Source organism: Virgibacillus salexigens (genome assembly GCF_014905415.1).
GTDB classification, from domain to species: Bacteria; Bacillota; Bacilli; order Bacillales; family Amphibacillaceae; genus Virgibacillus; species Virgibacillus salexigens.
Genome location: NZ_BNEO01000001.1, coordinates 807,398 through 865,068, shown reverse-complemented (window position 1 = coordinate 865,068; position 57,671 = coordinate 807,398). Strand labels below are relative to the sequence as shown.

Genomic DNA, 57,671 nt, shown 5'->3' with positions numbered 1-57,671 from the left:
CAAAGCAGTGACACGGGTAGCAGTGTGAAGCTGAAGTAATAGTGTTTATAGGGGAAGAGGGCAGCAGCCTCATCGGCCTGTTTCTGATTGGTCATATGTATAGAAAGGTGGAGTAAAAGATGAAATTAGGCGTATTTACTGTTTTATTCGGAGAAAAATCTTTTGAGGATATGCTCGATTATGTGCAAGCGTCTGGATTAGATGCGGTGGAAATTGGCACGGGCGGAAACCCAGGTACAGCTCATTGTAACGTCGATGAATTATTAGCTAGTGAAGAGAAGCGGAAAATATATTTAGATAAAATCCATTCGCGGGGGTTGACGATTAGTGCATTTAGTTGCCATGACAACCCAGTTTCACCAAACCAAGCACATGCTGAATCTTCTCATGAGGCGTTTGTTAAAACGGTGAAATTAGCAGAATTAATGAATGTACCAGTCGTTAATACATTTTCTGGTACACCTGGTTCCAACGAGCAATCTAAATACCCGAACTGGCCGGTTACCCCATGGCCCACTGAATATTCAGACATCCTTGATTGGCAGTGGGAGAACAAGTTAATTCCTTATTGGAAGGAACAGGGCCAGTTTGCAAAAGATCATGGGATAAAGATAGGCTTGGAATTACATGCAGGATTCCTCGTCCATACACCATATACGATGTTGAAATTACGTGAAGCAACGAACGATGCAATTGGTGCTAACTTAGACCCAAGTCATTTATGGTGGCAAGGGATTGATCCAGTTGCGGCGATCAAAATTCTTGGTAAACAAAACGCCATTCACCACTTCCATGCAAAAGATACGTACATTGATCAAGAAAATGTAAACATGTACGGTCTAACAGATATGCAGCCATATAGCAGCGTGCAAAGTCGCGCTTGGACGTTCCGCTCTGTCGGCTATGGGCATAGTGAAAAAGAATGGTCGGATATTGTGAGTGCGCTACGTACGTATGGCTATGATTATGTTATTAGCATTGAACATGAAGATCCAATCATGTCGGTTGATGAAGGATTCCAAGCAGCTGTAAAGAATTTAAAAGATGTAAATATCAAAGAGGCCCCTGCTCAGATGTGGTGGGCATAACAGAGATTAGCATTTCTAAGCTTGTAGAGAAAATCCTTGTTTTTCTACAAGCTTTTTTTTCTTGCCTCCAAGAGTACAGCCCACTCCCTGTTCGAAAGCACGAGTCCCCTTGTGCAAACCTTGGATATTCGCCAAAAGTTAGACATTTTAATAAGTAGCAAAGTAAATCATTCTAGTTGTAATAAATAAAGTGAGCGGTCGAGTGATTTTTAGACAGTCTGTAGGGGATTTATTGAAAGAAAATAGAAGGTAAGTGGAAGGGGCCCCTTTTTTTTCAAAAGAATCGCCACATAAAACACCTTCTCAACTCGAATATCTTAACTGCTGATGAAAGCGTAGGATTAAGGAGTTAGCTTGTTTTCCCTAATGCATGATCTGTGAAGTGAAAGAGATAAAATGCAAGAAGGATAAAATTAGCTTATTTCGGGTATATCAATATGACAGTGCATGAAATATAAATTTATTATGAATGTGAGGTGGAAAATCATGAAAGATAAACAACGAGATCACTTAACCCCTGACTTTGATGCGATTGTCATTGGTGCAGGATTTTCAGGGTTATATATACTTCATCGCTTACGTAAAGCAGGGTATCGCACACAAGTGTATGAAGCAGGTGCTGATGTTGGGGGTGTTTGGTATTGGAATCGATATCCAGGTGCGCGCTGTGATTCGGAAAGCATGTATTATAACTACACCTTCTCTAAAGAGTTGTATAAAGAATGGACGTGGACAGACCGGTTTCCACAGCAGGAAGAGATACTTCACTATTTAAACTATGTAGCAGATAAGTTCAATTTACGAAAAGGTATTCAGTTTAATACAAGGGTAACAGCAGCTCATTATAATGAGGAGCAGCAGCTTTGGCATATTTATACAGACGATGACTCCCATGTGACAACAACCTTTTTCATCTCAGGTGCAGGCTGTTTATCAACGAAGAATGTTCCAAACTTTAAAGGATTAGAACACTTTAAGGGAGCATGGTATCATACAGGAAATTGGCCGCATGAAAACGTAGATTTTACGGGCAAACGTGTTGGTGTAATTGGAACTGGATCCAGTGGCATACAGGCGATCCCGGTTATTGCTAAAGAAGCAGATCATTTAACTGTGTTTCAACGTACCCCACAATATACAGTCCCAGCGAAAAATCATCCATTAGATCCAGAAATAATTAAGGAAGCAAAAGCGAACTATCATCAAATTAAGCGAGAATTACCAGAATCAATCAATGGCGTACTAACAAAAGTCAGTAGACATTCGGCATTAGAGGATGACCCAGAAGAAAGGCAACGGGTCTATGAAGAGGCTTGGCAAGAGGGAGGTTTCTCGTTTCCGTTGGTTTATAAGGATTTAACAAGTAATGAGGCTTCCAACGAAACAGCGGCATCCTTCATTCGACAAAAGATCGAACAGATTGTGGAAGACCCTGAGACAGCTAAGAAACTACAGCCAGACCATTATTATGGAACGAAGCGACCGAACTTAGATGACCATTATTACCAGACGTTTAATCGAGATAACGTAACCCTTGCGGATGTTAATGAAGATCCAATTGCTGAAATTACATCTAAAGGAATTCGTACAACCAGTTCTGATTTCCCACTTGATGTAATTGTTTTTGCGACAGGATTTGATGGGATGACTGGATCCTTATTTAAAATCGATATTCGTGGAAGAAAAGGGGTTGCCTTAAAGGAAAAATGGGAAGATGGAGGCCAGGTACGTACCTACTTAGGATTGGCAACAGCTGATTTCCCAAATTTCTTCATGATTACTGGACCAGAAAGCCCATCTGTCTTAGTGAATATGCCGACAGCAATTGAACAGCATGTGGAGTGGATCGCTGGTTGCTTAGAATATATGCAAAAGCATGGGAAAACAACGGTGGAAGCAAATCCTTCAGCGGAAAAAATGTGGAGCAAGCATTCAAGAGAAATAGCCGATAAAACATTGTTCCCTAAAACCGATTCTTGGTACACAGGAGCTAATATTCCGGGAAAGCCACGATCTTTTTTAATTTATCTTGGTGGATTTGAAGCGTACACACAAATATGTCATGATGTTGCAGCTAAATATTATGACGGATTTACTATGAGCTAAGGCTCGTCATTAGAGAACTTTCGGCTGTCGAATCCTATTGCCCGACAGCCGAATATTAGATGATAATAATACTTTGAATAAACGTAATATACGTCGTTAGTACCAAACATAAGGCGAGCATAAATGACAATGTTGCTGACATTTTTGTCTTGAACACATACATGCTGATAGTAAGACATAGTGCGATGACAGCGAAGAAAATAGTGGAACTATTCCACATGAGTGTTACCTGATTACCATCAATTGGTCCATGGTAAAACATTTCTAAAATCGGAGCATATCCGCTACTTTGGATTAAGTTCTCGATCTGGAATGGGGGTGATTGTTCATTCATTACGCCAGTAACGATAAAGATTAATAAAATTATGAGAAATTCTGCACGTACCCACGGCTTCGGGTTAAATGTAGAATCTGTTGTTAGTTTTTTCTTCATCCAATAGCCATTGATAAAAGCGTAAATAAATAGTGGTAAGATAAATAGATGCTTGATTAGTAAACTTTGACCATAGGATACCAAATAGGAATCAGTATACTGTTGGAAATTAATTATGGCATTCATTAACAACAAGCCACTTATCATAATGAACAGAAAGCAGGCGATAGCTGTTGGGTGAAACCATGTTAAAAAACGATTCCAATTGTGAAGATCCTTGGCGAACCAGCTTACAAGCAGTAAGCAGCCTACCCAAATAATAACAGCGATAAAGTGCATAGCATGAATAAACACACCATATATACCTTCGACCGAACCTGCATGGCTGCTCCATGCAACACCAATTGCAAGGAACACAACAAGCGCAAGACCTCCCCAAGCTGTCTTTTTATCTTGATTATCATCGGTTAAGGTAATATAAAATCCAAGAACAATACTAAGGATGAACGTAAAAAGCCAAGCGTTACCTATTTTAAATGATAATAGAACTGTCTGTGCGGCTGAGCCAAAGCCATATGCCTGTGACAAATGGGTGATAATTTGAATCAATGGGATAAATGATAAAATCGTAATTCCCAAAACAGCCAGAAGTTTAATGGTTGAAGAAATATAAATGGCTGGCTTGCGATTAGTTGGTATAATCGCAAATATATATGCCCCTATTAAAAGGGAAAAACAAAGGTAAAGCAGTGTTTCACTTATGATGGTTAGAAAGAACATGTCTTATTTTTTCCTTTTCAATCGTACTATTACAATGATTGCAATGATTGCAACAACAAGAATAGCAATTAATATCACGTTTGAATTATCTTGTTCTGCTTGGTTGCTTTCAGTTTCATTGGCAGGTGAAACTGTATTATCTTCATCTGTTTCTGCTGCGTCTTCTTCTGTAGGGGCTGTTTCTTCATTAGCCGTATCCTCTTCAACAGATTCCTCTACATCTACAGTAAATGTAATCGAATCCTCCATTGGATGGCCATCTACTCCAATAATCTCCCATCTTGCTGTATACTCTCCATTTTCTAAAGCTTGATCAAACACAGCATGTAATTCTCCATCATCATTAATGCTAATATTGTCAACCTGGGTCAATGTTCCATTGCTGTTTTCTAATTCTAATGTAGCCGTTTGTTCAATAACGGTGTCAAAAGATAATGTCATCTCTTTCATTGGTTCTGTAACCGTAGCCTCTGCTTCTGGATTGGAGCTTGCCAAATGCGTATGTGCAAAAACGGGGGGTGCCATGTATAGGAAAATAGTTGTTGCTACAAATATAGTGATTAGTTTTTTCATTTGATCTCCTCCTAGCTATTTTTTTTCGATTTAAGATTACTAAATTGTGAAGCATTACACAACTATGTTCCTAAAAAAGAAATGACTATTTGGTGAATAGGACGATTTAACTTTCTAAGAAGTTAAACTCTTTGTAAAAAAGGCTTGAGTTTCTTCAGGATCTTAGAAATAATTGGTAAAGATGGTGCGTTGGTTCTACTATGGGAAGTTGTTTCTCTAGATAAGGGAGGAGAAAAAATGGCAGTTCATTTATTATGGAATATCATTCCTTTTGTAATAATAATTGCAACTATCGTTATTATAAGGAAACGTAAGAAAGCGGGCGTAACAGGGATAAAGACGGCATTTACGCCGATGTGCTTGTTAGTATCTGCCTTTGTTAATTATCTTGCTTATTGGTTTGATGTTATGGGCATTATTAGCTGGGCTGTTTCAATATTTTTACTTGTATTGTCTGCTTATTTCACAAAATACTTGCCACAAGGCCAAACATAAGGTGATAGCTCTATGCGATACCCTTGCGAAATGAACCACCCGTGGTCCCCGCGAATGGTTCATTTACTTTACCCAAACAGTATACGTGATAAGTAGATGACGGCAGTAACAGTAATGGTACTGAACAATGTAGAGAAGAGGACAATTTGTGCTGCAAATGTTGGATAATTATTATATTCTTGCGCGATTACGGAACTATTTACTGATGTTGGCATAGCAGATGCGATAAACAATGCTTGTGCGGCAATGCCCTCCATTTGGAATAAGTAAATGATTCCGAGTGCGATAATTGGTCCGATAATCAAACGTATGATTAAACTAAAATAAACCGATGATAAACCTGCACTTAAGCGCAGTTGTGCCACTTGAGCACCTAATGTGATTAATGCAATCGCAATCATTGCATCAGCAATATAATTAGCAGGCACCCAAACAAAAGAAGGCAATGGCACGTGCGTAATATTAAGGATAACGCCTGCCAACATCGCATACAGAACTGGCATTTTAAAATATCCCAGCAATGCTTGCATCTTCCCAATATTCACGGATTGTAGAGAAAAGATCCCGTAAGAAAACAAGAAAATATTCTGTAATGTAAGCACAATTACTTGAATTGACATTGCGAGTGGGTCACTCTTAAATACCAAGTCGTTCACTGGTACTCCATAGTTTCCTGAATTAAAGAACATCACACTATTTGAGAAAGTGGTCGATTTACCTTTATCAAATCCGAGTAATTTTCCAGTTAAACTGCCAATAACGAAAAGAATGAGCACATAAACAATAAAAAAAGCAACGATATGCAAGAGCAATTGGCCAGAGAAATGTGTACTATACAGTTTAACAAAGATAAATCCAGGGACTAAAAAGTAAATATTTAGTTTGGCTAGGGTTTGTAAATTTAGATGAAACTTTTTCTGCATGAAGAAGCCAATACCCATAATAATAAATATCGGTAAAATAATATCTTTAAGTATCGTAAGAAATTCTTCCAACGGTGTTCCCCTCTCTCTTCTTTAGGTGTTGAAAAACAAAGAAGTAACCGCGCCTACTACACTGTTTATCTTCAAATGACTGAATGTATTCCAGCTCATGGATCCGTAATTTTCCAATTGTAAAATATTATCGCACTGGTCTATTCTGCTGTCAAACTACCTAATTAGGAACTTTACAAATTGTTTGATAATAGCTACTATTGATAATTAATATGTGATATGGGGGATGATTGTTGTGCAGCAATTTGCTTTTTCAGATAGTTTAAACCGATTACCACAGCAATTTTTTGCACAGCTTGTACAGAAAGTGAACAAGCTAACCGACGAGGGACATGATGTAATTAACTTAGGACAAGGAAATCCGGATTTGCCTACACCTAATTATATTGTAGAAGAATTAAAGGTGGCAGCAGAAAATCCCGATCATCACAAATATTCTCCTTTTAGAGGACAACCATTTTTAAAACAGGCGATCGCTGATTTCTATAAACAAACGTATGATGTGGATATTGACCCTGCATCTGAAGTTGCTGTTTTATTTGGAGCGAAGACGGGTCTCGTAGAAATCAGTCAATGTTTACTTAATCCTGGTGATTTGGCCTTGTTGCCCGATCCAGGCTACCCTGACTACCTTTCTGGGATTGCCTTAGCCAATGCTCGAACATCGATGATGCCATTAAAGAAAGAAAATAACTTTTTGCCAGATTATCTGGCTATTCCTGATGATATAAAAAACCAAGCAAAGCTTATGTTTTTAAATTATCCGAATAACCCAACTTCAGCTATGGCTTCACAAACCTTTTTTGACGACACGGTAAAAATGGCAAAGAAGCATCGTCTGTGTGTTGTTCATGATTTCGCTTATGGTGCGATTGGCTATGATGGTAAAAAGCCACAAAGCTTTTTGCAATCAGCCGGTGCGAAAGATATTGGTGTCGAAATGTATACCTTATCAAAAACGTATAATATGGCAGGCTGGCGCGTGGGATTTGCAGTGGGAAATGCATCGGTAATAGAAAGTCTGAATTTGATTCAGGATCATTTATATGTCAGTTTATTTGGGGCTATCCAACAAGCAGCACAAAAGGCTTTGCTTAGTGATCAACGTGATGTAACCCACCTCGTGGAAACATATGAAAGACGTAGAAATGCTTTAATCAATAGCTTGCACGCAATAGGCTGGAGGGTAGAACCACCACAAGGAACGTTTTTCGCATGGCTGCCAGTTCCTGAGGGGTATACTTCGGAAACATTTGCTGAATGCTTATTACAAGAAGCACATGTAGCTGTTGCACCAGGAAATGGGTTTGGTGAAGCTGGGGAAGGATATATCCGAGTAGGTTTATTGGCAAGTGAAAAGAGATTAGAAGAAGCAGCAAAAAGGATTGGTAAGTTAAATTTATTTCGATAGCTTTTCCTGTGATTTTTTAACAGGTGTATTTTTAGTGTAACCACGCATAGTAAAAAGGAACAGGTGAAAACTTGTTCTACTACTTTCCCATTAGGAGTGTTTTTCAAATGGCCAATAATAATCGTAATCAATTAGAAGTGCCAAGTGCGGAAAATGCTGTCGATGCCTTAAAGTATGAGATCGCTAATGAATACAATGTCGATCTCGGAGCCGATACAACCGCACGTGAGAATGGATCCGTGGGTGGCGAGATGGTAAAGCGGATGATTAAAATTGCTGAACAAGATCTCGCAAACAGGAAAAAGTAGTAACAAATAGGGAGGATGCTCTATGGAGCATCCTTTTTTTAATGTATGAAGACTTTATTAAAAAATAGGTTGATTTTTCTAATTATTTCGATTAAAATCTAAACAAGCTAAAAAAGGAATGATTATTCCAATATACGGAATATTTTTGCAAGCGTTTTAAGGGAGGAGAATAAATGAATAAAGTAATCAACAAGCGTGAAATCGTGCAGCTCATTCAGGATGGCGATACATTACTTGTAGGTGGGTTTGGTATGTCTGGAACCCCTCTCACCTTGCTTGATGAAATAGCAGCATCTTCAAAGCAACATCTTACCGTCGTAAGTAACAACCTAGGGGAAGTAGGCAAGGGATTGGGAAAACTATTAACGTCTGGCTGCCTGAAAAAAGCAGTAGGTTCTTACTTTACAACCAATCGAGATGCTGTGAAGGCCTGGAACGATGGGTTACTTGAAATTGACCTTATTCCTCAAGGTACGCTAGCCGAGGCGATCCGATGTGGGGGAGCAGGAATAGGAGGTTTTTATACAAAAACAGCTGTTGGAACAAAAATTGCCGAAGGAAAAGAAGAGAAAGTGATTGATGGGGAAAGATATTTGTTGGAGAAATCAATAAACGGAGATGTTTCCTTAATCAAAGCTTTGAAAGCGGATACATTAGGTAATCTTATTTATGACCATACGGCGCGAAATTTCAATCCATCCATGGCAACTGCGGGAAAGGTGGTTATTGCGGAAGTAGATGAAATTGTAGAAGCGGGGGAGCTTTCTCCACTAGATATCGTAACCCCTCATGCGTATATTGATTATCTTGTCCTAAACAAGTATGTGAAAAAGGGAGGTGTGTACGTTGAGCCAATCGGACCGTATTCGTATAGCAAATAGAGTTGCTAGTGAATTAAGTGAAGGGGAAATTGTTAATTTAGGTGTTGGTATCCCAACCTTAATTCCAGATTGCTTAGGGGATAAAAAAGTATTTCTACAGACAGAGAATGGACTCCTGGGAATGGGACCTACACCGAAGGAAGAAGAAGTAAATATGGATTTAATCAGTGCAAGTAAAAAGCCAGTCACGATGGATATTGGTGCTTCCATTTTCGATAGCTCCGACTCTTTTGCGATGATACGAGGAGGGCATGTGGATGTTGCTGTTTTAGGTGCACTTCAAGTAGATCAATACGGAGAAATCGCAAATTGGGCTGTTCCAGGTAAAACAATTTTAGGTGTGGGTGGTGCAATGGATCTTGTAGCAGGTGCTAAAAAAATTATTATAGCAGCCACACATATGTCGAAGTCAGGTGAACCAAAGCTGGTAGAAAAGTTAACCTTTCCTAGTAGTGGCGTGGCTAAGGCAGACTTGCTAGTAACAGAGCATGCGGTTTTTGGGTTTACCAACGATGGTGTAGAACTGGTTGAATTATTGTCGGATATCAGTTTAAAAGATTTACAGCAGATAACTGGTACGACGTTCAAAGTGAAAAAAGCAGAAATAAAAAATTAGGAGGGAAATCTATGCAGAAAATGTTTGGGATGGTTATTAGCTTCTTAATGATTATGGGAGTATTGATAGGTTGCTCAGAAGAGACTGGAAGCACGAAGTCAAACTCAAATGCAGGAGAAGATCTTAGCGAAATATCCTTTGGTTCGGCAACAGTAGGTGGGTTTTGGTATACATTATCAGGTGCGATGTCAGATAAAATGGCTTCCGTGTTTCCGGAATCCTCAACTACAATTGTCGAAGGCGGTTCGGTATCCAACTTACTAGGTCTTGGGCAAGGGACGTTTCATATAGGTTTTAGCAATGGGCAAACCGTACCTGAAGCATTGAATGGGAAAGGAGCATTTGATGAGCCAATAAAAAATGTAAGTACAGTAGCAACACTTTACCCGAATGTTTTTCATATTGCTGTGCGAGAGGATTCGGATATATATAGTGTGGAAGATTTAAAGGGCAAAGTTGTCAGTCCTGGTATCAAAGGATATAGCGGAGAATTGGCATTATTGGATATTTTAGAAATGTCTAATATGAGTTACGACGATTTGGGCGGCGTTGAATATGTCGGAACTGCTGATGGGGCTGATCTTTTGCGTGATGGTCATATTGATGCAATTACAGGAATGTTAGCTGCGCCAGTATCCACATTTCAAGAATTAGATACAACAATGGGACTTCGGTTTATTCCACTTCGTGATGAGGTAATTTCATCGCTTCATGAAAAGAATGAAGGTTATCTGGAATATACAATCGAACCAAATACCTACCCAAGTCAGCCAGATCCAATAAAAACAGTTGCAGGTTATACAGTTCTCCTAGCCAATAATGATTTGATGAGTGAGGATGCCGTCTATAAGTTAACGAAAATGATGGTAGAAAATCGCGACGAATGGGAGAATATTTCATCGGTTATGAGCGACTTTACTGCCGAGTATTCAGTTGAAAAAAATGTTGGTAATTTGCATCCTGGTGCAAAGAAGTACTATAAGGAGATCGGTGTATTGGAGTAAAAGTTAGTGGCAAGGCTGTCAATCTTACATACGTGGGGATTGGTACAGTACATTCTGATCAAAAAGGAGGTTTGAATATGACAGGACAAAACAAATCGGATGTACCTATACAGGGAGATCAAGAGGAAGAGGCAATTCAGAATGAAAAAGTGCGTTTGTTGAAGGGGTATTCTAGCATGATTATCTCCATTGCTGCTATTACAATGTCCCTGTTTCATCTTTACACAGGTCTGTTTGGGGTATTTGAATCGATCTTGCAGCGCGCTGCACATTTAGGGTTTGCGTTAATACTTGTATTTGCCATCTATAAGCCAAGTAGAAAAGCAGCCAAAAATCAATCGATACCGTGGTTTGAATGGATATTTATTGCACTGTCCATTGTATCCTATTCTTACTTTGTAATGCATGCACAAGAAATACAGTCTCGTATGAGTTATATTGAGCAACTAACGCCATTAGAAATGGCTCTTGGTTTTATTGCATGCCTATCGCTTATTGAAGCTACTAGAAGAGTAATTGGAAATACACTTGTCATTCTAATCCTTGTTTGTCTCGTATACGGTTTTTGGGGACATTTGATTACAGGAGAATTGGGGCATCGTGAATTTACTCCAATGTGGATTATTGATCATCTTTTTTATACAGTGTCAGGTGTGTTTGGTACTCCACTGGGGGTTTCAGCAACGTTTATCTTTTTATTTATTCTATTTGGTAAGTTCTTGGAAGTATCAGGAGCAGGAAATTTCTTTATTAATTTATCAGTAGCTGGTATGGGAAAATACCGAGGTGGGCCAGCCAAAACGGCTATTGTAGCTAGTTCGATACTTGGCACAATATCTGGAAGCGCGGTAGCTAATACAGCAACAACAGGAGCATTTACCATCCCATTAATGAAGAAAACCGGTTATAAGAAACAATTCGCTGGTGCCGTTGAAGCTGTATCTTCAACGGGAGGGCAAATCATGCCACCCATTATGGGGGCATCGGCATTTATTATCGCTGCTTACTTAGGAATTCCCTACATGGAGTTGGCGGTTGCAGCCATTATCCCAGCAGTTTTGTATTATCTTTCTTTATTTATTCAGGTAGACCTACGGGCAAAAAGGAATGGATTACATGGGATACAAGATGGTCGTCTACCGAAAACCTGGGATATTTTTAAAAGAGGTTTCCATTTCTTAATTCCTTTAGTAGTTATCGTTGTTTTATTAATTGGAGGAAGTTCTCCAATGAAGGCAGGATTGTATGCAATTATTGCAACGATCCTCGTTGCGGCGATTCGAACAGCAAGCAGGTTGTCAATCAAACAAATTGTGAAAGCATTGGATCTAGGAGCAAAAGCCTCCTTAGAAACAGTAATTGCTTGTGCTTCTGCAGGATTAATCATTGGAATAATCAGCCTCACAGGGATTGGTCTTAAATTTAGTAGTATTATCATCGATCTTTCCGGCGGTGTTCTCATTTTAGCATTGGTATTTACGATGATCACAAGTATTATATTGGGAATGGGTCTTCCAACTGTAGCTGCCTATATTGTTCAAGTTCCCTTGACAATCCCAGCATTAGTAGAGCTAGGAGTAGCTCCAATTGCCGCTCATTTATTTGTTTTTTACTTTGCCGCGTTATCTGCAATCACTCCACCTGTTGCGCTGGCAGCGTTTGCAGCTGCGGGTATCTCGGGTTCAGAGCCAATGAAGACAGGACTAACAGCTATGAGATTAGGAATTGCGGCTTATATTGTACCGTATCTGTTTGTATATGGAGAGCAGTTACTGTTAATCGGCGGGATATCGCAGATCATTCTATCTATTGCAACCGCTGTCATTGGGGTTATAGGAATTGCTAGTGGTGCAGAAGGGTGGCTGCTTAGACATGCATATTGGTATGAACGTGTAATTTTATTTGCTGGTTCGTTACTCATGATTTTTCCTGGGATATACACAGATATCGTCGGTGTAATTACATTATTATTCGTATACCTTTTGCAAAAAAGTGTACGTAAAGATGCACAGGTGGAACAACCTAGTCAATTAAAGGAGATGTGAGTATGAAGCAAGTGGCAGTAGTTGGGGCAGGTATCATGGGAAAAGGAATCGCATACGCATTTGCGGTATCAGGCTATACGGTGATGCTGAATGATGTGAATGACCAAATTTTGCAAGCTGCAAAGACGGATATTGAACAATTGCTTGACCGCAGCTATAACAATGGCTTTATCAATGAGGAAACGATAAGCGAAGCAAAGATGAATATGATCTATGAATCTGATTTAGAGTCAGCTGTTAAACACGTAAATCTAGTAGTAGAAGCAGTGCTGGAAAAAATTGAATTAAAGATCGACATATTTAAAAAACTGGATCATTATTGCAAACGAAGCACGATTTTGGCGACAAATACTTCGACAATGAGTCCAACAGAAATTGCTGCTCAAACAAATCGGCCAGAAAAAGTCGTAGCGATGCACTTTTTTAATCCAGTTCACAAAATGAAATTAATTGAAGTCGTTAGAGGATTAGAAACATCGGATGAAACCGTGGATGTGATTAAAGAGGTTTCGCTTAGTTTAGGAAAAGAAGCAGTTGAGGTGAATGAATTACCTGGGTTTGTAACGTCGCGAATGAACTGCCTGATTGGTAATGAAGCAATGAATATGCTGATGGAAGGTGTTGCTAGTGCAGCAGATATTGATAAAGCAATGAAGCTTGGTCTGAATCATCCAATGGGTCCACTGGAATTGGCTGATTTAGTAGGTTTAGATTCGCGGCTTCGGAATATGGAATACCTTTATCAAACACTAGGGGAAAAATACCGGCCTTCACCGCTGCTTACTAAATATGTAAAGGCAGGAAGGCTGGGCAAAAAAAGTGGGATTGGATTTTACGATTATCGCTAAAGGAAGGGAGAATAATGATGAGCTTTAAAAATATTCAAATCACGGTAGACCATGGCGTTTATTGGTTAATGCTTCATCGTCCAGACTCACGTAATGCACTGAATACAGAGATGCTTTCAGAGATAGAAGCGGCTATAAATGAAGCAGAATCAATACCTGAGGTGCGTGTGATTATTATTCATAGTGTAAGTGAGAAAGCTTTTGCGGCAGGCGCAGACATCAAACAATTATCTAAAAAAACAAGTTTGGATGCGCTTAGCCCAGGAATGCAGGCGCTATATGACAAAATTGAAAGCAGTAAAAAAGCAACGATTGCAGCTGTGGATGGATATGCCTTAGGTGGAGGATGTGAACTTGCAATGGCCTGTGATATCCGAATTGCTACAGAACAAGCAACGTTTGGCTTACCTGAATTAAATCTAGGTATCATTCCTGGTGCAGGTGGTACACAGCGTCTAGCTAGAATCATTGGGAAGGGTAGAGCATTGGACATGATTCTAACAGGAAAAAAGATTAGTGGAATAGAAGCAATGGACATTGGCTTGGTTACCTATTTAGTAGCTACGAATAAAGATTTGTTAGAAAAGGCAAATACGGTCGCATCTCGCCTTTTAAATAGGGGACCAATCGCTATACAACTAGCAAAAATGGCAGTCCATAAAGGCTATGACGTCGATCAATCGACAGCTTTATGGATGGAGAAACTCTCACAGGCAGTAGCCTTTGAAACAGAAGATAAACAAGAAGGTACAAGCGCATTTATGGAGAAAAGAACTCCAACATTTCAAAACAACTAAGTAAAGGGGTTTTATCATGGATTTTCGTTTATCTGAAGATCTCGCGTTTTTAAGAGAAACGGTAAGGAAATTTGTTCGAGATGAAGTAGAGCCATTAGCGATGCAAATAGAAGAGAAGGATCAAATCCCCCAAAAAGTTATCGATCAGTCAAAGGAGATGGGGTTATTTAGCTTAAGTATTCCTGAGGAATATGGCGGATTAGGATTAGATATGGTTGGAAAATGTGCCATTTATGAAGAATTAGGAAAAACTCATAATGGGTTTACCACATTAATTGGAGCCCATACAGGAATAGGTAGTGTTGGGATCGTCGAACTGGGAACAGAAGAACAAAAACAAAAATATTTACCCAAAATGGCGACTGGAGAGTGGATTGGAGCCTTTGCTTTAACAGAGCCAAGTGCTGGTTCAAATGCAGCTAATCTAAAAACAACTGCTGTGAAAAAAGGAGATAAATACATTCTAAATGGTTCCAAGCATTATATTACGAATGCCGTTGATGGTCATGTGTTCACCGTTATGGCCGTAACCGACCCATCCAAGGGTGCAAAGGGGATTACTTCATTTATCGTGGAAAAGGATTTTCCAGGGTTTGTTTTAGGTAATGTGGAGCAGAAGATGGGACTAAGAGGGTCGCACTCTGCAGAATTGTTCTTCGAAGATATGGAAGTGCCAGTCGAAAATGTATTAGGAGAAAAAGGACAGGGATATGTCAATGCATTAAAAATACTTGCTAATGGCCGAGCAGGCTTATCAGCTAGAAATTTAGGATCTTGTGAAAAGTTACTCGATCATTGCTTGGCATATGCCCAGGAACGAGAACAATTTGGGAAACCAATACTTGAAGTACAAACGATACAAAATATGTTAGCAGATATTAGTATGCAAATTGAAACCTTACGTTCGTTAACCTATCGGGTTGCTTGGATGACCGATCAAAAACAACGAGTTGTAAAAGAAGCTGCCATTGCAAAATTATATGGTTCAGAAGTGTATAACAACGTAGCAGATCTTGCAGTACAAATCCACGGGGGAATCGGCTATATGAAAGATTATCCGATTGAACGGTATTATCGTGATGCTCGAATTACCAAAATTTATGAAGGAACATCAGAAATTCAGCGAAACATAATTGCTGGGGAACTAATCCGTGAGTTGAAAAGGAAGGATGGATAGCATGGAAGAATCATTTATTGTTGGTTCCGTACGAACAGCTGTAGGTAAAATGGGTGGGACATTAAAACATATTACAGCGGATTACTTAGCTGAACAAGTAATCCGTGAAGTTCTGGCAAGACATGGCTCTGATGTAGAGGTTGATGAAGTCATTCTTGGGCAGGCGAAACAGAGTGCAGATCAATCGAACCTTGCACGTGTGGCCTTGTTACGCGCGGATTTATCCGTATCTACGACTGGTTATACGGTGCATCGTCAATGTGGCTCTGGTCTGCAAGCGATTAATAATGCAGATATGCAATTAAAGCTAGGACTTGCAAATGCCGTAATTGCTGGAGGGGCAGAAAGTATGAGTACAGCACCATTTTATCTTAGACATGCGCGATATGGCTATCGAGCTGGGAGAGGGCTTTTATTGGATCCAAATACCGAAAGTCAGCCAGGTTCTCAGCCTATTGAAGAATATGGTGATTTGACAATGGGAATGACTGCAGAAAATCTAGCAGAAAAATATCGGATTTCACGAGAGGAGCAGGATGAATTTGCTCATCGAAGTCAGGAGCTAGCGGATCGCGCTATCAAAGAGGGACGCTTCCAACAACAAGTCGTTCCATATGAAGTGAAGGAACGAAAGAGAAAATTAGTATTTGACAGAGATGAGCATCCAAGGCTTTCATCAAAAGAAAAGCTAGCCACACTTCCAGCGGTATTTAAAGAAGGAGGAACTGTAACGCCTGGTAATGCAAGTGGAAGAAATGACGGAGCAGCAGCCCTATTAATGATGAATAAACGGACAATGGATGTTCATGGGCTGAAACCGAAGGCAAGAATTCTCGCACAGGCAGTGAGTGGTGTATCACCTGATATAATGGGGATTGGACCAGTGGAATCAACAGCTAAAGCGTTAAAGCAAGCAGGATTACAAATGAAGGATATCGGATTAATTGAACTAAACGAAGCGTTTGCTGCCCAATCGATTGCTGTAATAAGGGAGGCAGATATGCCAGTGGAGCGGGTCAATGTCAATGGAGGAGCAATTGCATTAGGCCATCCTATTGGAGCAACAGGAGCAGTGATCATGACAAAACTCCTTCATGAAATGGAGCGAACTGGTGAACGATATGGTCTTGCTACACTCTGCATTGGTGGTGGTCAAGGAATATCAACGGTGATTGAATACCTTCACTAAGATAGAGGTGGCACAAATGCCAGCTCTATTAAACTATTTTTTAACGTTAGAATGATTTAAGATAACACTATAGAGCTTATTTTCTATAGGGGGTTACGTAGTATGAGTCAAAGTTTATTGAAGGCAGTTGGATTATTAGATTGTTTTCATTCCAAATCAGAATTAAGTTTAATTGAATTGGTGGAGATGTCCCAATTACCAAAGACAACTGTATTTCGGTTAGTTCTATCTTTAGAAGAAGCAGGGTTATTAGTAAGGGTCAAACGATCCAGTCATGATGTGAAGTATCGCATGGGGCTAAAGCTATTGGAATTAGGTAACCGCGTAAGTGAACAACTGGAATATCGGAAGATCGCCCTGCCATATATGAAGCAATTAAATGAGAAATTAAACGAATTGGTTCATATGGTTGCGATCGAAGGAAATGAGGCAGTCTACGTCGAGAAATTAGATAGCAGTAAACCGGTACGCCTTGTCATTAAAGTAGGAAAAAGATCTCCGCTTTATGCTGGATCGGGTCCGAAGATGTTATTAGCCAGCATGGATGATGCAGTATTAAACAACTATTTAGAACAACTGGAAATACAAGCAATTACTGAAAATACGATAACGAGCAAAGAAGCATTGCTAGAAGAAATAGCCAAGATTCGAGAGCGTGGATATTCCGTCAGTAAAGCGGAGCATTTTAAAGATACGGTAGGTTTTTCCTTTCCGATTAAAAATTATAACGGCACCACCCTGGCCGCGCTTGGGATTAGTATTCCAATAACCGATTACTCGAAAGACAAAGAGGAAGTAATCATCGAAGAAATTCGGAAAACAGCCCAGCATATATCGACGCTATTGGGATATAGCGGGTGAAAGTGGGATAACGGAGAAATTTTGGAGAGAGTGCACACCTGAGATAGAGCACTCGTTCAACTCGAGAGAAGTCAGCACAACGTTAGTAGCGAGCATACCCAATTGAAGAGGGGCAACTCGATGTCACTTCATATTCTTAAAGGAGGTGGTTAATATCAAAACAATAGAAGACATCCATATCCTCCCCTTACCAGCAGTTATCGTTGATGAAGCTGATCGAATAATTGAACATAATATACAACTAGCATCTTCATTGGAAGTACCTCTAACGAAAGGAGATAATTTCAAGCAGTTATTCTTAAAATGGGAAGAAATCAATAAGTTAATTTCAGCAACTAGAGATAGTAAGACTTTTGTATTTATAGAATGTGCCATTGATTCTGGGAAGTTGTTTATTGGATTGGAATCTCCAGCATTGGCTTCAATGAAAGAAGAGAATAACAAATTAAAAAGCATGAATAGAGAATTCGATGCCATTATTGAGAATTCTTACGATGGCATCTATATAACCGATCATAAAGGTATAACATGGAATACAAACTCAGCAATTGAACGAATTACTGGTATTCCTAAAGAATACTACATTGGTAAGAATGTGGACGATTTAGTAAAAAGAGGGATTTTGAAAAAATCGGTTACAAAAAAGGTATTGGAACTGAAACGAACGGTATCGTATGTCCAAAGAAATAATGCAGGGAAAGAAGTGTTATTAACTGGTGCACCTGTATTTAATGATAGAGGTGAAATTGAAAAAATTGTAACGAACATACGAGATTTAAAGGATTTGAATGAATTACAAATAGAATTGAATAAGTTAAACAAATTAAATGATCAATATAAAGAAGAAATTAGACGGTTAATGCGTAAATCAAACGACGCAGATGGATTTATTACAGAAAATGTAGAAATGAAACGAATCTATGATACAGCTGAAAGAATAGCGAATATCGACGCAACTGTATTGATTCTAGGAGAAACAGGAGTTGGTAAAGATGTTTTAGCAACGTATATTTATAATCAAAGCATTAGGTCCAAAAAAGGGAAGTTCCTAAAAGTAAATTGTGGGGCGATACCCCCAGAGTTATTAGAATCGGAACTCTTTGGCTACAGTCCAGGGGCATTTACAGGCGCTAATAAAAATGGAAAACCAGGAATATTTGAAGCTGCTGATAAAGGGATACTATTTTTAGATGAAATTGGAGAACTTCCATCAGCCTTGCAAGTGAAATTATTACGTGTGTTACAAGAAGGAGAATTACAACGAATTGGCAGCTCTTATTCCAGAAAGGTAGATGTTCGTATAATTGCAGCAACCAATCGTGACCTAAGTAAAATGGTCAAAGAAGGATCATTTCGAGAAGATTTATTTTACCGGCTGCATGTTATTCCGATTCGAATCCCACCCCTTCGAAAACGAAAAGAAGATATCTATCCAATGATCCAGCACTTTTTAGGAGTGGTTAATCAGAAATATCATCTTAATAAAGAAATAGACTATGAATTAAATGATTTCTTTTTGAATTATTCATGGCCGGGAAATATCCGGGAACTTTCTAATGTAATCGAACGGTTGGTTGTAACTACGAGAAATGACTTATTAACGATTGAGAATCTGCCTGATGAATATAAGGAAATCGATAACTTAGAAACTCACTCGAGTACTACCTTAAAACAAGCGGTTGAATTGGCTGAACAGTACATGATTAGGCGAGCAGCAAGTAGATATGGGAATACCTATGAGCTTGCTAAGGCATTGGGCACAAGTCAACCTACAATTGTTAGAAAATTGAGTAAATACAACATTAATCTTCATTAAGAATAATAATGAGAGGTGAATTTATGCGAATAGGTATAGCTGGTGCTGGAGCGGTAGGGAGTTATTTTGGAGCAATCCTTCATTTTGCTGGTCATGATGTAACGTTCCTTGCAAGAGGCAAACATTTTCAAGCTATGAAACAAGCGGGATTAAGGATGATTAAAGGTGAAGAAGAATTCTTAGTAGATGCCACATTTACGGATAAAATAAATGAACTATCAGAATGTGAACTCGTTTTATTCTGTGTGAAATCAAATGATACAGAAGAGATGGCTAGCCAATTAAAACTAGTGCTTCCATCAAACTGTTTGATCGTAACGATGCAAAACGGTGTGGAAAACGAGCAATTATTAGGAACCATTTTTGATCATGATCGCATCTTGTCCACTGCAGCATATATCCAAGCTGCAATCGACGAACCAGGGAAAGTAACTCAAAAAGGTAGAGTGAAATTAGTTATTGGAGAATTGCATTCTTCAGCGAAAGCGTCATGCCTGGAGATTAATCAACTTTTTCAAGCAGCTGGTATTGATTCGGTGTATGCACAATCGATTATGGAGAACAAATGGCGGAAACTGATTTGGAATGTTACATTTAATCCATTATCGGCTATCTTAAATGCAAACGTTGGTGAAATTTTAGCAAACGAGGAACTTCGTTATACGGCATCATTAATCTGCCAAGAAGCTATCGATGTTGCTGAGAGGTTAAAAATCGAACTAAAAAACAACCAAACGGTAGAGTCCGTATTAAGGAAAGCTGAAAGGGCAAAAAAACACCATACATCAATGTTACAAGATCGAAGGAAGGGAAAGCCGATGGAAGTGGAAGCGATGTGCGGCTATATTGTTCGAAAAGGACTAGAAATAAATGTACCTACACCGAATATTCAGGTAGTGTACAGTATTTTAACGTATATGGACAAATCAAAACATTGATTCAATTCTAAATCTATAATCTAAAAATGAATCACTTCACATATCAATTAGAGCATATATTGATGCATTTTTGAATTTCTCAGTCCAATAGAAGCAGGACTGCATTTTTATTTTCCCAGAGAAGGGGGCAGCAGCCGTTTTATTCTGCTGACAAATTATTGGCATAATATTTGCTATATATAAGTGAAACCCCAAAAATGAAAACGCTTTAAAATTAAAAACTATAGGTGGGGATAATAATGAATACCTTTGATATGTTTCGATTAGAAGGTAAAGTTGCTCTGATTACTGGTGGAGGAAGGGGGCTAGGAAAACAAATTGCAGAGGCACTAGCTGATGCAGGATGTGCAATCACTGTCTGTTCCAGAAAATTGGAAGCGTGTAAGGAAACGGCACAACATTTACAGAGGAAAGGTATTCATTCGCAGGCATATGCTTGCGATGTAACGAATCAAGTAGAAGTGCAACAGGTTGTGCAATTAATCGAAGAAGACTTTGGGAAGATTGATATTTTAGTAAATAATAGCGGTACAACGTGGGGAGCTAGTGTAGAGGAAATGCCTTTAGAGGCTTGGGAAAAAGTCATGAAAGTCAATGTTACCGGAACATTTATGATATCACAAGAAGTAGGTAAACAAATGATTAAACAGCAATCAGGAAAAATCATTAACATTGCCTCAGCAGCAGGGTTAAAAGCGGAGCCACCAGAAGTGTTAAATGCTATTGGTTATAGTACAAGTAAGGCTGCAGTCATTCATTTCACTAAGGATTTAGCCAGAAAATGGGCACAGCATGGTATTTATGTTAATGCCATTGCACCTGGTTTTTTTCCAACAACCATGACAAAGGAAGTATTAGAGAGAAAAGGAGATACGATTAAGAATAAAAATCCGCTGCAACGGATTGGGGATAACCATTCACTAAAAGGTGTGGCACTGTTACTAGCTTCATCATCAAGTGACTTTATAACTGGACAGATTATCAGTGTTGATGGGGGCAGTACATTATAGAACAGGAGGTGCTGCAATGGCAGCTTCAGCTACGAAGATGCAAAAAATAGATACGACGATTAACCAAAAACAGGCTTATATAGAAGAAGTGTGGAAAATACGAAAACAGAAGTGGAATGGCGCAAGATTCTTTGTTCTCTTCACTTCTTTATTAGCGATTGGCTTATCCTTGTTTCATATCTATACTGCAGGCTTTGGAACATTACCCTCTTGGCAGCAGCGGAGTGTACATGTTTTATGGGCAATTCTATTAATCTTTCTACTATTTCCTTTTAAAAAAGGAGGTAAGTTTGGCATAGTCGATATCGTTCTTATCCTAATAACGCTTGCAACTTCCGTTTATATGATCGGTGGGGCAGAAATGATTCAAAGCAGGCAAGGGGATATAAATGCAAGTGATACACTAGTTGGAAGTGTTTTTATTATTTTAGTGTTAGAAGCAACTCGGAGAACAAATGGGATACTTATGGCATTAATCGGCGTCTTTTTTCTCATCTACGTACTATATGGTCAGTATTTTCCCGGTGCATTAGCACACCCGGGGATTAGGTATGAAAAAATGGTCGACCATATGTTTAGCGGAACGTTAGGCATATTTAGTGAACCAATTTATGTAAGTTCGACCGTGCTCTTATTGTTTGTAGTATTTGGTTCGTTTTTAATGCGTTCAGGTGGAGGGCAATTTTTTACAGATTTTGCTTTTGGAGCACTTGGTAATAAAACGGGTGGCCCCGCTCTATCTGCGGTTGGCTCCAGTGCACTAGTCGCCACAATTACTGGTAATGGAGCAGCGAATGCAGCAATTACAGGATCATTTACTATCCCTTTAATGAAAAAGCTAGGGTACAATAAACGATTTTCAGCAGCAGTAGAAGCTGTGGCATCACAGGGTGGACAAATCATGCCGCCAATCATGGGTGCTTCCATTTTTATTATGGCTGAGACAGTAGGAATTCCATATATTAAGCTGGCTCTCTATGCATTAATTCCTGCGGTCATTTACTTTTTTATTGCAGGTATGGTGGTTTATTTTCATGCCAAGCGTCTTCATTTAGCAGGAATCCCAAAAGAACAACTTCCTAGTGTAAAGTCTGTATTACTAAGGCAAGGCTACCTTTTCTTACCAATAGTAGTTATTCTTGGCTTAATGATTTATGGTTTCAGTCCAATGAAGGCTGGATTCTATGCTATATTGGCTACGATTATACTAAGTTGGATAAAAAAAGCCACGCGAATGAATTTAATAGGTATTTTAGCGGCATTGGAAGACGGAGCCAAAAATGCGTTAACGGTAATCGCCGCTTGTGCTACTGCTGGGATCATTGTGGGTGCCGTGTCATTAACAGGATTAGGAATTACCTTTTCTAGATTTGTTATTAATGTGGCGGATGGAAATTTATTCTTACTGCTGTCCCTAGTTGCCGTTGCCTCTATTATTATGGGAATGGGAATGCCGACGGTCTCGGCCTATGTCATATTAGCTGTTCTTGGTGCTCCAGCTTTAATTGAATTAGGAGTTAATCAAGTTGCAGCCCATATGTTTGTATTTTACTTTGGTGTACTATCTGGACTAACTCCACCGGTTGCCATAACAGCATATACTACAGCTGGTATTGCTGGTTCCGATCCGTTCAAAACGTCCTTATATGCTATAAAAATTGGATTAGGCGGTTTCTTTGTTCCATTCATTTTTGCTTATAACCCAGTTTTACTTATGCAGGGTGGAGATATGATAGACATCATTTTGGCAATCACTAGTGCCTGTTTCAGCTGTATCTTATTTGCTGGTGGATTAGAAGGCTATTTTATCCGGTCACTTAGTTTACTGAAAAGGCTAATCATATTTATTAGTGCGATTTTATTGGTTATTCCTGGAGTGCTAGGTGATCTTATTGGGATAGTGCTCGCATTGTGCTTAATTAGTTGGCAATGGAGAGGCAAGAAGCTTAATGATATGGAGGACTCAAACCAATCAATAGGATAAGTGAGGAGGAGTTTTAATGAAAAAAATAATGTATGCTATGACTTTTGTTTTATTTATATCCCTATTAGCTGCTTGTGGAAGTGAAACTTCCAATTCTGGAAACAAACCTACAGCACCAGACAAATTCTTAACCATTGGATCTGGACCGATGGGGTCTGGGTGGTACCCGATTACGACTACCATGACAGAAATTTACTCAAATAGCTTTGTTAACTTAAATGCTACGCAATTAGAAGGGGGATCGACGGCAAATATCAAATCTCTCAATGTTGGAGACATTCAAATGGGACTAAATTATACACCAGATTTTATATCCGCACTTGATGGTGGATTTGGCTTTGATGAGCCAATAAAGGATATTGCAGCAATTGCAGCATTATATCCAGTTTATCAAACGATAGCAACCACAGCGGATAATAAGGATATTAACTCGATTGAAGATATTGTCGACAAACATATCTTCTTGGGTCCAAAAGGTGGCGGTGGACCCGTAGCTTTTTGGAAAATGATGAAGGAATATGGAATTGATGAGGAGACAATTGAAGCAGCGGGTGGGCAGGTGTCCTATGGTAATTATTCGGATGGAGCATCGATGTTGAAAGATGGAAATGTCGATGTCTTTCTTGGTGGTGGTGCTCCATTTATTCCAGCCCTCCAAGAAATAGAAATAACTAATCCGATAAAAGTTATTCCCATTGAAGCAGATAAACTGGCCAGTATAGAGGAAAAAGGGATAGGAATAACAGCTGGAGAAATACCTGCCGGAACATATAAAGGTATAGACAAACCAACACAAACATACGTGATGGAAACGATGCTTACGGTTCAAAGTGAATTCGATAAAGAATATGTATATCAATTAACAAAACTATTCTGGGAAAATATTGATACCTTTGAAGAACAAGTACCGGAGAGAGCTAAGTCATTCACCATTGATACCGCTCTGAATGGAATTGATCTAGAGTTATTACATCCAGGTGCCAAACAATACTATGAGGAAGTTGGTGCTATTGAATAATCTAAGATGATTATAAAAAGGGAGGTATCGGTAACGTGAGTGCAATAAGTAATCGAAAATGGTATTCCGTATATCCAAAAGATATGGATATTGATCCTTATATCCCAGAGGATACTTTATACGCTTTATTAAAGGAAACAGTTACTCGTTTTGGGAATCGTACAGCAATTATCTATGACGAAAAACAAATTTCTTACCGGCAATTATTGGATGCTGTAAATAGACTAGCGAATGCGTGGAATAGTTTAGGTTTAAAAAAAGGAGAAAGAATTGGCTTAATGGTATCAAACCAGCCGGATTATATTATTGCTTACTATGCTGCCATGCAATTAGGTCTCATTGTTGTACAAATTAACCCCAATTATACCGCTAGAGAATTGTTACAGATTACGATAGATGCCCAGATGAAATATATTATTTGTGAAGCTAATCATATAGAAAAAGTGGGAGATATAGCAAAAACTTTTTCGTTTGCTCATGTTTTTGTAGTTGGGGGAAACACGTCTGAAGGAATCAGCCTAGATTCACTTATTGAAACTTATGAGCCATCTGAAAAAAGAGCACCAATTATAGTGAGAGAAGATATAGCAGTTATTCAATATACTGGTGGCACATCAGGGGTTGTGAAGGGAGCGATGTTAACGCATTATAACCTGGTTGCTAATGTAATTCAAAGTTATGCCATGTATGGAAAAGAAATGTACGTTGGAAAAGAAACGGTGCTCACCACACTTCCGTTATATCATGTTTACGCAATGACAAGTGCCATGAATCTGGGAGTCTATATCGGTGCCACCAATATAGTGATCCAACAGTTTCAGGTTGATACGGTATTAAAAGAAATCAAACGCTATCAACCTACTTTCTTTCCAGGTGTTCCGAGAATCTATAATGCCTTAATCAGCCATCCAGACATTAAAAACTATGGTCTTAACTGTTTTAAATTTTGTTCCAGTGGATCGGCACCGTTACCTGTGGAAGTATTGAGGAAATTTGAAAAAATTACTGGAGCAGTTATTGGGGAAGGTTTTGGTTTGTCTGAGGCTTCTCCTTCAACTCATCGAAATCCCTCAACAGGTAAACGAAAAATAGGGAGTATTGGGCTTCCATTGCCAGGTACAGATTGTATTATTGTCGACAATGATAATCAGGAACTTCCTGAAAACGCTGTGGGAGAGTTACTAATTAGAGGTCCCCAAGTAATGAAAGGGTATTGGAATAACCAAGAGGAGACGAATAAAGCGTTAAAAAATAACTGGCTTTATACAGGTGATTTGGCCATGTATGATGAAGATGGTTTCTTCTATATCGTTGGCAGAAAGAAAGAAATGATTATTAACGGTGGTTTTAATATTTACCCACAAGAAGTGGAGAACATTTTATATGAACATCCGGATGTGAAGGAATGTGCAGTTATAGGCATTCCTGATCTTGAAAAAGGGGAAGTTGTCAAGGCCTTTATCGTGCCAAAAGAAGGAGCTGTATTAGATGTTGAAGAAGTAAAAGGTTTTTGTTACCGAAACCTAACCCCATATAAAGTTCCAAAAAATTATGAGTTAATACCAGCCCTGCCTAGAAATACGGTTGGAAAGATACTAAAACGTAGATTAGTAGACAGAGGTGAGTAATCTAACTAACAATAAAACTGGTCTCTTTTAATAGACTACGGCTAGTTAACTTGAGGGAACGATTTCTCGGACGGGGAAGGTCACTAAATTTGGTCAAACGATTCACTTTTAATTAATTGTAAAAGTGGATCGTTGGTTGTATTAAAATAAAAAATCAAAAAAATACATTGAAATACGAAGTGTTTTTGCTATAATAATATTAAATATTCAGAACATACCGAGTAGTTAGTATGTTGATGGTGTTTAGTAAGTCTACGATTGTAGTTGACGTAAAATGTAATACTTGTATGTTCATTAATGTAATCGGATTTAAAATGTGAAGTTGAGGAGTGATTTAATTGGATTATGTACATGAGATAGATATATATGTTCGTTTTAGTGAGACAGATGCTGCTGGCCATGTTAATAATGTGAGTTATTTTTTCTACTTTGAAGAAGCCCGAACGAAGTTTTTTAAAATCGTGTGTCCTGAAAGAAACGATGCCTTGAATTTCATTTTGGCATCGATTACGTGTGACTATATTTCTCAAGCATACGCTGGTCAGGAGTTAAAGCTATATACTTACGTCACAAATGTAGGAGGAAAAAGTTTTACGATCGGCCATACGTTATCAGATAAAGCAACAGGAATTGAAATTGCTAAAACTACAGCAATTACAGTGTGCTTTAACTATGCTGAACAAAAAACAATTGAGATACCTAATGAACTAAGGCAGAACTTAACGTCTTACCTGCAAGCACTGCCCAAGTAATGTATTTGTAAAAAGGAGGGATTTCTATGCTCGAGTAGAGCTAAGTCAATTATGTAAGCGCTTTAAATATCTGTCAGAAGGAAAAATACAGTGACAGGAGATGACCAGGCTACGAACCAGTCTGTAAAATTAACGAAGTAAGGGGAGTTGGCATGGATATATTTATTCAGCAGCTGTTTAATGGATTAACAATTGGAAGTGTCTATAGTTTGGTAGCTCTGGGATTAACTCTGGTTTATGGCATTTTACACATACCAAACTTTGCTCATGGTGCGCTTTACATGCTCGGTGGGTACGTCACGTTAACGATGATGGTTTATTTAGGGGTGAATTATTGGATATCCATCCTCATTTCCATTATAACAATTGGAATACTGAGTGTACTTATGGATCGACTTGTCTTTCATCCATTACGAAAGTCCACCCCCATTCAGCATAAAGTTGCTGCAATCGGAATGCTGCTTTTTCTGGAAGCACTTGCCCAGTTAATTTGGGGTGCTGATTATCGGCAAATGCCCACGCCATACGGGCAAGTTATTCAATTTGCTGATGTAACATTGACTGTTCAGCGGTTAATTATCGTCGTAGCCGCAATTGCGGTTATGATTTTACTTTATCTGTTTTTAAAGAAAACATTTATGGGAGCTTCAATACTGGCAATGGCTCAAAATCGTGAAGGAGCTTCGTTAGTGGGAATTAACACCAACAAAGTAGCAGTTATAACTTTTTTTATAGCTGGGACACTAGCGGCAATCGGTGCCTCACTTACTTCCCCAATTAACCTCGTATTTCCTGGGATGGGGCATTTAGTTATTTTAAAAGCCTTTGTCATTATCATCATTGGTGGTATGGGCAGTATTCCTGGCGCCATCTTAGGCGGTTATATTTTAGGTTTCAGTGAAAGTATAGGAGCGACTTATATCTCTAGTGACTACAAAGATATTATTGCCTTTGTCTTATTAATCGTTATTCTCTCCATCAAACCACAAGGTATTTTTGCGAAAGGGGGCGTATAAATGGCAGTGGTCAATAAGAAAGGGCTCTTATTTGTCTTGATCTTGCTTGCTATTATCTTTCCTTTAATCGTACCGAACCAATACTATATTCATATTTTGACATTAGCTTTTATTTGGACAATTGCCGTTTATGGTTTAAATCTACTTTCTGGATATACTGGCTATCTTTCCTTAGCACATGCAGGCTTCTTTGCTATAGGAGCATATTCACTTGGATTACTTACTGTAAAAGTCGAATTAAATTATTGGTTGGCATTTATGCTTTCACCCATCATTACATGCATTATTGGTGTAATGATTGGACTTATCGCACTTCGCACCAAAGAACATTTCTTCGCAATTTACACCTTATGTGTTGGCTACATTATCTATTTAATCATTGATAAATGGGACTCGTTAACTGGAGGAGTTCGGGGGTTAATAGGCATACCTGCTCCAGCTGATATCGGTTTTATTTCTCTTTCTACACCACTTTCCCAATACTATTTTGTTTTCATCATTCTACTTCTTGTCATTTTTACCGTATACCGAATCGTCCATTCCCTTACAGGAAGATCCTTTACAGCTATTCGAAACAGTGAGCCTTTAGCACAATCACTTGGTATATCACCAATGCGAAACAAACTCACTTCGTTTGTATTGTCTACTTTTTATGCAGGACTAGCGGGAGCGCTCTATGCAAGTTTTATTCGATTTATCGGACCGGAAATCGCCTATACAACCATCACTTTTGATTTATTAACCTATATGATTGTCGGCGGAATTGGGACATTATCCGGTCCGTTGATAGGAACATTATTAATTGTTTGGTTATCTCAGAATCTACAATTTCTGCAGGATTATCGAATGTTGATTTTTGGTCCGCTGCTTACGTTAATCATTATCTTTGCTCCTGGAGGAATTTCCGGTACGTTTTTACAATGGAGGGCACGACGAAAGGAAAAGCAGCGAATAAACATGACCACAATGAAAAAACAAGCGTAGGAGGGAATGCATCATGTATTTTGAAACAAGGGAGTTATCCAAAGAATTTGGAGGACTAACTGCAGTCAAAGAGGTCGATTTTGCTATTGAAAAAGGGAAGATCAATGCCATTATCGGGCCTAACGGGGCAGGCAAATCTACATTTTTTAATCTCATCACTGGTCTGCATCGTCCGAGTTCTGGAGAAGTGTTCTTTAAAGACCAAGAGATTTCCCATTTATCCTCAAATAAAATAGCAGAACTTGGCATAGCAAGAACGTTTCAAACAACGAATTTATTTGAACGTGCAACGGTATTTGATAATGTCATTGTGGGCCACAGACTGCGAACAAAAACAAATTTGTTGGATGCAATTTTACGAACGAAACGTTGCAAACAAGAAGAAGAACAATGCAAAGAAAAAGCATGGGAAGTTTTGCAAGCAACAGGGTTAACCCATGTGGCTACAAAAATAGTAACGAATATCTCCCAAGAGGAAAAAAAGCGAGTTGCCATTGCCTTAGCTTTAGCAACCGATCCAGAAGTGCTTTTCCTCGACGAGCCTACTGCTGGGATTAATCCAGATGAAACTAATGGATTAGCAGGATTAATTACTGAATTGGCACAAATGGGCATTACGATTTGCTTAATTGAACACAAAATGAAAATGATTATGCAGATGGCAGACAAAATCATGGTACTCAATTATGGAGAAAAAATTGCTGAAGGGGCACCTGAAGAGATCAATAAAAATGAAGAAGTTATCCGTGCCTATTTGGGAGGGGAAGCGAGTGCTTAAATTAGTAAATCTTACCGTTAAGTATGGAAACTTTGAGGCGTTACATCGAGTGAATCTGGAAGTAGACCATGGTGAAATTGTTGTTTTACTTGGTGCAAATGGGGCAGGAAAGAGTACTACCTTCCAAACAATTAGTGGCTTAAATAAGCCTGTTTCCGGGCATATCATGCTAAATGGTCAGTCAATAGCTGGAAAGTCACCAGACAAAATAGTAAAGATGGGGATTGTCCAGTGTGCGGAGGATCGAAAGCTATTTCAACAAATGACCGTACAAGAAAATCTTATGTTAGGAGGATACGTTCATAGAGGCAAGAAAAGTAGATTAAGAGCAACCCTTCAAGAGGTGTTTGAGTTATTTCCTATTCTTTATGAAAAGCGAAGTAATCCTGCCGGTTCACTTAGTGGCGGCCAACAGCAAATGCTGGCAATTGGCAGAGCACTAATGGCCAAACCAGAATTTATGCTGTTAGATGAACCTTCTATTGGCTTAGCTCCTTTAATCGTAGAGCAAATGTTTAAAAGCATTCAACAAATCAATCAGGAGGGGACAACGATTCTACTAGCTGAGCAAAATGCAAATGCAGCTCTAAGCATCGCGGATAAGGGGTATGTTTATGAAAGCGGTAAGGTTGTTGTCCAAGGGAGTGCAGAAGAATTGCTGGCCAATGAGGAAGTAAGGAAGGCATATGTAGGAGCTTAGTAGTTAATTGAAAAAAGGAGGGAATCAAATGAAAGGTAAAATTATCAGAATGCTATTGGTTGGTTTTATCATTGTATTTCTATCAGCATGTATTGATTCAGCAGGAAAAACCAGTAATGATAAAGAAGAAGCAACTGGTGGAGAGAACGTTGTGAATATTGGTTATAGCGGGCCATTAAGTGGGGCAGCTGCTTATTACGGGGAAAATACATTAAATGGCCTAGAAATGGCTGTGGAAGAAATTAACGAACAAGGATTTGAAGTAGATGGAAAAACGTATAAGCTAAATTTAATTGCTTATGATGACAAGTACTTACCAAATGAGACTGCTGCAAATGCACGTCGACTCGTTCAAGAGGATGATACACCAGTTGTGTTCACACCACACAGTGGGGGAATCGCTGCATTACAAGTATTTAATGAACAAGAGAACTTTCTGATTGGCGCATATTCGAGTGAACCAGCGATTACCGAAGCAGGGAATGAGTTAACGGTACGCATTCCCCCAAGTTATGATGGTTACTTAGAGCCATTTACTAATTATGCTATGGAGAACTTCGGTAACAAATTAGCTGCACTACCACCAGTCACACAATATGGGAAGGACTGGGCAGAAGCAATTAAACCATATTGGGAAAAAGCAGGTGGCGAAGTGGTGCATGAATCCGCGATTGATTTCTCGAAAGACACGGATTTCTTTACTTTCTTAACGAATGCACTTGAATCAAATCCGGATGTTTTATTTATTGGGGGCCCTTCTGAACCTACAGCAAAAGTGGCTCAACAAGCAAGAGATTTAGGGTTCGAAGGTGGTTTTATTGTAATGGATCAGGCAAAGCTAGATGAAATGAAAAATGTCACTGGCTCATACGAACCATTAGAAGGTTCGATTGGCACGATTCCATTGATCAACGCCAATTATCCAGGAACAGAGGAATTCGTGAAAAAGTATCAGGAAAAATATAACAAAGATCCTGGTTCAGAGGCAGGCTTCCACTATTTATCCATGTATATCTTTGTAGAAGCAATGAAAGCAGCTGGTAATGTAGAAGATGCAACTGTGATTAGAGAACATATTCAAGATGGTCTAGAATCATTACCAGAAGAAAAGAAAGTGTATGAGATTGAAAAGATAGATGAAAATGGTGGGTTTGAGATTAATACGCAATATGGTGCAGTTGAAGGCGGCAAAGTAGTTCCAGTATCTGGCGATTAATCAGAAGGGCTGGACATAGCGTACCTTGTTTGAGATTTCCGTTTATTATTTTATCTAAATTGTTTGTCTCGATCTCCTAATAAATAGGGAGAACCGATATCAGGTTCTCCCCCTAAGCTTGTAGAAAAACGTTTAGCTACAAGCTTTTTATTGGTAATAAATTGTTTTGCACGGAAATCGTCCGATCGTCCTCGTGATGTTAAGCTTGAATGATTTTCGCATGGAAATTCCGATGACGTGGGCCATCAAATTCACAGAAATAAACGCCTTGCCACGTTCCAAGTACAAGCTTCCCATCTCGAATAATTAATGTTTGTGCATGCCCCATGGTACTTGTCTTTAAGTGAGCTGCAGTATTCCCTTCAAAATGTTTGTCCTTCCGATGTTCCCATGGGTAAATCTCGTCCAATCGCATTAACATATCTGTTTTTACATCAGGATCTGCATTTTCATTAACCGTAATCCCTGCCGTTGTATGCATCGACTGCACAACTAAGATCCCATCTTCTATGTTCGCTTCACGAATCCAATTTTCCAATTGAGCGGTAATATCGAGCATATCCGAATGTTTTTCCGTCCGAATAGAAAATGTTTGATTCAAAACCCTCACCCTTTCTCCTGCTCTTATAATAATTATAACTTGAAAACAAGGAAGGATGAAAGGAAAGGATTAGCATTTGGCGGTATAGCTGAAATAATCAAAGTCTGCATAGTTATACTGTCCAGAGGTATCCTGACACTGCATGCCGACAAATGCACCTGTAAAGAAACCACCACCATGAATATAATCATCCGATAGTTTATAGGAAGGTAGCTTTACTGGTATTTTTGTCCAAGTTTCACCGTCTAGCGAATAAGCATATTCATAAACGGTTGTATTTACATCTACGCGTAAATATACATACTGTATATCATCTGGAATGGAAATTCTATTGTCTCCTAGTGGCTGGGTCAATGAGAAGTTATCGCAGATGGTTAAATCTAGAATTCTACCTTTTATTTCATTCCATGTAATTTGCAAGGCAGTCCAATTCTTCGTATTATAATAGTTTACTAATCCAGCTGCTTGTTGGAACGTCTCAGGTTGAAAGGATACTTTTGTTTCTGCAGTGAAATTAAAATGCTGCCAACGGCGTGCAATAAAACCTTGCGTGAATTTAGAAGTTAATGATTCTCTGCCATAAATGCGCAGGTGGCCAGGGTTGTCATTCAGAGAAACAATGTCTTCTCCCAATGGAATGCGTAAGGATTGAAACTGGTGATTTAGCACCTTTTCATTAAAATCTTCATTTCCTTCCATATCATTATCCCATTGTACTTCCTTCATATTCGGACCTTCGATTTCAAGAAAGGGTTGGTTGCCGCCAACAATATACGGCCAATCGTTTTGCCATTTCATTCGCTGGATGGCAGTTTCCCTTCCAAGTGGGCAATAACCTCTTGGATCTAATAAAGGCTTATTTTCCTGAGGCAATGGACGACCTGTTAAATGGACCAAAAACCACTCATCCGTATGGGTATGAACAATAGAGGCATGCCCAGCCTTTTGAAGAGGATTTCTCGGGTAAGGAAAGGAAGTAATTAATGGATTATCTGGATGTACTTCATATGGACCATTTATCTGTGTTGAACGTGCAATGGTTGCTTGATGATCAAATCTGGTTCCGCCTTCTGCTGTTAAAAGATAGTAATAATTATTTTTTCTATACAAATGGGGAGCTTCAGTAAGCCTAACATCGGTTCCCTTAAAGATGACTTCTTTTTTGCCGATGAGTTTTTCCTTAACCGGATCATATTCTTGCAGGACAATCCCATAGAAATTATGATTGCCATCACGATGGTCCCATACCATATTGACAAAGTATTTTCTGCCATCCTCATCGTGGAAAAGAGATGGATCAAACCCTGAGCTGTTCATATGTATTGGGTCAGACCACTCCCCGTCAATCGTATCACAGGTGACCAAGTAATTATGGCAATCCTTCCAGTTTCCATCGACAACTTTTACATCGGTATAGATAAGCCAGAACTTATTATCACTGAATGATAAAGCTGGGGCCCAAACCCCACCTGAATCTGGGTTTCCCATCATGTTTAATTGACTTAAACGATTCAAGGGTCTTGCAACCAGTCGCCAATTCTTTAAATCCTTTGAATGGTAAATACCTACTCCAGGGAACCATTCAAAGGTAGAGACGGCAATATAATAGTCTTCACCCGCACGACAGATACATGGATCTGGGTTAAAACCTGTTAAGATAGGGTTCTTAATCCTGTTCATGAAAAATATCTCCTTTATAAAGTTTTATTAGAATCCGCTTTCATAAAAATATCTGAAATATGTGATGATGTCTTAAGACATCATCACATATTTTGCAGTAAATCATTTCTAAAGAAATTCTCTACGGAAAATGCAGCAACACCTAAGGCTGTTGAATGCGTGGAAAGTTCAGAATAATTAATCTGAAAACCTTTTTGTTGAAACCATAGAGTTTGATTAATCATTCGATTTTTTAAAGGTTGATCCAACCATTTACTTGCAGCAGCCATTCGATTCCCGATAATTACCTGCTCGGGGTTAAAGGTATTGATAATATTATTTATCCCTACTCCTAAATAATCGCCAATTTGTTCGAATAGCTGGATAGCTTCTTTATCCTCGTTTTCTGCTAAGCTTGTTAAACCTTCCAGCGAAATATCTTCCCCTGGTTTTGCAACTATATTACGTCCCTCTGCTCGTTTAACTAAAGCTCTTTCAGAGGCATATAATTCCCAACAACCTTGGTTTCCACAACGACATGGTAACCCGTCCACTTGAATGGTCATATGTCCTAATTCACCAGAAAAACCATTGTTCCCTTTATAGAGTTTACCATTTAATATTAGTCCGACTCCTATCCCTATTCCTACACTGATATAAATAATATTTGAAAAGCTTTTCCCTACACCGAACTTCTGCTCTCCATATGCTCCAGCATTTGCTTCATTTTCTACAATGACTGGCAGATCATATTTGTTTTCTACTATTTCTTTTAAATGTATATTTTTCCAATCTAAATTCGGTGCTAAAAGAATATTTCCATCTTTATTAACGGCACCTGGTACGCCTATCCCTATTCCTATAATGCCGTAGGGGCTTTCTGGAGTTGATGCAATTAAAGTGTCTATGATGTGGAATAGGTTTGTTAGAATCTCCTCGTATCCTAAATCTTTAAACTTCATAACTTCCTCATGGCAAATGTTTCCTTTTAAATCAGTTAATACGCCAAGTAAGTAATTGACTCCTAAGTCGATGCCAATTGAATATCCCGCTTTTTCATTAAATAATAGCATAACGGGCCTTCGACCACCGCTTGATTGTCCAGGTCCTGATTCATTAAGTAACGCTTCATCCAGTAATTCACTTACTAGAGAGGACACAGTGCCTTTGTTCAAACCAGTTACGTTTGAAACATCAGCTCGTGAAATGGGGGAACGATCTTTAATTGTCTCCAATACGAGTGATTTGTTTTCTTTTTTAACTACATGTTGATTAAATGTTTTTGTCATTCTCATCGATAACGTCATCTCTTTCATTAATTTGTCAGTAACGATGCATAGAACTAAGCAGCTCTCTGTTTCCAGTGTACCATAAATTTAACAAAAATAAACTTTGTTTATTCAGTAGACAAACGATGTTTTGCATGATATTCTTATTTCGTAAGTAAATTGCAACTTTTTAAAAAATAAGGGGCGGGGGTTTGTTTATGTTTAAAAAGAAAGCGATTACATTCTTGTTGTCAGTTTTCATGCTGCTTACCCTAGCAGTTGGATGTTCTGATGCAGATGAAGGGCAGGCTAGCTCTGAAGATGGTAAAACAGTAAAATTTATGCATTTATGGCCAGAGGGTAGTTCTGCTCAGCATAATAAAATTGTAAGCGAAATCATTAACGATTTTGAAAGTGAAAATCCTGATGTAACTATTGATTTAGAAGTCTTGAGTAATGAGCAATACAAAGACAAGTTAAAAGTGCTTTCGACATCGAATGAATTGCCTGATGTCGGGATGACGTGGGCAGCAGGATTTCTTGAACCCTATGTTGATGGTGAATTATTTGCGCCTTTAGATGATTTGGTAGAAGGTGAACTGAAAAATCGATTTGTATCGGGTACAGCTGAAGCATATGCTGTGGATGGCACTACATATGGATTGCCATTGGAATTAAACATTGCAACTGTATTTTATAATAAAGCAATTTTTGAAGCATATGGCCTAGAAGCGCCAAAAACATATGAAGAATTCCAACAAATTGTTAAAACGTTAAACGATAATGGTGTAGCACCAGTTGCCTTAGGTAATAAAGATCGATGGACAGGTTCTTTATGGTATATGTACTTGGCTGATCGAATTGGTGGTTCTGATCTATTAACAAATGCGATAAATCGGTCAGCTTCATTTGATGACCCTGACTTAGTACAAGCAGCTAAGGAAGTACAAAATTTAGTAGACATGAATACATTCGTAAAAGGATTTAATGGACTTTCCGATGAAGAAGCAAAGAGTATGTTTATGAACGAACAAGCAGCTATGTATTTAATTGCAACTTGGGATCTGCCTAATTACACGACCAATGAGGATGTGCCACAAGAATTCAGAGACTCTGTCGGGTACTTTAATTTCCCAACTGTTGATGGAAATGGCGATATGAATAGCTTTGTTGGCGGACCAGGTGTCGGTCTATTTGTATCCGAAAACTCAGAAGTAAAACAAGAGGCAAAAGATTTTGCGTCCTTCTTTGTACAAGAATGGGGAGAGAAGTCAGTAACAGAAGCAGGAGTTATTCCAGCAACAAAAGTGGATGCCGGATCGCTTGATCTCCCACAAATGTATGTGGATGTATTAAATGATTTGAATCAGGCAAGTAATCTTACGCTATTTGCAGATGTCCAAATGAGTGCGGATGTAGCGCAGGTGCATCTGGATATGATTCAGTCCTTATTCGGTAAAGAAGTAGCACCGGGGGATTTCACTAAGCAGCATGGAGACGCGCTGTCTAACGAATAGGGAGATCACCTGATTAATGATGAAAAGGACCATCCCAAAAGGATGTCCTTTTCAACTTCTCAATATGGAGTTGAATGTAATGAATAAAGTAATGTCAAATAAATGGGTGATTACCATCTATATACTTCCGGCTCTCTTATTAGTCGGGGTTCTCATATTTATTCCACTTCTGCTTTCGGGCTACTATGGCTTGATGGATTGGAATGGAATTAGTGCCATGGAATTTATTGGACTGGAGAATTATATTACAGCAATTCAGGATGTGAAGTTTTGGGAAAGTGCATGGCATTCTTTATTATTAGCGCTGTTTTCAACACTTAGCTTAGTAGGATATCTCGCCATATCAGTCATACTAGCCTCCAGGATAAAAGGATCTGATTTATTAAGAAAGATTTATCTAGTACCAATGTTGCTATCATCTGTAGCGATTGCTCAGCTCTGGATTAAAGTATTTAATCCAACGAATGGCATGTTAAATAGTGTGTTAATGACAATTGGGTTTGAAAATCCACCAGCTTGGTTAGCTGAACCCTCTATTGTATTATTTGCTATTTTCGTTCCTATTTTATGGCAGTATGCTGGTTTTTATATTCTTATTTATTATGCAGCGTTAAAAAATATCCCCGAAACGATTATAGAAGCAGCTAGAATTGATGGAGCGACCCCACTTCAGATTGCGTTCCGAATTAAAGTACCATTAATTATGACGGTGATTAAAGTAACAATTGTACTGGCAATTGTCGGTTCATTAAAGTACTTTGATTTGATCTATGTCATGACAGGTGGAGGTCCAAATGGTGCAAGTGAGGTTATGGCCTCGTATATGTATAAACTAGCCTTCTCGAGTAACGATTTCGGTTATGGAAGTGCTATTGGATTTTTATTACTTATTATTACCTTGATTGTCACGATTATTATTAGAAAAGCTACTGCTACCAAAGAAGAAATTCAATACTAAAAGGAGGGATAACATGCAACGTATTGGATATGTCATCTTATATATCGCATTGGCACTTGTTGCTTTATTTCAGGTATTTCCTATTATCTGGCTTTTTATGTTCTCCTTAAAAGATAATCAAGAAATCTTTTCAGGATCACCGTTTGCATTACCAGCAGAATTCAGATGGGAAAATTACGTAACCGTATGGGAAGGGGGGATAGGAGGTTACTTTTGGAATAGTATCTGGATAACGGGGGTAGCGATTATCCTAACTGTACTGTTTGCAAGCATGGCGACATTTGCAATCACTCGCATGCAATGGAAATGGAATAAGCTTGTTTTAGGTTTATTTATGGTAGGTTTAATGATACCTATACATTCAAGCATTATCCCGTTGTTTAATATGTTTTTAAATGTAAATTTAATCGATAATCCGTGGTCGATTGTTATTACGTATACTGCTTATAATCTGCCTATTACGATAATGATTCTATTAGGTTTCTATTATACATTACCACGGGAAATCGAAGAAGCAGCCATTATTGACGGATGTTCCATCCATCGAATGTTTTTTAGAATTATTCTCCCCATGACAACGCCAATAATGTCAACAACGGTAATTATTAATATGATCTATAATTGGAACGAATTTGTTTTCGTCAATACATTCATTAGTTCGGATGAATACAAGACGTTAACAGTAGGTATTCAGAACTTCATTGGCCAGTATATGACAGATTGGGGAGCGATTGGAGCGACGTTAATTATTAGTTTTCTTCCTATTCTACTAGCCTTTCTATTCTTCAGTAATAAAGTAGTAGAAGGAATCTCATCTAGTGCTGTAAAAGGGTAAGATAGCACCCTAGTTTATGGTTGATTCACTTGTGAGTTTCCTGTTTTTTGTGAATCAATTGAAATGCATGTAAACCGAGCCACATCGTAATCAATGCATAAATGGATCCTCCAAAAATAAAAGCCAATGCAGGAAGTGTTTGGTAAATGAAGAATAAAATCGTTAGACAAAGAATCATTAAAAACGTATGGAGCGGATGAATCAACATAATTAAAAATGCTTGCTTTATTATCTTAAATACATGGAGGTCATAATGGACATATGTTGGAAAAATGTAAAATAAGAAAATGATATACAATAGTATAAATGCAAATAAAGGTACTTGTATCCAATCTAATCGACTTGCCTGGATATACCAAATATCCAGACATATTAACAGGATACCTGGCAAGAGGATGGCCCCGAGAATATTGCTTTTCCTAAATTCTTTTTTGTAGTATACCCAGAATGTACGGAGCACAGGAATATCCGTATCCCTTCGTAACCATTTGCGTATAATTGCATACATAGCAGTTGTAGAAGGGAAAATCCCGATAATAATAGCACCTATTAAGGAAAAAAAGATCCATAATACATTGACCAAAGCCATTTTAGTTATCCATTCTAGTATCCGATAAAGTACACTGTTCATATAAGAATCTCCTTAACTATCAAAAGTCCTATATCTTTATATTATAATGGAAACGCTTTTTGTTCTAAACTAGTTCTTTTATTATAAACTTAGTTTATTCAATAGACAAACTAATGATAGATTGCTATACTTTAAATTGAAAGCATTTACATGAAAAGTATTATTAATAGGAGGTATAGATAATGAAATATTTCAACAATGTACCAAAAATAAAGTATGAAGGTGCATCATCAACCAATGCCTATGCATTCAAGTTCTATAATCCAGATGAAAAGATCGGCGGAAAGACGATGGAAGAGATACTTCGTTATGCAGTCGCTTATTGGCATACATTTACTATGGATGGGTCAGATCCATTTGGTGCGGGAACAATGGTGCGTCCTTGGGATAAGTATACAGGTATGGATTTAGCAAAAGCACGGTTGGACGCCGCTTTTGAATTATTTGAGAAATTAGATGTTCCATTTTTCTGCTTTCACGATGTAGATATCGCGCCCGAGGGAAGGAATTTAAAAGAAACCAATCAAAACCTAGATACGATTGTTAGCTTAATGAAGGACTACATGAAAGATAGCAAAACGAAATTGCTCTGGAATACAGCGAATAACTTTACCCATCCACGGTTTATTCATGGTGCGGCTTCTTCTAATCATGCAGACATCTTTGCTTATTCTGCAGCTAAAGTGAAAAAAGGACTGGAAATTGGAAAAGAATTAGGTGCAGAAAATTATGTGTTCTGGGGAGGACGTGAAGGATACGAAACGCTCTTAAATACCGATATGCAATTAGAAATGGATAATCTGGGTCGTTTTTTCCATATGGCGGTTGATTATGCCAAAGAAATTGGATTTAATGGACAGTTCTTAATTGAGCCAAAACCAAAGGAGCCCACGACACATCAGTATGATTTTGATGTAGCTACAGGATTTGCTTTCTTACAAAAGTATGATTTACAAGATCACTTTAAATTTAATATTGAGGCAAACCATGCTACATTGGCTGGCCATACCTTTGAACATGAGTTACGCTATGCTCGCATTAACAACATGCTGGGTTCTGTTGATGCAAATCAGGGCGATCCGTTACTTGGGTGGGATACAGATGAATTTCCAACCGATTTATATAGTACCACGCTAGCTATGTACGAAATTCTTAAAAATGGTGGGCTAGGTCGTGGTGGCCTTAACTTTGATGCGAAAGTAAGAAGAGGTTCATTTGAACCAGAGGATTTATTCCATGCGCATATTGCCGGAATGGATAGCTTCGCTGTTGGTTTACGTGTAGCACAACAATTAATTGAGGATCAAGTGCTAGATGGCGTTATCAATGAACGATACAACAGTTATAATGAAGGTATTGGCAAAGAAATTGTTGAAGGGAACACCGATTTTCACAAATTAGAGGCACATGCGTTAGAATTAAAAGAGATAAGCCATCAATCTGGACGACTTGAAAAAATTAAGACAACAATGAATCAATACTTACTTAGAGCCTATGCAGGTGAATAAGCGGTACTAAATGAGGTGTGAGCAATGAAGTACGTGATTGGTGTGGATTTAGGAACAAGTGCAGTAAAGTTATTATTAGTCAATCAGCTTGGCGAGGTTGTTAAGGAAGTTTCAAAATCTTATCCGTTAATACAAAAAAAGGCAGGTTACAGCGAACAAGATCCAAATGAGTGGGTCACACAAACATTAGCAGGATTAACGGAGTTATTACAGCATTTCCAGGGTGATAAAGCAGCCATTCAAGGAATGAGTTTTTCCGGGCAAATGCATGGGTTAGTTCTTATGGACAATAACAATCAAATTATTCGTCCTGCAATTCTTTGGAATGATACAAGAACAACAGATCAGTGCAAACAAATCTACAATATCGTTGGAGAAAAGCGCTTATTGGAGATCACTAAAAACCCTGCTTTAGAAGGATTCACCTTGCCAAAATTACTGTGGGTCAAGGCAAATGAACCAGGTAATTATCAAAAGGCAGCCAAATTTGTATTACCAAAGGACTATTTACGGTATAGATTAACCGGACAATTGCATATGGACTATTCCGATGCTGCGGGCACTCTTCTCCTAGATATAAATAAGCATCAATGGAGCACGGAAATTTGTGAACTGCTCGATATTTCTACAAGTATTTGCCCCCCGCTCATCGGTTCCCATGAATCAGTAGGAAAGATCAATGCCGAAATAGCTGCAGATACTGGTCTCTCTCCAGCAACACGTGTTTTTGCTGGGGGGGCAGATAATGCTTGTGGAGCAATTGGTTCTGGCATATTAGAGGATGGCAAGACGTTATGTAGTATTGGGACTTCAGGCGTCGTGCTCTCCTATGAATCTACCAATGATAAAGACTTTCATGGGGAGGTTCATTATTGTAATCATGCCGTTCCAGATGCCTATTATACGATGGGAGTTACGTTGGCAGCAGGACATAGTTTAAGTTGGTTTAAAGAAGTAGTTGCTAAAGAGGATAGCTATGAAAATCTTCTAAATGAGATCAGCGCTGTTCCTCCAGGATCAAATGGATTATTATTCACCCCATATATTTCAGGAGAAAGAACCCCCCACGCAGATGCGAATATTAGAGGAAGTTTTATTGGTATGGATAGCTCGCATGAGCGACGTGATTTTGTTCGTGCTGTTTTGGAAGGTATTACTTTTTCTCTTCATGAATCGATCTCGATATTTCGAAAGAGCGGAAAGCAAATTGATACCGTTATTTCAACGGGAGGGGGGGCAAAGAATTCAGAATGGCTACAAATGCAAGCAGATATTTTTAACGCAAGAATAATTAAGCTTTCTAGTGAACAAGGCCCTGGTATGGGTGCTGCTATGTTGGCGGCATTTGGCTGCGACTGGTTTGATTCACTCCAGGCATGTGCAGATACATTCCTACAGGTCGAGCATGAGTTTTACCCTGATTCAGATAAAGTCAAAATGTATCAGCAGTTGTTTCTTCTTTATAAAAACATTTATTACCAAACAAAGGAATTAAATGAAGCTTTGGTTGACTATCGAAAGTAAAAGACAAGTAAGTGAATTTCCCTTTCTCTTCCTAAAGGTGGGCATCATAGAGGATGTTCAATAGGTAGAAAAGGGTTTTTCGTTTAATAGAATTTGTTTTAAAACAAAAGAGTATATGTGAAGGGGAAGAAAGCGTATGTTGAGAAATGCCATTATACAACCCTACTCGATGTATATGAAAACATAGAAGGACAACTACCCGTTTAGCTGTCCATCTATGTTTGCTATTAGCTAATTTTGGTCTCTTTTGAATTGTTCCACATGTTTTCCATCTCTTCTAATGTCTTTCCTTTCGTTTCTGGTACAAACTTCCAAACAAATAGGGCAGAGATTACACTGACAATGCCATAAATTCCATACGTCATTCCACCACTATATTCCATCATCATTGGATAAGTGGAAGATACAAGATAGTTGGCTGCCCATTGTGCGGCTACTGCAATTGCTACAGCTTGGCCACGAATTTTATTAGGGAAAATTTCAGAAATAAGTACCCAGCAAATTGGGCCCCATGACATCATAAATGAAGCAGTATAGATAATAATAAAGATTAATGTCCCAATGCTTATAATATTGGCAAAAGCTAATCCGGCAACTCCGAACATTCCAACAGCCATTCCAATGGAGCCAGTTATTAATAATGGGCGGCGTCCTAATTTATCCACCGTAATAATAGCAATAATCGTGAAGATTACATTCACCAGTCCCATCACAATGGTTTGAAGCATAGAAGCATCTTTTGCTGCACCCATGCTTTCAAAAATACGAGGTGCATAGTATAGGGCAACATTAATACCTACAAATTGCTGGAAGACGGAAAGTAAAATCCCGATAACGATTACCGTTTTACCATAAGCGAAAAGCTTTGATTTAGAGGCGCTTTTTGATTGTTTAATATCTTGTAAGATGTTGGAAGCTGTGTTCTTCCCATTGATTTTTGTTAAAATGGTTAAGGCTTTACTTTCTTGATTGGTTAATGCTAAGTATCTAGGTGTTTCAGGTACAAAGAAAAGGAAAACACCAAATAATAATGCTGGAATAGCTTCTGAAGCAAACATAAACCGCCATCCCATTTCATTTATCCAGTCTAATGACTGTCCTCTTGCGATGCCCCAATTTACAAAATAGACGACTAACATTCCAAATATAATGGCGAATTGATTAAAAGATACAAGCCTCCCCCGTATAGTAGCTGGTGCAATTTCACCAATATACATTGGCACAATTGCTGAAGCCAAACCAACTCCAATCCCACCGATTATTCGGTAGAAATTAAAGGTAAGTAATAGACCAATTGTTGGTTCTCCCACTTCGAAAAATAAAAACTCTGGGTAGGCTGAACCTAATGCTGACAATAAAAAGAGAATTGAGGCTACAATTAATGATTTTTTCCGTCCAAAGGTCGAAGAGAAAAAGCCAGCAATTATTCCTCCTATGATACATCCAATCAAAGCACTAGAAGTAGTTATTCCATGAATAAATGAACTTAGCCCCAATCCATTAATTAGATAATTCTCGATAGATTTCTCTGCCCCTGAGATCACAGCAGTATCGTAACCAAATAACAGTCCACCTAAAGTTGCCACAAAAGTAATGGAAAAGATATAAAGGGAGTTTCTATTCTTTGTCATGTTCATTTTAAAGCCAGGTTATAAATATAACGCTTTCAAAAGAAGCAAGTAACCTGTCTTATCCTCCTTTCAAGATTTGTTTAGCGCTTTCAATTTCTGAAATTAAGTATAACAGGAAACACTTAGTTTGTCTATCGGATAAACTAAGGTGGTGGAAATAGGTATGAATCTAGCTAAATAACACAGGTCATGAAGATCTTCTTACTTGGGAAGTGGTTTTGCTGACTCGTTATAGCAGAGCCCGTGCCTGTGGAGAGCATGCCTGCTTTATACCGATTTCGTATTGTCTAATAACGAATAAGATCGATCATGAATTTATAGCGGTCCGCTCGGTACGAAGATTTTACGACTTCCAGTGTATGTTTATTCTCTAAATGAGTAGTTCGTTGCATAAGAAGAATCGGGGAATGTTCTTCAATTCTTCAATTTGAAGATGTTTAACTTCTTCTTCATTTGCAATCGCAGCTTCAATTAGTTGAAATCCATCCATAATCTTTAAATGAAGGGTATTTTCAATATATTGATAGAGTGAATGCTGGACAATTTCTTCTGTGATTCCCATTACTAGGTTTGCTGGGATATACGTGCGTTCGAGTGCCATAGGAATATCTTCAGCCAGTCGTATTCGTTTGATTTCATACACTGGTGCGTATTCTTTTATTCCTAGCTGTTTAGCAAGCTCCTTTCCAGCTGGAACGATCTCAAACTGAAGTAATTTGCTGCTTGTTTGCATTCCCCTTGCATGCATTTCTTCTGTAAAACTAGTCAAGCCTTGTAACTTCTGTTCAAATTTTGGTCCCATTACAAAGGTGCCCTTACCTTTTATTCGATAAAGGAGTTGATCACTTACAAGATTCATAATTGCTTGCCTGACTGTCATTCTACTTATATTGTACGTTTCGGCGTATTCACGTTCTGAAGGTAATATATCTCCAGGCTGTAACTCCTGTTTTTCAATTTGATTCTTAATATGTTTCTCAAGTTGATGATAGATTGGGATCGGAGATTTTTTATTAATCATGTCGTTACTCCTTAGTTGAATATATTCCTATTCTATTTTATATAGAAAGAAAATTTTCATTTATTAGTTAATTAAAGCATAGCACCAATCTATATAGTTGTCTAGAACAGTTAATTGGGAATGTAAATGGAATAATTAATCATGATATGAAGGAATGTCGATCGTTTAGGGGGATGAAATAATCATTTTATAACTAACGAATACAAATGAAGCGTACCTTCATTTAACACGTTATATTGTGAATGCATTTGTGATTATGACAGCCATAAATATTGGTATAGACATATAGACCTATGTTCGATTTGGAAATTGCATACAATACTGCTCGCAATGCAATGAAAGGTTTTTGCAAGTAAGCAACTATAATAAGCCTTTAAAACAAATTTTGAAACATGTTACATACATTAATGACGTGTTAATGGCATGAATATATGTCCAAATTGAATAGAGAAAGGAACTAGGATTAGGATAAACATCACAAATATAGCGATTACATTTTTTAGATTGATAATATTGACATTTTTCAGAAAACTGGTACTATCGGTATAGACAACTAAATGTTACTTAAGTTGTATTATTTGTAATAACAAAAAAAGGGGGAGAAATATGGTGAAGAAAAGAAGTTTTGGGTTTTTGGTAATGATTATGTCAATTTTTCTATTGCTTCTTGCTGCATGTGGAGATGATGGAGGTAATGAATCTTCAGGAGGAAATGATGCAGAAGCGAAAGAGGATGTAGAGCTACGAGTGGTTACTACAATGGCAGGTACGGATCCGGCAGGTGAAGTGTTTGAAACATTATTAGAAGAATTTAAGAAAGAAAATCCTCATGTTTCCATTGTCAATGAGTCTCAATCAGCAGATGCTGGTACAATTCGTACCAAAATAAATACCGACTTTACATCGAACAACGAACCAGATCTTATGTTTTATTTTAATACGGTAGATGCTGAAGGAATTATCGATGCTGGAAAAGTGGTGAATCTTGAAGAAGCAGAAGGTGTAGACCTTTCTGGTTATGGAGAGATGTTGGAACAGCAGCGATATGAAGATGGTAATCTTTATGCTGCTCCACAAACCGGTTTCTATGAAGGGTTATTTGTCAATAAAAAATTATTTGAAGAACATGGCGTAGATTTGCCAACAACTTGGGAGAAATATGAAGAGGCAATTAAACAGTTCTCCGAAACGGATATTATTCCAGTAGCTGCTTCAACCGAAGATTCTTATTACGTAGTAGAGCATTATGCACTAGCTGCTGGTGGTGCAGAGAACTATAATGCTACCTTGGCAGATAAAAATGCGGCATGGGCAGAAGGTCTAGATAATATTGGGAAACATGCAGAAATGGGAGCGTTCCCCGAAGATGCAGGAACGATTGATCTAGCGATGGCTTCCAATCTTTTCCATCAAGAACAAGCAGCAATGCTCTATGAAGGTTCTTGGGCGTGGGGAAGTATTCCAGAAGAAGTTGCAGAACATGTAGAAGTATTGCCAATGCCGATTTACGCAGAAGGTGGATCAACTGGAGATGTTGTAGGTGGTGCTTCTCAAGGTTGGTTTATAAGTACAAAAGCGTATGAAGACGAGAATAAAAAAGATGCCGTTGTTAAGTTATTCAACTTTTTAACATCAGAGGAAAACATTTTACGAATTGCAGAAGCTACTGGACAGGTTCCAGCAAAAGGATCGCTATCTGATTTACCAGAAAATATTGCAGCAGGTCATAAAATGGTAGATGAAGCAGGATCAGTATTGACTCCAATTAATGACCGGATTCTACCAGAAGCTTTTACACTTATTCGAACAAGTGTACCACAAATTGTAAGTGGTGATAAAACAGGTAAGGATGTACTTGAAGAAGCTGCTGCTTTAGAATAATTCATGATAAGGCTGTCTCCATCGTATGTGAGACAGCTCTTATTTAAATCATGTTAAAAAGGGGTTCATTATGAAAGGTGATCGATTCGTTATATTTCTTTTCTTAGCGCCAGCTTTTTTAATCTCAGCTGTTTTTTTATATTATCCTTTTTTCGAAAACATTGTTCAAAGTTTTTATAATACGGATGGTTTTTTTAATTCGGAATTTATTGGATGGGATAATTATAAACGGTTGTTTGAGGATGAGATTGCCATTGGCGCAACATTAAATTCATTAGAATTAATGTTATATGTTGCTATTTTTCAAGTAGGTATAGCTTTGGTGTTAGCGGTAATGGTCGACTCGATTAAACATGGGGTTCGTTTTTTCCGCACGACGTTTTTCTTTCCAATTGTCATCTCCGGTGCTGCTATCGGTTTGTTGTTTACATTAATTTATAATCATCGCAATGGTCTCTTAAATGAAATATTAGTGAATTTAGGATTTGAACGAATTGTTTGGCTGACAGAGCAATCGTCGTTGTACATGGTGGCAATTCCCACGATATGGAGTTATGTAGGCTTTTACTTTTTGATCATACTAACAGCGATAGAAAAGATCCCAGACGATTTCTATGAAGCAGCTAAATTAGAAGGAATTACAGGGTTTCAACGAATGACCAAATTAACGATTCCTCTAATTGTTAGCGATTTAAAAACATGCCTTGTTCTAGCAATTACAGGAGCATTAAAGATATTTGAATTGGTTTACATTATTACGAGGGGCGGGCCAGCAAGATCTTCGGAGGTTTTAGGTACATACATGTATCAAAAAGCTTTTGATGATGGTGCGATTGGCTACGGTGCTACCTTAGCAGTACTGATGGTCGTCATAGGTCTGTCATTGGCGTTCCTTACGAATACGTTTTTAAGCAATAAGGATGAGGTAACCTATTAATCGATGAATTTTAACAAGAAAAGTGGTGAACACAACTTGGGTACTGAAGAAAAACAATTGACATTATGGGAAAGTTTCCTTGGCCGATTGTTTACAAAATCTAAATTTGGCAAACTATTTATTTATACGATCCTGATTGTTTGGTCAATTTCTACAATCTTCCCACTACTTTGGGTATTTTTAAACTCGTTTAAGCCATCAAAAGAGATTATCACCAATACGTTTCGGCTGCCAGCTGACCCAACATTGCAGAATTATTTGAATGCTTTTGATACAATAGATATTGGAAAGAGTTATCTGAATAGTTTTATTATGTCTGGGTCGGTTGTGTTTTTTACCCTATTCTTTGGGGGGTTAGCAGCTTTTGTTATGGCGAGGATGCGGTTTCGTCTTCGCGGAGTGTTGCAAACAGTTCTAGTAATGAGTTTGTTAATTCCAGCATTTGCTACGATTGTACCTGTTTATCGAATGATGATCGATCTCGAATTGGTGAACACGTATTGGGCATTAATTATTCCACAAACAGCAGGGAATCTACCATTTGCCATTCTCGTTATTAGTGGATATATGGCAACGATACCAAAAGAACTGGAAGAGGCATCATTAATGGATGGGTGCAGTCGCTGGTCAATGTTTACGAGAGTATTTCTTCCGGTCTCATTGCCTATTTTCGGTACAGTGGGGACATTTGTATTTTTATGGTCGTACAATGACTTATTTACATCGCTTGTTCTCGTTGAACAGGAGCAAGTCCGTCCGATCGTTGTTTTATTATCACATGTCAGCTCGCAATATGGTACAGATTATGGTCTAATGACAGCGGCAATTGCGATGACGGTTATACCGGTGATTGTCTTTTATTTATTCGCTCAAAAGACATTGGAAAAAGGAGCAACTTCTGGAGCAGTTAAAGGGTAAACAGGGATAATGGTGGAAAGTGATGCATATGCTTTCTACCAATCTTGTTACATTGACAAAGGGAGGATGAAAGATGAAGCTCAAATTAGAAGGAGATACAGAAGCAGTACTATCAGGAGTTCATGCCTTGCAGCAAGAGTTAAACTTCAAATTGACAGATGATGGAATTCCTATACATATCGAGCAAGCAGATAACCAATTATCCGTTTCATATGAAGATGGACGAGCGAAAATTGTATTTGGGGAAAAGGCAGGCTTTTTCCGTGGGCTAGGGTTATTTTTCCAGCATTATGCACAGAAGGAGGCATTTTTCTTAGAAGAAGAGCCGCAATTTGACACGATTGGTCCAATGTTTGATGTCTCACGGAATGCCGTGATGAGAGTAGATCAATTTAAAGGGATCTTTCGTAAATTAGCATTAATGGGCTTTAATGCCGCCATGATTTATATGGAAGATTTATATGAAATAAAAAACGAGCCCTATTTTGGATATATGCGGGGGAGGTATTCCCAGGAAGAATTAAAAGCGCTTGATGACTATGCAGATCAATTTGGAATTGAAGTTATTCCATGTATTCAAACGCTGGCACACTTGGAAGAGTTTTTGAAGTGGAGTGATGCCGCTAGATTAAAAGATACACGTGGAGTACTGCTAGTTGAAAGTGAAGATACGTACCAATTTGTAAAAGAAATGGTTGAAACGGTATCCAAGCCGTTTCGTAGTTCACGTATCCATATTGGAATGGACGAGGCGGAAGAATTGGGCAGAGGGGTCTATTTGAATAAATTTGGTTATAAGGATCGTCTCGAATTAATGACCAAGCATTTGGAACGTGTGTTAGAAATCGTTGAAGCAAATGGGTTAAAACCATTCATGTGGAGCGATATGTTTATTAAGCTAGCATCAAAAACAGGAGATGTTCATTATGATCCTGCTACAGAAATTCCTGAAGAAATCATTGAAGCAACACCTGAGAATGTTACGTTAATGTATTGGGATTATGCCCATACAAAAAGAGAAGATTACTTAGCTATGATGGGAAAGCATAAGGCCTTTGGAAGGAACCCTGCTTTTGCTGGAGGTATATGGGTTTGGAATACATTTGCAACGAATTATGGATTGTCCCTAGATACAAGTCATGCAGCCTTACAAGCATGTAAGCAAGAAGGGATTCAAGATGTATTTGTAACCCTTTGGGGAGATGATGGCTATGAAAATAATTATTATTCTGCTTTATTAGGTTTGCAATTATATGCCGAGCATGCGTATACTAACGATTTAGATCGAGAGAAAGTGACGGAGCGGGTGAAATTTATTACAGGTATAGAGGAAGGAGCCTTCCTATTATTAAATCAATTAGATGCCATTCCTGGAGTAGCAAAAGATAATAAAGAACAAACCAATCCTTCTAAGTTTTTACTTTGGCAAGATGTATTACTTGGCGTATTTGATAAACATGTAGAAGGGCTTGATCTTTATTCACATTATCAAGAACTAGCGCAAAAAATCCTAGCGATACGAAACCCGGATCATGAATTGGATTTTATCTTTGATGTACCTCAGAAATTAGCTGAACTATTGAGTTTGAAAGCGACGATTGGTGTAGAACTAAAGGCCGTCTATGATGCAGGCAATAAAGAAGGATTAAAACAAATAGCCGATCAGATTTTGCCAGAAATTTTGGAGAGGGCAGAAAAGTTACGCATTGCTCATCGCTATCAATGGTTATCTATGAATAAACCATTTGGCTGGGAAGTAATTGATATACGTTATGGTGGATTAAAGTCAAGATTGGATACAGCGATCCATCGGATTAATCAATATTTACAAGGTGATATTGCCATGATTGATGAGCTCGAACAAGAACGTCTATATTATCATGATATTAAAAATTCAACTGCAATTGGCTGGTCTAGTTATTACTATCGCATGGCTACACCAAATGTATTCTTCCATGTGCTTCCAATATAATCAACAGGGAGTGTGTCTATGACAACAAAAGCGAATCCTTATCATGTTTATGTAGGGACGTATGGAGAGGAGTTAGATGCTTCCATACAAATCCTATCCTTAGATACAGAGGCAAGGACTTTGAAACTAAAAGCGACCGCAAAAGGGATTAAAAACCCCTCTTACCTAACGATAGATAAGCAGCAACAGTTACTTTATGCAGTAAGTGAAGTAGATCAAGGAGAAGTCGTTTCGTATCTAATAAGGGAAGATAATGCTTATTTGACAGAACAAAGTTATCAAAGCACCTATGGAAATGGTCCATGTTATGTAACCCTGGATGAAACAGAAAGCTACTTATTAACTGTTAACTATGGAGAAGGTACAACGACCGTGCATCAGTTACAGGAAGATGGTGCAATTGGTCCACTAACGGATCAACAGGAGTATGGTGCTGGTTCACATCCACATACCATTGTACACCTTCCCTATACTCATAAATACGTAGTGACTGATTTAGGGTTAGATAAATTATATCTATACCGCTTTCGTAATGGAAAACTAGAACTCATCAATAGCTTTGATACCGTTCCAAAGTCAGGCCCAAGGCATGTAGCCGTAGCAATAAATCATCGGAAGCTGTATGTCGTGAATGAGTTTAATTCAAAAATTAGCGTTTACCACTACAATGAAAGCATAACAGGCTTACAACTCGTCCAAGAAATCAGCAGTCTACCTGCTGATTTTGAAGCGGATAATTTTGGGGCAGATATTCATATTGCCCATAAAAAATCATATTTATATGCCTCCAATCGAGGACATCATAGTATTGCTATATTTAAAATGGATAAGGATGGAACTTTATCGTTGGTTGATTATGTATCAACAGTAGGAGATTGGCCGAGAAGTTTTGCTCTTACTCCAGATGAAAATGGGATGTTAATTGCAAATGAGCATAGCAATTCAATTGTATTAATGGAAATTGGAACGAACGGTATCCCTAGATATTCAGGGATTGAGTATTGTATTGACGAACCTGTCTGTGTCAAAGTCAAGTGATGATAAAAGTTTGGGGTGATTGCAATTCGGCTGTTGAGAAACTCTCGGCGGCCATTTTTTAGCCTCATCGACAAGATGCTTTCTAGCAGTGACTTAAAGAATTGGATAAGAGAAGAGAATGGAGGAGAATGTCTACATATATCTAGGCAACAATCTAGCTTATTACGTGAACCTGATTATTGATGTAAGTTGATTCCGATGAAGAGAAAGCCCGTCATTCCTTTGGAAAAACGAGCGACTTCGAAATCGTTGAACCTGATTTTTGCAAAGAAGCTCTGGCCTTTGTCCGCGGAAAATCGGGATATTCCGCTCCTGAATTATGAACGCAGCTTATCGAAAAAATCAATGCTTCAGTATGTTTCTTTATAAAGTTCTTTGAATAAGGCTTCGGCATGGGAGCGATTATCTCCATCTTCTCGAATTACCGCGATTTTACTTGCTGACGCAATTGCTAATCCTGAAAACAAAGGATGATCACTTAGATCCAAACCATATGGGTGTTCCTTCGTATCTGATTCCTTTTGATGAAAAAGCAGCGTGACAGATGATGGAAGTGCTAATTGTTCTAATGAAAGAAAAGGTCCATCCTCTACAAAGCGTTTAAAATAACCAAGGTCAAAAATGTAAATATCAGGCTTATTTTCCTTGATGGCAATCTGACCTTGTTGAAAATTTGCCATATCTTCTGTTGCGTTTACTTGATTAGGTACATACACAAGCCTTATATGAATACGCTCCCAATTTGGGAATGATTTTTGAACCCGTTGTTCGATAGAGGAGAAATCCTCTTCCTGATAATTACCAAACAACATAATATCTAAATCTGCCGGGGCTTTGTTTGCATCATTTGATTTAGCAATTTGGCCTTCGATAAGGGTATAGCCAAGTGAAGATACGAGGAGAAGCAAACAGATAGCAGCAATCGTATGATATTTATAATGGTAAGAAAAGTTTTCGATCCGTTTTCGAAATGTATCCGAAGTATGTTTGTCCATATGCAACGATCCTTTTCATAGATTTGGTGCAAAGCTGCTGTAGTAAATCTATGCTGTTACGTTGGGTTGATTATACCATAATTTAAATGCCATTCTGTTCTACATGGAGAATATCTATCGGTCCAAAACCATTCACGCGCTACGTTTCTACTTTCTGTATGAGGGTATATTACTGCTAGTCAATAAAAGGAGGGGGACAATGTTAGCCATTATTTCATGAGTTTTTTTAGCAATCGGATTCTTCTGTTCTTTGATTATAATTATGGGTATTATTAGGCATCCGCAAATGATGGAAATCATGGATGTGGTTTGGCCAATAAATGGATGGTTTTTGGGTCCATTGGCGCTGTGGACATATTTTAGATGGGGGTCGAATAAAAATATAGATATTCAAGACAACCGCCATCAAACCGCTAAAGTATTTGTTTCTACCAGTCATTGCTCAGCAGGTTGCACTGTCGGAGATAATGCTGTTGGTGTTCCCTTTGTTGTTTGGACTGTAACGATTGCAGGCTCCACCTTATCTGCTCATTTAATAGTAGAATTTATACTCGCCTACATAGTTGGTATTATATTTAAATTTTATACCATCTATCCAATGAACGAAGCACAGGGAAGGATGGGTTCCATTAAGGCAGCCATTAAGTCAGATTCAATCTCTCTAATTGCATTTGAAGTTGGAATGTTTGGTTAGATGGTAATTGTACATTTTATCCTATTTACCCAGTAAATCAACCGAGTCTATTTATTGATATATGATGCGAATTGCAATGGTTTTAGGTTTTCTTACAAGCTATCCTCCTAATTGGATTCTAGTACGGAAGAACATTAAAGCAGCGACGTGAGTCAGGAATTCTATTAAAACCATCGGATTAGAAAGATAGAAAGACCCTCTTAATAAGAAAAGGGTCTTTTTTAAGGATAACTTTTATTTCAAAATAGTGCCAAGTGAGTAAAAGTAAGTGAGATAACTGGTATTGTTTGAGGATGCTGTTCCTTCACTAACAAGCTCCCAAACCTCAGCTTCACCTGGTGTTTCACCTTGGGTCCACCATTTTGCTTCATAAATATTTCCATTATAGGTTACTTGATCTCCACCTAGATAAGTTTCGTTTGCATCCCAGGCAGGAGCATCACTTGGTTCTCCGGGATCAGGTTCGCCAGTTCCTGGATCACCAGGTTCTACATACTCCCCATCGAAGTTGGCATCAATTACATTGTAAAATGCATTTGCTGTATCAGCCACTTCCCAGTAAGCAAGGATGACATGATACCCTGTTCTATCTGGAATCACGCAGTCATGATTAACTGTAAATGGAGGGCGATCTCCATTATCATCAATGGAGCAGAATCGTTCGAAATCAGAACGTTCTAAAGGATCATTTGGATCCCAGTCTTCTTTTGTGATGTAATATTCCCATTTATCTGTTGCATGGGCAGCTGTTAGTGTCCATTCGAATGTAAAAGCACCACTTGACATGGGAACCTTCGCCCAGCGATCTTCCGATTGAGCATCGAGTTCATGAAAGATATTTGCACTGGCAATTTTTCCATCTGGAGGACCACCTTCTGGATAATTACCAGGAGCTTCAAGACTTTGCGGTTCATAGATCACAGCACCACAGTCATAGTTGGCTCCGTCAGCACATAATAAGTTACGGCTCTCTGGATTATTAACATATCCGTGTGCGGATACAGAATTAGCAAAAGCAACGGAACATAATAACATAATCAGAGCACCTAAAGTGATTTTCAATGTTTTCGGAACGGATGTTAGTAAATTCATTTAATTCCTCCTTGAAAACGTAAATGGTGCGAAAGGTCGGGTGAAATGAAATTAGAGCAGTGATTGAATAGAATAAGAACTTGATATATTTTATAAACGGATTGTTGTCATAGAATAGCTGAGTTATTAGAAGAGCAATACGTTCTTATAATTAAGGGGGAGGTGTACATAATGTTGGTTTCTTGATTTATTGCTCCTGTCTAGACAACTGTAACAAAGTATACAAATTTATCCTCCTCTCTCTAATATTTGTCATAACCTTTCGCTTACTTCAAGTATACATAAGTAGATACAAATATCAACAGAAGGTTAAGAATTTACAGATAATTGATGAAAAAGACCTGCCTAAAGTAGATAATTTCTTAAAATAGTTCATATTTACCAATTTTCAGGAATTTATGATGTGGCTGTAGACTTCGAATTAATTATAAACTGGTATAGTCATCCTAACATAATAATGCCTTTGTTAAGACAGGAGGGATGTCTTTCGTTCTCGGGAGTTTCCTTAAGATGAATTAAAGCAGAGCCCCTAAATTGAAGGGAACTGGCTCTACATAGGTGATGCTAGCTTTGCCAAGTTAGATGAGTCCAAGGAAAGTATAATCAATATCAGAGTGCAAATGAAATATGCCTCCGTATTTTAATCATGTCAACAATGGAGATGACAAAATTATATTTAGATTTCATTGAGAAAGCCCTTTCTTGGACAGTAAAATTGTATTAGGAATTTCGGTATAAAAAACATTAAATCTATAAATAGAAGGACATCCTAAGTCCGTGAAAGGAGTGTTTATCAATGGCTGAAAATAAAGGTTTTCGAGCCAAAGTCCAACGTTTTGGAAGTTATTTAAGTGGTATGATTATGCCGAATATTGGTGCATTTATTGCGTGGGGAATTATTACTGCTTTATTCATTCCAGATGGATGGTTGCCAAATGAAAGCTTAGCACAATTAGTTGATCCCATGATTAATTATCTATTACCGCTGTTAATTGGTTTTACTGGTGGTCGAATGCTTCACGGCCTCCGTGGAGGAGTTGTTGGTGCAACAGCCACCATGGGAGTTATTGTAGGAGCCGGAATTCCAATGTTCTTAGGGGCAATGGTGATGGGTCCATTGGCTGGTTATGTCATGAAGAAAATTGACCAAGGGCTGCAGCATCGCATTCGTTCTGGTTTTGAAATGCTTTATAATAACTTCTCTGCTGGTATCTTGGGAGCTGGCTTGGCAATTATTGCTGCTTTAGCAATTGGACCAGTGGTCGAAGGGTTGAATAATGCGTTAGCAGCTGGAGTAGAAGCAATTATTGCTGCTGGCTTACTTCCATTAACCAGTATTATTATAGAACCGGCAAAAATTTTATTCTTAAACAATGCCATTAATCATGGAATTTTAAGTCCGATTGGGGTTGAACAAGCAGCAGAAGCTGGAAAATCGATTCTCTTCTTATTAGAAGCAAATCCAGGACCTGGATTAGGTATCTTATTAGCATTTTCAATTTTTGGCAGAGGTGCTTCAAAAAGTTCTGCGCCAGGTGCTGCAATCATCCAATTTTTAGGTGGAATTCATGAGATTTACTTCCCATACGTGCTAATGAAGCCAGCACTCATCCTCGCTGTAATTGCTGGTGGTATGAGTGGAGTGTTTACCTTTAACTTACTTGATGCAGGTCTAAGAGCAGCGGCATCTCCAGGTAGCATTTTCGCGATATACGCAATGACAGCCCAAGGAAGTTATTTTGCTGTTACAGCTGGTGTTTTAATCGCAGCAGTTGTGTCCTTCATTATCGCTGCATTTATCTTGAAAACTAGTAAGACTAACGAAGAAGATTTAGTAGAAGCAACTGACAAAATGGAAGCAATGAAAGGCAAGAAAAGCTCTGTTTCAGCTAATCTTACAGAGGAGCAAACGGTGGAAACAGAAGGGAATACAGAAAAGCCTACCGAAGATGTCAATAAGGTTATCTTTGCTTGTGATGCGGGAATGGGTTCTAGTGCAATGGGAGCTTCCCTCTTGAAGAAGAAATTCGCTGATGCATCGATTGACATTGATGTAAATAACACAGCGATTAACGAGATTCCAGATGATGCAGATATTATTATTACCCATAAAGATTTAACCGATCGTGCCAAAGCAAAAAGACCGAATGCCGAACATATTTCGGTTGAAAACTTCTTAAATAGTCCAAAATATGCAGAACTAGTTGAGCGCTTACGTAAATAAACGTAACGAATTAATAAGTAGGGGGTGAACAGATTGTACCTTACAGCCAGAGAAAGAAAACTGTTGTCCTTATTACGTGAAAGTAAAGATCCGATTCCAGTTAAACTACTGGCTGATAAGTTAACTGTAAGTGAACGCACGATTCATCGAGATCTCAAAAGCTTGGAAGCGGCACTAGTTGATTATAACTTATCCATTGAAAAGAAAACCAGATTCGGTATCCGAATGACTGGTGATTTAGGTAAATTAAAGGATCTAGATCAAGCACTAAATAATGGAGGGACAGTATCGGAGTATACACCGGAAGAAAGGAAGGCTATCATCCTTGCTAGTTTATTGCAAGCAAATGAACCGATCAAACTGTTCACCCTTTCACATGATCTAAACGTGACAATAGCTACAGTTAGTCATGATCTTGATCAAATGGAGAAGGAACTAAATGATTATCAATTAACGTTAATTCGAAAACGGGGCTATGGGGTCGAAATCACTGGAAATGAGGTCGACAAACGTGCAGCAATTAGCTATTTAATTAATCGATATGTCGATCTCTTTGAATATGTGCCATTAATCAAGGAGACGATGAAGCAACGTACCCAACCACTAGATGCAGTTTCCAATCGGTTATTGGGTTTTGTAAATTTAGAGAATTTAAGTATGATCGAGGCTTGTGTGCAAGAAGCTAGCAAATCTTTACCTTACGAATTGGCAGATAATGCATATGTTGGTTTAGTTGTTCATCTCGCATTGGCCATCGAGCGCCTGCAACAAGGAGAAATAATTATGTTTGACCAGGCTTATCCAAGGAAGGAATTCGAAGAAACGAAGGAATATGAAGTTGCTGCTGCGATGCTTCGAAATTTACAAGGAGCCTTAACTATTGAGATTCCTCATGAGGAAATTGACTATATTACCATGCATTTACTCGGTGCAAAATTACGCGCTGACCAAGCTTATGTACTTGAGGATTCCAATTTAGACATCGTTTATCGAGCAAAACAATTGATTGCATATATTGGTCATCAATTACAAGTAGACTTAACAAATAATATGTCATTATTGAATGATCTTGTTACTCATATGCGACCTGCGATTTATCGATTAAAGCAAGGGATGACGATAAAAAACCCAATCTATGATGAGATTGCAAGCAAGTATAAAGCTTTAATCGAGTTACTACGTGAAGGCGTGGAGAAAATATTTCCCCAGATCCATTTTCCAGATGATGAAATTGGCTATCTCGTGCTTCATTTTGCATCGGTGTTACTATATGGAGAAATGAAATTAGAGGTACGGGCATTGGTTATCTGTTCAAGCGGAATTGGGACCGCAAAGTTATTAGCCACAACCTTAATGCAGCGTATTCCAGAAATAAAAGAA

51 protein-coding genes and 1 pseudogene (2 of these 52 running past the window's edge) are annotated in these 57,671 nt (G+C 38.4%); 41 read left to right on the top strand and 11 right to left on the bottom strand.

The features are described from left to right. The 3 genes from JKP73_RS03905 to JKP73_RS03895 form a co-directional block, all read left to right on the top strand. On the top strand, window positions 1-39 hold the end of the coding sequence (locus JKP73_RS03905; RefSeq protein WP_160806775.1) for a Gfo/Idh/MocA family protein. The gene continues 1,002 nt to the left of window position 1, outside the view; the window shows 39 of its 1,041 coding nt (coding positions 1,003-1,041); its start codon lies off the left edge, out of view; its stop codon occupies window positions 37-39. Window positions 40-119: 80 nt separating this feature from the next. Next, window positions 120-1,088 carry a sugar phosphate isomerase/epimerase family protein gene (locus tag JKP73_RS03900; protein ID WP_160806774.1) on the top strand — a complete coding sequence of 323 codons (969 nt, stop codon included), beginning with the start codon at window positions 120-122 and terminating at the stop codon, window positions 1,086-1,088. Window positions 1,089-1,574: 486 nt separating this feature from the next. Then, window positions 1,575-3,194, top strand: a complete 1,620-nt coding sequence (locus JKP73_RS03895) for a flavin-containing monooxygenase (protein WP_160806773.1) — start codon at window positions 1,575-1,577, stop codon at window positions 3,192-3,194. 55 nt (window positions 3,195-3,249) lie between these two features. Here the strand turns inward: JKP73_RS03895 and JKP73_RS03890 are convergent, their stop codons facing one another. Further along, window positions 3,250-4,347 (bottom strand): CopD family protein, encoded by a 1,098-nt coding sequence (locus JKP73_RS03890; protein ID WP_021289644.1) that lies wholly within the window; start codon window positions 4,345-4,347, stop codon window positions 3,250-3,252. Between the two features lie 3 nt (window positions 4,348-4,350). Continuing rightward, complete coding sequence (locus JKP73_RS03885) at window positions 4,351-4,920, bottom strand: copper resistance CopC family protein (RefSeq protein WP_021289643.1); 570 nt, start codon at window positions 4,918-4,920, stop codon at window positions 4,351-4,353. Window positions 4,921-5,157: 237 nt separating this feature from the next. Here JKP73_RS03885 and JKP73_RS03880 point away from each other — a divergent pair, with 237 nt between their 5' ends. After that, on the top strand, window positions 5,158-5,415 hold the full coding sequence (locus tag JKP73_RS03880; protein WP_021289642.1) for a hypothetical protein: 258 nt from the start codon (window positions 5,158-5,160) through the stop codon (window positions 5,413-5,415). Window positions 5,416-5,483: 68 nt separating this feature from the next. On the opposite strand, the gene JKP73_RS03875 is transcribed toward JKP73_RS03880, so the two are convergent. Beyond that, window positions 5,484-6,410 (bottom strand): AEC family transporter, encoded by a 927-nt coding sequence (locus JKP73_RS03875; protein WP_021289641.1) that lies wholly within the window; start codon window positions 6,408-6,410, stop codon window positions 5,484-5,486. A 235-nt stretch (window positions 6,411-6,645) separates the two neighbouring features. Between JKP73_RS03875 and JKP73_RS03870 the strand changes: the two genes are divergently transcribed. The 23 genes from JKP73_RS03870 (at window position 6,646) to JKP73_RS03760 (ending at window position 31,387) form a co-directional block, all read left to right on the top strand. Next, a complete protein-coding gene (locus tag JKP73_RS03870) occupies window positions 6,646-7,821 on the top strand; it encodes a pyridoxal phosphate-dependent aminotransferase (protein ID WP_021289640.1) in 1,176 nt (391 codons plus the stop codon). Between the two features lie 107 nt (window positions 7,822-7,928). Further along, window positions 7,929-8,129, top strand: a complete 201-nt coding sequence (locus JKP73_RS03865; RefSeq protein ID WP_021289639.1) for an alpha/beta-type small acid-soluble spore protein — start codon at window positions 7,929-7,931, stop codon at window positions 8,127-8,129. A 173-nt stretch (window positions 8,130-8,302) separates the two neighbouring features. Continuing rightward, window positions 8,303-9,010, top strand: coding sequence for a CoA transferase subunit A (locus tag JKP73_RS03860; RefSeq protein WP_021289638.1), 708 nt, complete (start codon window positions 8,303-8,305; stop codon window positions 9,008-9,010). Beyond that, a complete protein-coding gene (locus JKP73_RS03855) occupies window positions 8,976-9,626 on the top strand; it encodes a 3-oxoacid CoA-transferase subunit B (protein WP_021289637.1) in 651 nt (216 codons plus the stop codon). The genes JKP73_RS03860 and JKP73_RS03855 overlap by 35 nt, the downstream gene beginning before the upstream one ends. Before the next feature lie 11 nt (window positions 9,627-9,637). Continuing rightward, on the top strand, window positions 9,638-10,630 hold the full coding sequence (locus JKP73_RS03850) for a TAXI family TRAP transporter solute-binding subunit (RefSeq protein ID WP_038242463.1): 993 nt from the start codon (window positions 9,638-9,640) through the stop codon (window positions 10,628-10,630). A 77-nt stretch (window positions 10,631-10,707) separates the two neighbouring features. Continuing rightward, complete coding sequence (locus tag JKP73_RS03845) at window positions 10,708-12,675, top strand: TRAP transporter permease (protein WP_160806772.1); 1,968 nt, start codon at window positions 10,708-10,710, stop codon at window positions 12,673-12,675. Window positions 12,676-12,677: 2 nt separating this feature from the next. Then, window positions 12,678-13,523, top strand: coding sequence for a 3-hydroxyacyl-CoA dehydrogenase NAD-binding domain-containing protein (locus JKP73_RS03840; RefSeq protein ID WP_021289634.1), 846 nt, complete (start codon window positions 12,678-12,680; stop codon window positions 13,521-13,523). Window positions 13,524-13,537: 14 nt separating this feature from the next. Continuing rightward, a complete protein-coding gene (locus tag JKP73_RS03835) occupies window positions 13,538-14,320 on the top strand; it encodes an enoyl-CoA hydratase/isomerase family protein (protein WP_021289633.1) in 783 nt (260 codons plus the stop codon). Window positions 14,321-14,336: 16 nt separating this feature from the next. Then, a complete protein-coding gene (locus JKP73_RS03830) occupies window positions 14,337-15,497 on the top strand; it encodes an acyl-CoA dehydrogenase family protein (protein ID WP_021289632.1) in 1,161 nt (386 codons plus the stop codon). 1 nt (window position 15,498) lies between these two features. Continuing rightward, window positions 15,499-16,686, top strand: coding sequence for a thiolase family protein (locus JKP73_RS03825; protein WP_160806771.1), 1,188 nt, complete (start codon window positions 15,499-15,501; stop codon window positions 16,684-16,686). 102 nt (window positions 16,687-16,788) lie between these two features. Continuing rightward, window positions 16,789-17,547 (top strand): IclR family transcriptional regulator, encoded by a 759-nt coding sequence (locus tag JKP73_RS03820; RefSeq protein ID WP_021289630.1) that lies wholly within the window; start codon window positions 16,789-16,791, stop codon window positions 17,545-17,547. 145 nt (window positions 17,548-17,692) lie between these two features. Next, window positions 17,693-19,363, top strand: a complete 1,671-nt coding sequence (locus tag JKP73_RS03815; RefSeq protein ID WP_234447051.1) for a sigma-54 interaction domain-containing protein — start codon at window positions 17,693-17,695, stop codon at window positions 19,361-19,363. Between the two features lie 23 nt (window positions 19,364-19,386). Continuing rightward, window positions 19,387-20,301 (top strand): ketopantoate reductase family protein, encoded by a 915-nt coding sequence (locus JKP73_RS03810; protein ID WP_160806770.1) that lies wholly within the window; start codon window positions 19,387-19,389, stop codon window positions 20,299-20,301. A gap of 239 nt (window positions 20,302-20,540) precedes the next feature. Beyond that, window positions 20,541-21,311 carry an SDR family oxidoreductase gene (locus tag JKP73_RS03805; RefSeq protein ID WP_200410941.1) on the top strand — a complete coding sequence of 257 codons (771 nt, stop codon included), beginning with the start codon at window positions 20,541-20,543 and terminating at the stop codon, window positions 21,309-21,311. Between the two features lie 16 nt (window positions 21,312-21,327). Further along, window positions 21,328-23,295: a TRAP transporter permease gene (locus tag JKP73_RS03800; RefSeq protein WP_160806768.1), complete on the top strand. Its 1,968-nt coding sequence runs from the start codon at window positions 21,328-21,330 to the stop codon at window positions 23,293-23,295. 16 nt (window positions 23,296-23,311) lie between these two features. Continuing rightward, entirely contained in the window at window positions 23,312-24,313 is a 1,002-nt protein-coding gene (locus JKP73_RS03795; protein WP_200410940.1) for a TAXI family TRAP transporter solute-binding subunit, read from the top strand. A 35-nt stretch (window positions 24,314-24,348) separates the two neighbouring features. Beyond that, complete coding sequence (locus tag JKP73_RS03790; protein ID WP_234447050.1) at window positions 24,349-25,941, top strand: long-chain-fatty-acid--CoA ligase; 1,593 nt, start codon at window positions 24,349-24,351, stop codon at window positions 25,939-25,941. A gap of 338 nt (window positions 25,942-26,279) precedes the next feature. Next, window positions 26,280-26,693, top strand: coding sequence for an acyl-CoA thioesterase (locus tag JKP73_RS03785; protein ID WP_021289623.1), 414 nt, complete (start codon window positions 26,280-26,282; stop codon window positions 26,691-26,693). A 152-nt stretch (window positions 26,694-26,845) separates the two neighbouring features. Continuing rightward, window positions 26,846-27,709, top strand: a complete 864-nt coding sequence (locus tag JKP73_RS03780) for a branched-chain amino acid ABC transporter permease (protein ID WP_021289622.1) — start codon at window positions 26,846-26,848, stop codon at window positions 27,707-27,709. Continuing rightward, window positions 27,710-28,693, top strand: a complete 984-nt coding sequence (locus JKP73_RS03775) for a branched-chain amino acid ABC transporter permease (protein WP_160806766.1) — start codon at window positions 27,710-27,712, stop codon at window positions 28,691-28,693. A gap of 13 nt (window positions 28,694-28,706) precedes the next feature. Further along, window positions 28,707-29,471 (top strand): ABC transporter ATP-binding protein, encoded by a 765-nt coding sequence (locus JKP73_RS03770; protein WP_021289620.1) that lies wholly within the window; start codon window positions 28,707-28,709, stop codon window positions 29,469-29,471. After that, entirely contained in the window at window positions 29,464-30,171 is a 708-nt protein-coding gene (locus JKP73_RS03765; RefSeq protein WP_021289619.1) for an ABC transporter ATP-binding protein, read from the top strand. Before JKP73_RS03770 ends, JKP73_RS03765 begins: the two co-directional genes overlap by 8 nt. 28 nt (window positions 30,172-30,199) lie before the next feature. Continuing rightward, entirely contained in the window at window positions 30,200-31,387 is a 1,188-nt protein-coding gene (locus JKP73_RS03760; RefSeq protein WP_021289618.1) for an ABC transporter substrate-binding protein, read from the top strand. 199 nt (window positions 31,388-31,586) lie between these two features. Here JKP73_RS03760 and JKP73_RS03755 read toward each other — a convergent pair whose 3' ends face one another. From JKP73_RS03755 to JKP73_RS03745, 3 genes are all read right to left on the bottom strand, one after another. Then, the gene (locus JKP73_RS03755; RefSeq protein ID WP_031335137.1) at window positions 31,587-31,988 is read right to left on the bottom strand and encodes a secondary thiamine-phosphate synthase enzyme YjbQ; all 402 of its coding nucleotides are present in this window, start codon (window positions 31,986-31,988) and stop codon (window positions 31,587-31,589) included. 69 nt (window positions 31,989-32,057) lie between these two features. Continuing rightward, window positions 32,058-33,668, bottom strand: a complete 1,611-nt coding sequence (locus JKP73_RS03750) for a glycoside hydrolase family 43 protein (RefSeq protein ID WP_021289616.1) — start codon at window positions 33,666-33,668, stop codon at window positions 32,058-32,060. Between the two features lie 83 nt (window positions 33,669-33,751). Further along, window positions 33,752-34,942: an ROK family protein gene (locus tag JKP73_RS03745; RefSeq protein ID WP_038242484.1), complete on the bottom strand. Its 1,191-nt coding sequence runs from the start codon at window positions 34,940-34,942 to the stop codon at window positions 33,752-33,754. A 191-nt stretch (window positions 34,943-35,133) separates the two neighbouring features. Between JKP73_RS03745 and JKP73_RS03740 the strand changes: the two genes are divergently transcribed. From JKP73_RS03740 to JKP73_RS03730, 3 genes are all read left to right on the top strand, one after another. Further along, window positions 35,134-36,432 (top strand): extracellular solute-binding protein, encoded by a 1,299-nt coding sequence (locus JKP73_RS03740; protein WP_200410939.1) that lies wholly within the window; start codon window positions 35,134-35,136, stop codon window positions 36,430-36,432. A gap of 79 nt (window positions 36,433-36,511) precedes the next feature. After that, window positions 36,512-37,390 carry a carbohydrate ABC transporter permease gene (locus tag JKP73_RS03735; RefSeq protein ID WP_031335135.1) on the top strand — a complete coding sequence of 293 codons (879 nt, stop codon included), beginning with the start codon at window positions 36,512-36,514 and terminating at the stop codon, window positions 37,388-37,390. Between the two features lie 13 nt (window positions 37,391-37,403). Continuing rightward, complete coding sequence (locus tag JKP73_RS03730) at window positions 37,404-38,225, top strand: carbohydrate ABC transporter permease (protein ID WP_021289612.1); 822 nt, start codon at window positions 37,404-37,406, stop codon at window positions 38,223-38,225. Window positions 38,226-38,250: 25 nt separating this feature from the next. On the opposite strand, the gene JKP73_RS03725 is transcribed toward JKP73_RS03730, so the two are convergent. Further along, the gene (locus JKP73_RS03725) at window positions 38,251-38,856 is read right to left on the bottom strand and encodes a YesL family protein (RefSeq protein ID WP_021289611.1); all 606 of its coding nucleotides are present in this window, start codon (window positions 38,854-38,856) and stop codon (window positions 38,251-38,253) included. 182 nt (window positions 38,857-39,038) lie between these two features. On the opposite strand from JKP73_RS03725, the gene xylA reads away from it, so the two are divergent. Beyond that, window positions 39,039-40,364 (top strand): xylose isomerase, encoded by a 1,326-nt coding sequence (xylA, locus tag JKP73_RS03720; protein WP_021289610.1) that lies wholly within the window; start codon window positions 39,039-39,041, stop codon window positions 40,362-40,364. Between the two features lie 24 nt (window positions 40,365-40,388). Then, a complete protein-coding gene (xylB, locus tag JKP73_RS03715; protein ID WP_021289609.1) occupies window positions 40,389-41,888 on the top strand; it encodes a xylulokinase in 1,500 nt (499 codons plus the stop codon). Window positions 41,889-42,115: 227 nt separating this feature from the next. Here xylB and xylE read toward each other — a convergent pair whose 3' ends face one another. Then, window positions 42,116-43,519, bottom strand: coding sequence for a D-xylose transporter XylE (gene xylE / locus JKP73_RS03710; RefSeq protein WP_031335133.1), 1,404 nt, complete (start codon window positions 43,517-43,519; stop codon window positions 42,116-42,118). A gap of 287 nt (window positions 43,520-43,806) precedes the next feature. Beyond that, a pseudogene (locus JKP73_RS03705) lies at window positions 43,807-44,540 on the bottom strand (GntR family transcriptional regulator). Window positions 44,541-45,146: 606 nt separating this feature from the next. On the opposite strand from JKP73_RS03705, the gene JKP73_RS03700 reads away from it, so the two are divergent. From JKP73_RS03700 to JKP73_RS03680, 5 genes are all read left to right on the top strand, one after another. Next, window positions 45,147-46,421, top strand: a complete 1,275-nt coding sequence (locus tag JKP73_RS03700; RefSeq protein WP_188944019.1) for an ABC transporter substrate-binding protein — start codon at window positions 45,147-45,149, stop codon at window positions 46,419-46,421. Window positions 46,422-46,491: 70 nt separating this feature from the next. Continuing rightward, window positions 46,492-47,358 carry a carbohydrate ABC transporter permease gene (locus JKP73_RS03695; protein ID WP_021289605.1) on the top strand — a complete coding sequence of 289 codons (867 nt, stop codon included), beginning with the start codon at window positions 46,492-46,494 and terminating at the stop codon, window positions 47,356-47,358. Window positions 47,359-47,361: 3 nt separating this feature from the next. Further along, window positions 47,362-48,276 (top strand): carbohydrate ABC transporter permease, encoded by a 915-nt coding sequence (locus JKP73_RS03690; protein WP_021289604.1) that lies wholly within the window; start codon window positions 47,362-47,364, stop codon window positions 48,274-48,276. A 73-nt stretch (window positions 48,277-48,349) separates the two neighbouring features. After that, entirely contained in the window at window positions 48,350-50,248 is a 1,899-nt protein-coding gene (locus JKP73_RS03685; RefSeq protein WP_200410938.1) for a beta-N-acetylhexosaminidase, read from the top strand. A gap of 18 nt (window positions 50,249-50,266) precedes the next feature. Continuing rightward, window positions 50,267-51,286, top strand: a complete 1,020-nt coding sequence (locus JKP73_RS03680; RefSeq protein WP_160806762.1) for a lactonase family protein — start codon at window positions 50,267-50,269, stop codon at window positions 51,284-51,286. Window positions 51,287-51,636: 350 nt separating this feature from the next. Here JKP73_RS03680 and JKP73_RS03675 read toward each other — a convergent pair whose 3' ends face one another. Further along, window positions 51,637-52,281 (bottom strand): hypothetical protein, encoded by a 645-nt coding sequence (locus tag JKP73_RS03675; RefSeq protein ID WP_160806761.1) that lies wholly within the window; start codon window positions 52,279-52,281, stop codon window positions 51,637-51,639. A gap of 262 nt (window positions 52,282-52,543) precedes the next feature. Between JKP73_RS03675 and JKP73_RS03670 the strand changes: the two genes are divergently transcribed. Together JKP73_RS03670 and JKP73_RS23370 are read left to right on the top strand one after the other, a co-directional pair. Further along, on the top strand, window positions 52,544-52,975 hold the full coding sequence (locus JKP73_RS03670; protein WP_267903249.1) for a DUF4396 domain-containing protein: 432 nt from the start codon (window positions 52,544-52,546) through the stop codon (window positions 52,973-52,975). Window positions 52,976-53,036: 61 nt separating this feature from the next. After that, window positions 53,037-53,126, top strand: coding sequence for a DUF4396 domain-containing protein (locus JKP73_RS23370; RefSeq protein WP_306465006.1), 90 nt, complete (start codon window positions 53,037-53,039; stop codon window positions 53,124-53,126). A gap of 83 nt (window positions 53,127-53,209) precedes the next feature. On the opposite strand, the gene JKP73_RS03665 is transcribed toward JKP73_RS23370, so the two are convergent. Beyond that, on the bottom strand, window positions 53,210-54,067 hold the full coding sequence (locus tag JKP73_RS03665) for a lytic polysaccharide monooxygenase (RefSeq protein ID WP_160806760.1): 858 nt from the start codon (window positions 54,065-54,067) through the stop codon (window positions 53,210-53,212). A 796-nt stretch (window positions 54,068-54,863) separates the two neighbouring features. Between JKP73_RS03665 and JKP73_RS23030 the strand changes: the two genes are divergently transcribed. Both JKP73_RS23030 and JKP73_RS23025 read left to right on the top strand, forming a co-directional pair. Beyond that, window positions 54,864-56,291, top strand: coding sequence for a PTS mannitol transporter subunit IIBC (locus JKP73_RS23030; protein ID WP_021289598.1), 1,428 nt, complete (start codon window positions 54,864-54,866; stop codon window positions 56,289-56,291). A 24-nt stretch (window positions 56,292-56,315) separates the two neighbouring features. Further along, window positions 56,316-57,671: the 5' portion of a BglG family transcription antiterminator gene (locus JKP73_RS23025; protein WP_231378656.1), read on the top strand. Its footprint extends 753 nt past the window's final position; the window shows 1,356 of its 2,109 coding nt (coding positions 1-1,356); it begins with the start codon at window positions 56,316-56,318; its stop codon lies off the right edge, out of view.

What these genes read in the sequence shown, in the direction of transcription:
- JKP73_RS03900 (WP_160806774.1), top strand. Translation starts at nt 120, where the DNA reads ATGAAATTAGGCGTATTTACTGTTTTATTCGGAGAAAAATCTTTTGAG.
- JKP73_RS03895 (WP_160806773.1), top strand. Translation starts at nt 1,575, where the DNA reads ATGAAAGATAAACAACGAGATCACTTAACCCCTGACTTTGATGCGATT.
- JKP73_RS03890 (WP_021289644.1), bottom strand. Translation starts at nt 4,347, where the DNA reads ATGTTCTTTCTAACCATCATAAGTGAAACACTGCTTTACCTTTGTTTT.
- JKP73_RS03885 (WP_021289643.1), bottom strand. Translation starts at nt 4,920, where the DNA reads ATGAAAAAACTAATCACTATATTTGTAGCAACAACTATTTTCCTATAC.
- JKP73_RS03880 (WP_021289642.1), top strand. Translation starts at nt 5,158, where the DNA reads ATGGCAGTTCATTTATTATGGAATATCATTCCTTTTGTAATAATAATT.
- JKP73_RS03865 (WP_021289639.1), top strand. Translation starts at nt 7,929, where the DNA reads ATGGCCAATAATAATCGTAATCAATTAGAAGTGCCAAGTGCGGAAAAT.
- JKP73_RS03860 (WP_021289638.1), top strand. Translation starts at nt 8,303, where the DNA reads ATGAATAAAGTAATCAACAAGCGTGAAATCGTGCAGCTCATTCAGGAT.
- JKP73_RS03850 (WP_038242463.1), top strand. Translation starts at nt 9,638, where the DNA reads ATGCAGAAAATGTTTGGGATGGTTATTAGCTTCTTAATGATTATGGGA.
- JKP73_RS03845 (WP_160806772.1), top strand. Translation starts at nt 10,708, where the DNA reads ATGACAGGACAAAACAAATCGGATGTACCTATACAGGGAGATCAAGAG.
- JKP73_RS03840 (WP_021289634.1), top strand. Translation starts at nt 12,678, where the DNA reads ATGAAGCAAGTGGCAGTAGTTGGGGCAGGTATCATGGGAAAAGGAATC.
- JKP73_RS03835 (WP_021289633.1), top strand. Translation starts at nt 13,538, where the DNA reads ATGATGAGCTTTAAAAATATTCAAATCACGGTAGACCATGGCGTTTAT.
- JKP73_RS03830 (WP_021289632.1), top strand. Translation starts at nt 14,337, where the DNA reads ATGGATTTTCGTTTATCTGAAGATCTCGCGTTTTTAAGAGAAACGGTA.
- JKP73_RS03825 (WP_160806771.1), top strand. Translation starts at nt 15,499, where the DNA reads ATGGAAGAATCATTTATTGTTGGTTCCGTACGAACAGCTGTAGGTAAA.
- JKP73_RS03820 (WP_021289630.1), top strand. Translation starts at nt 16,789, where the DNA reads ATGAGTCAAAGTTTATTGAAGGCAGTTGGATTATTAGATTGTTTTCAT.
- JKP73_RS03810 (WP_160806770.1), top strand. Translation starts at nt 19,387, where the DNA reads ATGCGAATAGGTATAGCTGGTGCTGGAGCGGTAGGGAGTTATTTTGGA.
- JKP73_RS03805 (WP_200410941.1), top strand. Translation starts at nt 20,541, where the DNA reads ATGAATACCTTTGATATGTTTCGATTAGAAGGTAAAGTTGCTCTGATT.
- JKP73_RS03800 (WP_160806768.1), top strand. Translation starts at nt 21,328, where the DNA reads ATGGCAGCTTCAGCTACGAAGATGCAAAAAATAGATACGACGATTAAC.
- JKP73_RS03795 (WP_200410940.1), top strand. Translation starts at nt 23,312, where the DNA reads ATGAAAAAAATAATGTATGCTATGACTTTTGTTTTATTTATATCCCTA.
- JKP73_RS03780 (WP_021289622.1), top strand. Translation starts at nt 26,846, where the DNA reads ATGGATATATTTATTCAGCAGCTGTTTAATGGATTAACAATTGGAAGT.
- JKP73_RS03775 (WP_160806766.1), top strand. Translation starts at nt 27,710, where the DNA reads ATGGCAGTGGTCAATAAGAAAGGGCTCTTATTTGTCTTGATCTTGCTT.
- JKP73_RS03770 (WP_021289620.1), top strand. Translation starts at nt 28,707, where the DNA reads ATGTATTTTGAAACAAGGGAGTTATCCAAAGAATTTGGAGGACTAACT.
- JKP73_RS03760 (WP_021289618.1), top strand. Translation starts at nt 30,200, where the DNA reads ATGAAAGGTAAAATTATCAGAATGCTATTGGTTGGTTTTATCATTGTA.
- JKP73_RS03750 (WP_021289616.1), bottom strand. Translation starts at nt 33,668, where the DNA reads ATGAACAGGATTAAGAACCCTATCTTAACAGGTTTTAACCCAGATCCA.
- JKP73_RS03745 (WP_038242484.1), bottom strand. Translation starts at nt 34,942, where the DNA reads ATGAGAATGACAAAAACATTTAATCAACATGTAGTTAAAAAAGAAAAC.
- JKP73_RS03740 (WP_200410939.1), top strand. Translation starts at nt 35,134, where the DNA reads ATGTTTAAAAAGAAAGCGATTACATTCTTGTTGTCAGTTTTCATGCTG.
- JKP73_RS03735 (WP_031335135.1), top strand. Translation starts at nt 36,512, where the DNA reads ATGAATAAAGTAATGTCAAATAAATGGGTGATTACCATCTATATACTT.
- JKP73_RS03730 (WP_021289612.1), top strand. Translation starts at nt 37,404, where the DNA reads ATGCAACGTATTGGATATGTCATCTTATATATCGCATTGGCACTTGTT.
- JKP73_RS03725 (WP_021289611.1), bottom strand. Translation starts at nt 38,856, where the DNA reads ATGAACAGTGTACTTTATCGGATACTAGAATGGATAACTAAAATGGCT.
- xylA (WP_021289610.1), top strand. Translation starts at nt 39,039, where the DNA reads ATGAAATATTTCAACAATGTACCAAAAATAAAGTATGAAGGTGCATCA.
- xylB (WP_021289609.1), top strand. Translation starts at nt 40,389, where the DNA reads ATGAAGTACGTGATTGGTGTGGATTTAGGAACAAGTGCAGTAAAGTTA.
- xylE (WP_031335133.1), bottom strand. Translation starts at nt 43,519, where the DNA reads ATGACAAAGAATAGAAACTCCCTTTATATCTTTTCCATTACTTTTGTG.
- JKP73_RS03700 (WP_188944019.1), top strand. Translation starts at nt 45,147, where the DNA reads ATGGTGAAGAAAAGAAGTTTTGGGTTTTTGGTAATGATTATGTCAATT.
- JKP73_RS03695 (WP_021289605.1), top strand. Translation starts at nt 46,492, where the DNA reads ATGAAAGGTGATCGATTCGTTATATTTCTTTTCTTAGCGCCAGCTTTT.
- JKP73_RS03690 (WP_021289604.1), top strand. Translation starts at nt 47,362, where the DNA reads ATGAATTTTAACAAGAAAAGTGGTGAACACAACTTGGGTACTGAAGAA.
- JKP73_RS03685 (WP_200410938.1), top strand. Translation starts at nt 48,350, where the DNA reads ATGAAGCTCAAATTAGAAGGAGATACAGAAGCAGTACTATCAGGAGTT.
- JKP73_RS03680 (WP_160806762.1), top strand. Translation starts at nt 50,267, where the DNA reads ATGACAACAAAAGCGAATCCTTATCATGTTTATGTAGGGACGTATGGA.
- JKP73_RS03675 (WP_160806761.1), bottom strand. Translation starts at nt 52,281, where the DNA reads ATGGACAAACATACTTCGGATACATTTCGAAAACGGATCGAAAACTTT.
- JKP73_RS03670 (WP_267903249.1), top strand. Translation starts at nt 52,544, where the DNA reads ATGGGTATTATTAGGCATCCGCAAATGATGGAAATCATGGATGTGGTT.
- JKP73_RS23370 (WP_306465006.1), top strand. Translation starts at nt 53,037, where the DNA reads ATGATGCGAATTGCAATGGTTTTAGGTTTTCTTACAAGCTATCCTCCT.
- JKP73_RS03665 (WP_160806760.1), bottom strand. Translation starts at nt 54,067, where the DNA reads ATGAATTTACTAACATCCGTTCCGAAAACATTGAAAATCACTTTAGGT.
- JKP73_RS23030 (WP_021289598.1), top strand. Translation starts at nt 54,864, where the DNA reads ATGGCTGAAAATAAAGGTTTTCGAGCCAAAGTCCAACGTTTTGGAAGT.